Source organism: Corynebacterium confusum (assembly GCF_030408715.1).
GTDB lineage: Bacteria > Actinomycetota > Actinomycetes > Mycobacteriales > Mycobacteriaceae > Corynebacterium > Corynebacterium confusum.
In genome coordinates, this window is sequence record NZ_CP047202.1 from 2178626 (window position 1) to 2236003 (window position 57378).

General features: G+C 65.0%; 51 protein-coding genes and 1 pseudogene (2 of these 52 only partly in view). 22 read left to right on the forward strand and 30 right to left on the reverse strand.

Annotated features, from left to right (window positions below):
- The 4 genes and pseudogenes from CCONF_RS10120 to CCONF_RS10135 all read right to left on the reverse strand — a co-directional run.
- Positions 1–141 (reverse strand): annotated as a pseudogene (locus tag CCONF_RS10120) (metallophosphoesterase family protein) (its annotated part extends 384 nt beyond the left edge of the window); the annotation flags it as partial.
- Between the two features lie 282 nt (positions 142–423).
- Positions 424–1323 (reverse strand): polyphosphate kinase 2, encoded by a 900-nt coding sequence (gene ppk2, locus CCONF_RS10125; RefSeq protein ID WP_290223340.1) that lies wholly within the window; start codon positions 1321–1323, stop codon positions 424–426.
- Positions 1324–1476: 153 nt separating this feature from the next.
- Complete coding sequence (locus CCONF_RS10130) at positions 1477–1626, reverse strand: hypothetical protein (RefSeq protein ID WP_290223342.1); 150 nt, start codon at positions 1624–1626, stop codon at positions 1477–1479.
- Positions 1627–1660: 34 nt separating this feature from the next.
- Complete coding sequence (locus CCONF_RS10135) at positions 1661–1843, reverse strand: hypothetical protein (protein ID WP_290223344.1); 183 nt, start codon at positions 1841–1843, stop codon at positions 1661–1663.
- A gap of 605 nt (positions 1844–2448) precedes the next feature.
- Here CCONF_RS10135 and CCONF_RS10140 point away from each other — a divergent pair.
- Positions 2449–3639: an IS1249 family transposase gene (locus CCONF_RS10140; RefSeq protein WP_435384076.1), complete on the forward strand. Its 1191-nt coding sequence runs from the start codon at positions 2449–2451 to the stop codon at positions 3637–3639.
- Positions 3640–3773: 134 nt separating this feature from the next.
- On the opposite strand, the gene groL is transcribed toward CCONF_RS10140, so the two are convergent.
- The 3 genes from groL to CCONF_RS10155 form a co-directional block, all read right to left on the reverse strand.
- Positions 3774–5423 (reverse strand): chaperonin GroEL, encoded by a 1650-nt coding sequence (gene groL, locus CCONF_RS10145; RefSeq protein ID WP_290223349.1) that lies wholly within the window; start codon positions 5421–5423, stop codon positions 3774–3776.
- A gap of 118 nt (positions 5424–5541) precedes the next feature.
- Positions 5542–6834: a metallophosphoesterase family protein gene (locus CCONF_RS10150; protein WP_290223351.1), complete on the reverse strand. Its 1293-nt coding sequence runs from the start codon at positions 6832–6834 to the stop codon at positions 5542–5544.
- A gap of 104 nt (positions 6835–6938) precedes the next feature.
- Positions 6939–8900 carry an OPT family oligopeptide transporter gene (locus CCONF_RS10155; protein WP_290223353.1) on the reverse strand — a complete coding sequence of 654 codons (1962 nt, stop codon included), beginning with the start codon at positions 8898–8900 and terminating at the stop codon, positions 6939–6941.
- Between the two features lie 185 nt (positions 8901–9085).
- On the opposite strand from CCONF_RS10155, the gene CCONF_RS10160 reads away from it, so the two are divergent.
- From CCONF_RS10160 to CCONF_RS10195, 8 genes are all read left to right on the forward strand, one after another.
- Entirely contained in the window at positions 9086–10447 is a 1362-nt protein-coding gene (locus tag CCONF_RS10160) for a dipeptidase (RefSeq protein WP_290223355.1), read from the forward strand.
- Positions 10448–10763: 316 nt separating this feature from the next.
- Positions 10764–13775 carry a Na+/H+ antiporter subunit A gene (locus tag CCONF_RS10165; RefSeq protein ID WP_290223357.1) on the forward strand — a complete coding sequence of 1004 codons (3012 nt, stop codon included), beginning with the start codon at positions 10764–10766 and terminating at the stop codon, positions 13773–13775.
- Positions 13776–14276 carry a Na(+)/H(+) antiporter subunit C gene (locus CCONF_RS10170; protein WP_290223359.1) on the forward strand — a complete coding sequence of 167 codons (501 nt, stop codon included), beginning with the start codon at positions 13776–13778 and terminating at the stop codon, positions 14274–14276.
- Positions 14269–16029 carry a Na+/H+ antiporter subunit D gene (locus CCONF_RS10175; protein ID WP_290223362.1) on the forward strand — a complete coding sequence of 587 codons (1761 nt, stop codon included), beginning with the start codon at positions 14269–14271 and terminating at the stop codon, positions 16027–16029. The genes CCONF_RS10170 and CCONF_RS10175 overlap by 8 nt, the downstream gene beginning before the upstream one ends.
- On the forward strand, positions 16030–16569 hold the full coding sequence (locus tag CCONF_RS10180) for a Na+/H+ antiporter subunit E (RefSeq protein WP_290223364.1): 540 nt from the start codon (positions 16030–16032) through the stop codon (positions 16567–16569).
- Complete coding sequence (locus CCONF_RS10185) at positions 16570–16845, forward strand: monovalent cation/H+ antiporter complex subunit F (RefSeq protein WP_070768689.1); 276 nt, start codon at positions 16570–16572, stop codon at positions 16843–16845. It begins immediately after the preceding gene.
- Positions 16842–17222 carry a monovalent cation/H(+) antiporter subunit G gene (locus CCONF_RS10190; protein ID WP_290223367.1) on the forward strand — a complete coding sequence of 127 codons (381 nt, stop codon included), beginning with the start codon at positions 16842–16844 and terminating at the stop codon, positions 17220–17222. Before CCONF_RS10185 ends, CCONF_RS10190 begins: the two co-directional genes overlap by 4 nt.
- A 13-nt stretch (positions 17223–17235) precedes the next feature.
- Complete coding sequence (locus CCONF_RS10195; protein ID WP_290223370.1) at positions 17236–18498, forward strand: glycosyltransferase 87 family protein; 1263 nt, start codon at positions 17236–17238, stop codon at positions 18496–18498.
- Here CCONF_RS10195 and CCONF_RS10200 read toward each other — a convergent pair.
- The 3 genes from CCONF_RS10200 to CCONF_RS10210 form a co-directional block, all read right to left on the reverse strand.
- Positions 18495–19634 carry a glutamate--cysteine ligase gene (locus tag CCONF_RS10200; protein WP_290223373.1) on the reverse strand — a complete coding sequence of 380 codons (1140 nt, stop codon included), beginning with the start codon at positions 19632–19634 and terminating at the stop codon, positions 18495–18497. The genes CCONF_RS10195 and CCONF_RS10200 overlap by 4 nt on opposite strands.
- 71 nt (positions 19635–19705) lie before the next feature.
- On the reverse strand, positions 19706–20335 hold the full coding sequence (locus CCONF_RS10205) for a LytR C-terminal domain-containing protein (protein ID WP_290223375.1): 630 nt from the start codon (positions 20333–20335) through the stop codon (positions 19706–19708).
- A 10-nt stretch (positions 20336–20345) separates the two neighbouring features.
- Complete coding sequence (locus CCONF_RS10210) at positions 20346–20651, reverse strand: DUF3263 domain-containing protein (protein WP_290223377.1); 306 nt, start codon at positions 20649–20651, stop codon at positions 20346–20348.
- Between CCONF_RS10210 and CCONF_RS10215 the strand changes: the two genes are divergently transcribed.
- The 6 genes from CCONF_RS10215 (at position 20650) to CCONF_RS10240 (ending at position 26890) form a co-directional block, all read left to right on the forward strand.
- Positions 20650–21273 carry a peptide deformylase gene (locus tag CCONF_RS10215; protein ID WP_290223379.1) on the forward strand — a complete coding sequence of 208 codons (624 nt, stop codon included), beginning with the start codon at positions 20650–20652 and terminating at the stop codon, positions 21271–21273. The genes CCONF_RS10210 and CCONF_RS10215 overlap by 2 nt on opposite strands.
- Before the next feature lie 3 nt (positions 21274–21276).
- Entirely contained in the window at positions 21277–22023 is a 747-nt protein-coding gene (locus CCONF_RS10220) for a GNAT family N-acetyltransferase, cg3035/Rv0428c family (protein WP_290223381.1), read from the forward strand.
- Positions 22024–22026: 3 nt separating this feature from the next.
- Complete coding sequence (locus CCONF_RS10225) at positions 22027–22836, forward strand: exodeoxyribonuclease III (RefSeq protein ID WP_290223384.1); 810 nt, start codon at positions 22027–22029, stop codon at positions 22834–22836.
- Positions 22836–24308 carry a phospholipase D-like domain-containing protein gene (locus tag CCONF_RS10230; protein WP_290223386.1) on the forward strand — a complete coding sequence of 491 codons (1473 nt, stop codon included), beginning with the start codon at positions 22836–22838 and terminating at the stop codon, positions 24306–24308. Before CCONF_RS10225 ends, CCONF_RS10230 begins: the two co-directional genes overlap by 1 nt.
- Positions 24309–25169: 861 nt before the next feature.
- The gene (locus CCONF_RS10235; protein ID WP_290223389.1) at positions 25170–26369 is read left to right on the forward strand and encodes an FtsW/RodA/SpoVE family cell cycle protein; all 1200 of its coding nucleotides are present in this window, start codon (positions 25170–25172) and stop codon (positions 26367–26369) included.
- Positions 26370–26452: 83 nt separating this feature from the next.
- A complete protein-coding gene (locus tag CCONF_RS10240) occupies positions 26453–26890 on the forward strand; it encodes a hypothetical protein (RefSeq protein WP_290223391.1) in 438 nt (145 codons plus the stop codon).
- A gap of 2 nt (positions 26891–26892) precedes the next feature.
- On the opposite strand, the gene CCONF_RS10245 is transcribed toward CCONF_RS10240, so the two are convergent.
- The 5 genes from CCONF_RS10245 to CCONF_RS10265 form a co-directional block, all read right to left on the reverse strand.
- Positions 26893–27663 carry an MFS transporter gene (locus tag CCONF_RS10245; protein ID WP_290223393.1) on the reverse strand — a complete coding sequence of 257 codons (771 nt, stop codon included), beginning with the start codon at positions 27661–27663 and terminating at the stop codon, positions 26893–26895.
- Between the two features lie 142 nt (positions 27664–27805).
- Entirely contained in the window at positions 27806–28060 is a 255-nt protein-coding gene (locus CCONF_RS10250) for an MFS transporter (protein ID WP_290223395.1), read from the reverse strand.
- A 27-nt stretch (positions 28061–28087) separates the two neighbouring features.
- The gene (locus CCONF_RS10255) at positions 28088–28849 is read right to left on the reverse strand and encodes an ABC transporter permease (RefSeq protein ID WP_290223397.1); all 762 of its coding nucleotides are present in this window, start codon (positions 28847–28849) and stop codon (positions 28088–28090) included.
- Positions 28839–29777, reverse strand: coding sequence for an ABC transporter ATP-binding protein (locus CCONF_RS10260; protein ID WP_290223401.1), 939 nt, complete (start codon positions 29775–29777; stop codon positions 28839–28841). Before CCONF_RS10260 ends, CCONF_RS10255 begins: the two co-directional genes overlap by 11 nt.
- Positions 29778–29807: 30 nt before the next feature.
- Positions 29808–30323 carry an NUDIX domain-containing protein gene (locus CCONF_RS10265; RefSeq protein WP_290223403.1) on the reverse strand — a complete coding sequence of 172 codons (516 nt, stop codon included), beginning with the start codon at positions 30321–30323 and terminating at the stop codon, positions 29808–29810.
- A gap of 105 nt (positions 30324–30428) precedes the next feature.
- Between CCONF_RS10265 and CCONF_RS10270 the strand changes: the two genes are divergently transcribed.
- The 3 genes from CCONF_RS10270 to CCONF_RS10280 are packed head-to-tail and all read left to right on the forward strand — an operon-like array spanning position 30429 to position 35357.
- Complete coding sequence (locus CCONF_RS10270; RefSeq protein ID WP_435384106.1) at positions 30429–31907, forward strand: GlnX family signal transduction membrane protein; 1479 nt, start codon at positions 30429–30431, stop codon at positions 31905–31907.
- Positions 31907–32956 (forward strand): glutamate ABC transporter substrate-binding protein, encoded by a 1050-nt coding sequence (locus CCONF_RS10275; RefSeq protein WP_290223407.1) that lies wholly within the window; start codon positions 31907–31909, stop codon positions 32954–32956. The genes CCONF_RS10270 and CCONF_RS10275 overlap by 1 nt, the downstream gene beginning before the upstream one ends.
- Positions 32949–35357, forward strand: a complete 2409-nt coding sequence (locus CCONF_RS10280) for a serine/threonine protein kinase (RefSeq protein ID WP_290223409.1) — start codon at positions 32949–32951, stop codon at positions 35355–35357. The genes CCONF_RS10275 and CCONF_RS10280 overlap by 8 nt, the downstream gene beginning before the upstream one ends.
- 141 nt (positions 35358–35498) lie before the next feature.
- On the opposite strand, the gene CCONF_RS10285 is transcribed toward CCONF_RS10280, so the two are convergent.
- The 5 genes from CCONF_RS10285 to CCONF_RS10305 all read right to left on the reverse strand — a co-directional run bounded on the left by CCONF_RS10285 (position 35499) and on the right by CCONF_RS10305 (position 41688).
- Entirely contained in the window at positions 35499–36377 is an 879-nt protein-coding gene (locus CCONF_RS10285) for a hypothetical protein (RefSeq protein WP_290223411.1), read from the reverse strand.
- A gap of 139 nt (positions 36378–36516) precedes the next feature.
- On the reverse strand, positions 36517–37737 hold the full coding sequence (locus tag CCONF_RS10290; RefSeq protein ID WP_290223413.1) for an acetate kinase: 1221 nt from the start codon (positions 37735–37737) through the stop codon (positions 36517–36519).
- Positions 37738–39114, reverse strand: a complete 1377-nt coding sequence (gene pta, locus CCONF_RS10295; RefSeq protein ID WP_290223416.1) for a phosphate acetyltransferase — start codon at positions 39112–39114, stop codon at positions 37738–37740.
- Between the two features lie 148 nt (positions 39115–39262).
- Positions 39263–40249: a lactate/malate family dehydrogenase gene (locus CCONF_RS10300; RefSeq protein ID WP_290223418.1), complete on the reverse strand. Its 987-nt coding sequence runs from the start codon at positions 40247–40249 to the stop codon at positions 39263–39265.
- Positions 40250–40338: 89 nt separating this feature from the next.
- Entirely contained in the window at positions 40339–41688 is a 1350-nt protein-coding gene (locus tag CCONF_RS10305; protein WP_290223419.1) for an SLC5/6 family protein, read from the reverse strand.
- Between the two features lie 438 nt (positions 41689–42126).
- Here CCONF_RS10305 and ilvA point away from each other — a divergent pair, with 438 nt between their 5' ends.
- From ilvA to CCONF_RS10320, 3 genes are all read left to right on the forward strand, one after another.
- On the forward strand, positions 42127–43404 hold the full coding sequence (ilvA, locus tag CCONF_RS10310; protein ID WP_290223421.1) for a threonine ammonia-lyase IlvA: 1278 nt from the start codon (positions 42127–42129) through the stop codon (positions 43402–43404).
- A gap of 133 nt (positions 43405–43537) precedes the next feature.
- Complete coding sequence (locus tag CCONF_RS10315; RefSeq protein ID WP_290223423.1) at positions 43538–44902, forward strand: FAD-dependent oxidoreductase; 1365 nt, start codon at positions 43538–43540, stop codon at positions 44900–44902.
- Between the two features lie 23 nt (positions 44903–44925).
- Positions 44926–45504, forward strand: a complete 579-nt coding sequence (locus tag CCONF_RS10320) for a GNAT family N-acetyltransferase (RefSeq protein ID WP_290223424.1) — start codon at positions 44926–44928, stop codon at positions 45502–45504.
- Between the two features lie 15 nt (positions 45505–45519).
- Here the strand turns inward: CCONF_RS10320 and purT are convergent, their stop codons facing one another.
- Complete coding sequence (purT, locus tag CCONF_RS10325; RefSeq protein ID WP_290223426.1) at positions 45520–46896, reverse strand: formate-dependent phosphoribosylglycinamide formyltransferase; 1377 nt, start codon at positions 46894–46896, stop codon at positions 45520–45522.
- 190 nt (positions 46897–47086) lie between these two features.
- Positions 47087–48379, reverse strand: coding sequence for an adenylosuccinate synthase (locus CCONF_RS10330; RefSeq protein WP_290223428.1), 1293 nt, complete (start codon positions 48377–48379; stop codon positions 47087–47089).
- Positions 48380–48486: 107 nt separating this feature from the next.
- On the opposite strand from CCONF_RS10330, the gene CCONF_RS10335 reads away from it, so the two are divergent.
- Positions 48487–49359, forward strand: coding sequence for a hypothetical protein (locus CCONF_RS10335; protein WP_290223431.1), 873 nt, complete (start codon positions 48487–48489; stop codon positions 49357–49359).
- 3 nt (positions 49360–49362) lie between these two features.
- Here the strand turns inward: CCONF_RS10335 and CCONF_RS10340 are convergent, their stop codons facing one another.
- From CCONF_RS10340 to clpB, 8 genes are all read right to left on the reverse strand, one after another.
- A complete protein-coding gene (locus CCONF_RS10340) occupies positions 49363–50553 on the reverse strand; it encodes an FUSC family protein (protein ID WP_290223433.1) in 1191 nt (396 codons plus the stop codon).
- A 50-nt stretch (positions 50554–50603) separates the two neighbouring features.
- Positions 50604–51638: a class II fructose-bisphosphate aldolase gene (fbaA, locus tag CCONF_RS10345; RefSeq protein ID WP_290223435.1), complete on the reverse strand. Its 1035-nt coding sequence runs from the start codon at positions 51636–51638 to the stop codon at positions 50604–50606.
- Positions 51639–51780: 142 nt separating this feature from the next.
- Positions 51781–52980, reverse strand: coding sequence for a glycoside hydrolase family 76 protein (locus CCONF_RS10350; RefSeq protein WP_290223437.1), 1200 nt, complete (start codon positions 52978–52980; stop codon positions 51781–51783).
- 97 nt (positions 52981–53077) lie between these two features.
- Positions 53078–53764 (reverse strand): TrmH family RNA methyltransferase, encoded by a 687-nt coding sequence (locus tag CCONF_RS10355; RefSeq protein ID WP_290223439.1) that lies wholly within the window; start codon positions 53762–53764, stop codon positions 53078–53080.
- Positions 53757–54302, reverse strand: a complete 546-nt coding sequence (gene pyrE, locus CCONF_RS10360; protein ID WP_290223440.1) for an orotate phosphoribosyltransferase — start codon at positions 54300–54302, stop codon at positions 53757–53759. The genes CCONF_RS10355 and pyrE overlap by 8 nt, the downstream gene beginning before the upstream one ends.
- Before the next feature lie 125 nt (positions 54303–54427).
- Positions 54428–55852 carry a TtfA family protein gene (locus CCONF_RS10365; protein WP_290223442.1) on the reverse strand — a complete coding sequence of 475 codons (1425 nt, stop codon included), beginning with the start codon at positions 55850–55852 and terminating at the stop codon, positions 54428–54430.
- Between the two features lie 58 nt (positions 55853–55910).
- Positions 55911–56765: a sulfurtransferase gene (locus CCONF_RS10370; RefSeq protein ID WP_290223444.1), complete on the reverse strand. Its 855-nt coding sequence runs from the start codon at positions 56763–56765 to the stop codon at positions 55911–55913.
- A gap of 128 nt (positions 56766–56893) precedes the next feature.
- On the reverse strand, positions 56894–57378 hold the 3' end of the coding sequence (clpB, locus tag CCONF_RS10375) for an ATP-dependent chaperone ClpB (protein ID WP_290223446.1). 2092 nt of this gene lie beyond the right edge of the window; only the last 485 of its 2577 coding nucleotides appear in the window; its start codon lies beyond the right edge, outside the window; its stop codon occupies positions 56894–56896.

A 57378-nucleotide genomic window follows, 5' to 3' on the forward strand; every position in this document is an offset into this window, starting at 1 on the left:
CGGGTCTCCTTGCACGTCGGAGAGCACATCCACGACTGCCTCCGGCGTGCCCACCTGACCGAGCGGGCGCGTGATCTCCACGTTGTCCAGCGCCCACCACCAGTCATCGTTGCCATTTTGGTAGACGAATTCCACCCGCATGGTCTGAACCCCGCCGGAACGTCGAGCTCCAGGCCCTGAATCCGAAGCAGAACCAGCAGAAGAACTGGAAGAAAAACTCGACGAGGACTGCGGCGTTAGAGACGCTAGAGACGAGGAAGAAGACAAAGAGGACGAAGATGATTGCGCATGCGCGACAGGCAAGGATACGACAGCGGTACTGAGTAGTGCTACGAAAAACGGGAAGAGTTATTCACCCAAATAACTCTTCCCTACCCCCATCACCGCAGGGTGACGACGAGATTAACCCTTAGGAAACTTCTGCTAGTCACCGATCTGGTCGCGGCCGCGCTTGACGATGTTCCCGTCCACCTCACCCACGACGGAGTGATCCTTGTTCGTGTACTCGAACTTGGACAAAACGTAGCGCATGGCGTTGATGCGGGCGCGCTTCTTGTCATTCGACTTGATGGTGATCCACGGGGACTCGTCCGTATCCGTGTAGCGGAACTGCTCCTCCTTAGCGCGGGTGTAGTCGTCCCACTTGTCCAGGGAGGCCAGGTCCATCGGCGACAGCTTCCACTGGCGCACCGGGTCGATCTGGCGGATGGCAAAGCGGGTGCGCTGTTCCTTCCGGGTCACGGAGAACCACAGCTTGGTCAGGGAGATGCCGGAGCCCAGGATCATGTTCTCCAGCATGGGCACCTCGCGGAGGAACTCCGCGTGCTGCGACTCCGTGCAAAAGCCCATGACGCGCTCAACGCCGGAGCGGTTGTACCAGGAACGGTCGAAGAAGACGATTTCCCCGCCGGCCGGAAAGTGCTGGATATAGCGCTGGAAGTACCAGGAGGTCGACTCGCGCGGGGACGGCTTCTCCAGAGCCACCGTGCGCGCACCACGCGGGTTGAGGTGCTCGTTGAAGCGCTTAATGGTACCGCCCTTGCCCGCGGCGTCGCGGCCCTCGAAGAGGATAATGTGGCGCTGGCCCGTTTCCTTGGTCCAGTTCTGCCACTTAAGCAGCTCGATCTGGAGCGCGCGCTTGGTGGACTCATACTCATCGCGCGTCATGCGCTCATCATAAGGGTAATTTTCCCGCCAGGTCTGGACCGGCGAGCCATCCGGCATAATCAGTGCTGGGTCGTCCTCGTCAGAGTCGTCGACGACGTAGCCGTCGGTCTGCGCCAAGTCAATCTCGGGAAGTTCGTCGTCTTTGTGTTCAGCCATGCATTAAGTGTAACCCGAATATAGGCATCAAGCGCGCCAAATTCTCACAGTTACCCCTGCCCACAGAAAGAATAACAAAACGAAAAGAAGGCCTACCGAAACGGTAGGCCTTCTACTTCAGCGAGCTGTAAAGCTCAGAGCTGAAGGGAGTTCTTATGCGAACATGCCGAGCAGCTGGGAAGCACCCTTAGCAACCTCAACCAGCGGCGCCATGAATTCAGCGTAGAGGTTGAAGTCAGAAACCAGGGCAGCGAAGTCGGTGTCCAGGAAGTTTGCAGAGCTCATCAGGAAATCAGACGACATTTGAATTCTCCTTACGAATTAGAATTGCTGAAAATTAGTTGGAGGACAGGGAAGACATTGCCGGAGCAAAGTCGGAGGAGGTCGGGTTGTCACCCAGGAAGACAATGGTGCCAAGAACGTTGGCAAGAGCCTCGGTGCTGTTGTTGAGCACCTTGCTCCAACCTTCCCAGGTGTCAACGAAGTTATCCAGGTGGGTGATGATGGTGGAGATATCCATGTTTGAACTCCTACAGATAGGTCCGAAGCTTTTCAACGCCTCGGAGGGGTGTGCAGTTTGCAGACACCCTCAGTGGGCGTCACACGAAGTAATCTTGCCAACAATATTTCCGAACGTCAACCGGAGCATGGCTCCATAAACTCTTCAACACCAAAACTCACGCCACACTCGACACTTAACGCACAGGCGGTTCAGGTGTGTCACCCCCGTCTATCCTGCGGTTTTGTCGTAGACTTCCAGAAATTTTTGTTATTTTCACTTTGCCACGTAACAACCATTTGTTTCGTCGCGATAAAATCGACCGAATTCTAAAGCTTCTAGGGTCGATATTTTTTAGGCACCTACCCTATTCCAGGGGTAATACGCGGCTCAGATTTCCAGCTTTCCAGCAGTCAAAATCTAAAGCCTAAACAACCCTTAAACGCCCACTGTGAAGCCTTTAGGGGTTAAGTAGCAAAAAGTGTGTCTGAGTTTCAGCGTTTCCGCTGTTCAGGTTAGTTGAATCGGGTCTATATAAGGACCTCAGCCTTATATAGACCCGTTTCTTCGTCAATCCACCGGAATGGCACCTGCATGTGGTATCCGGCAGTTGGTGTGCTTTCCGGGTGAGACGAAACCGACCACGATGCCCCGTATGTGCTGGGCAAATGAAGAAAAACGGCACCACATCCAAAGGAACAACACGATGGCGGTGCAAAAGCCCCAACTGCGGCAACTCAACGACACGCACCCGCACCGATCTGAGCCACACCCGCGACTTCAAAGCCTTCCACTCCTACATCACGTGCACCGCAACACTGGCTGAAGTAGCCCGCCAGCAAGGAGTAAGCAGATGGACGCTTGATCGCCGGTTTACACCGTTTTGGCTCATAGAGGTAACCAACCCCGGTGAGTCTCACCGCGTCTACGATCAGATCTTCATCGACGGCACATATACCGCTGCCGGGTGCTTGCTCGTCGCCGCAAGCTATGACCATGTCATCGCCTGGCATTGGGCAAAAAGCGAAACCGCCCACGCCTACACGCAGCTTTTAAACAAGATCGCAGAACCCTTATGCGTTGTCCTTGACGGCGGGCAAGGCGCCTACACCGCTATCAAAGCGTGCTGGCCCAATGCACAGATCCAGCGCTGTGTGGTCCATGCCCAGCGCGTTATCCGTCGCTACACCACCTCTAAACCACGCACCAGCGCAGGCCAAGCCATTTACGCGCTCGCGTTGAAGTTGACGCGGATCACCACCATGGAACAGGCCCGCGAATGGACTCTGAACTTGCACGATTTCGGGGTCGTCTATGCCAGTTTCCTCAACGAGAAAACACCGGTGCCGAAGGAACGCAGAACCCTCAACCACCGGTGGGAATGGACCCACCTGCGGGTACGCAAGGCCTACAATTCGCTGTTGCACCTCTCGCGGAAGGGGTGGTTGTTTACCTATCTGCAGCCACCACCGCACGCGCTCGAACCAGGCCGGTGGGCCGCAACTACCAACAGTCTGGAAGGCGGAGTCAACGCGCAACTCAAACGACTCGCCGACGCTCACCGCGGCAGGACAGGAGAGCGCCAACGCACAATGCTCGAGTGGTACCTCCACTCCAAAACGCAGCTGCCTGACGATCCCCTAGGAATCGCCAGGCAGTGCAATTTCGGGCAAGACCAACTCGCCAAAGTCAACAATCTTGCCGAAGAAGACCACAACAAAGCCGACCAGGAAACAGGCCGACCAGCCTTCTACGACAACGCTATCCCAACCGAATACAACCACTCCATCGGAATCAGGAAAGGACCCTTCAAATAAAAATGCGCCCGACGGCGACACGCCGACCGGACACACTTTTTGCTACTTAACCCGCCTTTAGAGCAGGCTGCACACAGCAAAAGGCCGCCTCCCCATTGGGGAGGCGGCCTTAGCTTTATGGGCTGATGGTGGACTTAGAAGCCGCCCATGCCACCCATGGCATCGGCAGCAGCTGCGGCGTCGCCCGCACCGGCCGGCTGCGGCTTGTCAGCCACGACGGCCTCGGTGGTCAGGAACAGGGCCGCGATGGAGGCCGCGTTCTGCAGGGCAGAACGGGTGACCTTCACCGGGTCGTTGATGCCCTTTTCCATCAGGTTGACGTACTCGCCGGTGGAGACGTCTAGACCCTCACCAGCCGGCAGGGAAGCAATCTTGTCGGCCACCACGCCCGGCTCCAGGCCAGCGTTGTAGGCGATCTGCTTCAGCGGAGCGGACAGGGCCTCACGGACGATCTTGACGCCGGTGGCCTCGTCGCCGGTCAGGTCGGACAGGCTGTCCAGGGCGGAAGCGGCCTGCATCAGGGCCACGCCGCCGCCGGCGACGATGCCCTCCTCGACGGCTGCCTTCGCGTTGCGGACAGCGTCCTCAATGCGGTGCTTGCGCTCCTTGAGCTCGACCTCGGTGGCGGCACCGACTTTCAGGACGGCCACGCCGCCGGACAGCTTGGCCAGGCGCTCCTGCAGCTTCTCGCGGTCGTAGTCGGAGTCGGAGTTCTCGATCTCGGCGCGGATCTGCTTGATACGGCCGTCGATCTGCTCCTGGGCGCCGGCGCCCTGGACGATGGTGGTATCATCCTTGGTGACAACGACCTTGCGGGCCTGGCCCAGCAGCGGCAGGTCGGCGGTCTCCAGGGACAGGCCGACCTCCTCGGAAATGACCTGGCCGCCGGTCAGGATGGCCATGTCCTGCAGGGTGGCCTTGCGGCGGTCGCCGAAGCCCGGGGCCTTGACGGCCACAGACTTGAAGGTGCCGCGGATCTTGTTGACCACCAGGGTGGACAAAGCTTCGCCCTCGACGTCCTCGGCAATGATCAGCAGCGGCTTGCCGGCCTGCATGACCTTCTCCAGCAGCGGGACCAGGTCCTTGATGTTGGAGATCTTGGAGGAGACCAGCAGGATGTACGGATCCTCCAGGACGGCCTCCTGGCGCTCCATGTCGGTGGCGAAGTAGCCGGAGATGTAGCCCTTGTCGAAGCGCATACCTTCGGTGACCTCGAGGTCCACACCGAAGGTGTTGGACTCTTCCACCGTAATGACGGAATCCTTGTTCACCTGGCCGTTGCCCACGGTGTACATGGCCTCGGCGATCTTCTCACCGATAGCCGGGTCCGCAGCGGAGATGCCAGCGGTGGTAGCGATCTGCTCCTGGGTTTCGACCTCCTTGGCCGAAGACAGCAGGGAGTCCACGACGGCCTTGGTGGCGGACTCGATGCCGCGCTTGATGCCCATCGGGTTGGAGCCAGCCGCGACGTTGCGCAGGCCCTCGCGAACCAGAGCCTGGGCCAGGACGGTAGCGGTGGTGGTGCCGTCACCGGCAACATCGTCAGTCTTCTTCGCTACTTCCTTGACCAGCTCGGCACCGATCTTTTCGTAAGCATCTTCCAGCTCAATTTCGCGTGCGATGGAAACGCCATCGTTGGTAATGGTCGGAGCGCCCCAGGACTTCTCCAACACAACGTTGCGCCCCTTCGGGCCCAGGGTGACCTTGACGGCGTCGGCCAGGGTATTCAGGCCGCTTTCCAGGCCGCGGCGGGCCTCTTCATCGAAGGCGATAATCTTTGCCATGGTGTTTGTGCTCCTCGTTTATTAGATAGGACGACACTCACGTCGGTGCTTGCATGGACGCCCGCGACGGCATGATTGGCGAGTGTTAGACCAACCTCAACCATGCAAACCAAGATTTCTAGCACTCGCCTTCTGCAAGTGCTAAAGACCATTCTGGCACTCGGGACCCCCGAGTGCAAGGAAGCTTCGAGCTGCCCGAGCTCAGGCTGCTGGAGTTTAGACTGCTCGAGCCTTCTTCCTCTCCGACACTGACGTAGTCCGGCAGAGCCTTCGGCGCATCCAGGGGTTGCTTCGCCGGGGCCATGTCTAGGCCCAAGTCCTTGGCGAAGATGACGCGGGTAGATTCGTAGACCGCCGGGGCATCCAGGTTCAGCTCGAAAACCCGCGCGCCGCGCAGTGTGTGCATGGCCAGCGTGCCGTCGCGCAGGCCGTAGGGGCCAAAACCGGTGCCCGGCGCGTACCCCAGCTCCACGCCGAAGTAATTCCCCATATACGTATTGATGTGGTCGTGCCCGCAGTAGATGCCCTTGACGTCCCCGCGGTTGGCCACCGCGGCGTAGATGCCGGAGTTGAACGCGCCCTTGTAGACGTCCTCGTTCTTCTCACCGACAATCTGGTGCCGCTGCTTCGCCTTCCCATGATCGATTAGGGAATTCTTGTCCGGGCCGCCGAACCACATGTCGCGGTGCTCGTAGGTCGGGATGTGGAAATACATCAGGCCCGGGACCATCGCGCCGGCTTGGTCCTCCAGCTTCCGGGAATTGTCCTCGTACCAACGGATCTGGGCCGGTCGGAGGTAGTCGTAACCCGGCAAATCCTCCACCGACTGGCCGGCGACTTCCTCCCCCAGGTACGCGCCCGAGTCCAGCAGCCAGAGCGCAAACGCGGGCTTGTCGCCATCCAAGACCGGAATCAGCGTGTTCGAAACACCGTAGCCCTCCCCCGTGGCCGGTGCGTTGCGGTTGTGGCGGTACTTCCTGACAAAGCTAGTCATCTCCGGCTTCCGCACGGTGACCGCCTCGACCTCCTCGGCCGGGTCCTCGTCGTGGTTGCCGAAGGTCACCGCCCACGCGATGCCGCGCTCTTCCATCGGCAAGACCACGTTGTTGATGGCCTGGTAGACCTGCTCGTTGGTGGCCGGCCCAGCCGCGATAACGTCACCATTAATTAGGGCGAAATCGGGTTTCTCGGAGTCCAGGACCTTCTCCATGAACTCGATGGTCCGGCGGTCGGTGAGGTGGTCGTCCTGCGTGTCGTTGAACTGGATAACCTTGAAGCGGCGCTCGGCATTAAAGCTCAGCGCCTTTTGCGCTGGGGCCGCGACGGCGGCCGGCTGGTGAGTGGTGGTGGCGGCAGCCATCCCCAGCGCGCTGGTGGCGGCAAAGAGAGTGCGGCGGTTAAAAGGGCTCACGGGTTTTTCTCCTCTACTATACGAATGCAAAAGCAGAGCCTACGCAGTGGAGATAACCCGTGAGTTAATACTGCGTAAACTCTGCTTCTAGACTTCTGAGTGCCTTAGACCTCCTGCGATTTCTTCGCGGTGTAGCGGTAGACGAAGGCGAGAACGACCACGAAGAGGATGGCGCCGACCCAGTTGGCGGCGGGGCCGCCGTCGAAGATCTCCAGCGGGCTGTCGCCGCCGGAGGCTGCGATGATGGCGGCGTTGACCACGCCGAACAGGGACTCACCGACAATGAGTCCGGTGGCGGCCAAGGTGCCCAGCCGCTTCTTGGCCTCCGCGCCGTCCTGCTTGGCCGCCCAGCGGTTGTAGAAATACCCCAGCAGGGCGCCGATCGGGATGGTCACCGAGAGCGTGGCTGGCAGGTACATGCCCATGCCGGCGGCCAGCGGGGACAGGGACTTGTTCGCGGTGGTGCGCTGCAGGGTCTCGTCAATGGCGATCAGGATGGCGCCGATGCCAGCGCCCAGGAAGATGAGGTTCCAGTCCAGGGAGCTGTCGAAAATACCGGAGGCGACCGAGGACATCAGGGCGGCCTGCGGGGCGGCCAGCGCGTCTTCGCCGGCGCCTTCCATGCCCTGGAAGCCGAAGCCGGTCAGCATGACCTGCAGGATAGGCGGGATGACCAGGGAGCCGAAGACGACGCCGATGACCAGGGCGACCTGCTGCTTCCACGGGGTCGCGCCGACCAGCTGGCCGGTTTTTAGATCCTGCAGGTTGTCGTTGGAAATCGTGGCGATGCCGAAGACGATCGCGGCGGTAAACAGGGTATACGCCACCAGGGAGAGCGGATCCGCGCTGGTGCCGCGGGTCACGGCGGCGATGATTAGGGAGGCGGCCAGCACCGCGATGATGCCGATGGAAGAGATCGGCGAGTTAGACGCGCCGATAAGGCCGGCCATGTAACCGCAGACCGAGGCGATAATCAGGCCGGCCAGCAGCGTAAAGAGCACAGAGACGGTAATCAGCACGCCCATGTGCTCGTGAATATCGGTGCCCTGCACGAAATCCCACAGCAGCAGGCCGATGGGCAGCATCAGCACCACGATGGTGGTGGCCACGTACGGGAAGGGGATGTCGCGCTCGGTGACGTCGACTGTCTGGCCCGCCTTGCGCAGGCGGGAGGAGGTGAGACTTTCGCCGATGCCCTTGACGATGGGCCCGATGATCTTCAGCAACGTCCAGATGGCGGCAATCGCCATCGCGCCCACACCGATGAAGCGGATCTCGTCCGAGAAGACGGTGTCCACCACGTCCGGCAGACTGGCCACGGCCGTTATTATACCCCCGGTCTTCCAGGGCAGCAGGATGAAGTAGGAGATGCCGACGCCTACCAGCATGGCGATGCCCACGGGCAGGCCGACCAGGTGGCCGACGCCGATGAGCGCCGGCGAGAGGCTCATGCCCAGGGTGGTCGCGCCCGCGCCCAGCTTGAAATAGCTGCCCAGCGAGGAAGCGGCAGCCTTCATGGCCGCCAGCAGGCTCATCCCGGCGGAGACGAGACCGCCGACCAGGATGACGCGCAGGCCGCGGGCGTTTTCGGCGTGGTTGCCGTTATCATCGCCGACCTTGAGCACCTCAGCCGCGGCGACGCCCTCCGGATACGGCAGGTCGGAGCCGGTGACCAGGGCGCGGCGCAGCGGGATGGAGTACATGACGCCCAAGATGCCGCCGATGGCGCAGACCGCGGCGGTCTCCAGGAAGGAAAAACCAGTCCAGTAGCCGACCATGACTAGGCCGGGCAGCACGAAGATGATGGCCGACAGGGTGCCGGCCGCCGAGGCGATGGTCTGGACGATGTTGTTTTCTTTAATGTTATGCCCGGCAAATTTGCGCAGGATAGCCATGGAGATCACGGCCGCCGGGATGGAGGTGGCAAACGTCAGCCCCACCTTCAGGCCGAGGTAAACGTTGGCGGCGGTAAAGACTAGGGTGATCAGCCCGCCGATGATGATGCCGCGGAGGGTAAGCTCGCGCAGGCTCGCCCGTGAACCGGCGGCGGTTTCCGTTGTCGCCATGCCAGGTCCTTTCTAGCTAGTATGGAGGTTTTTCGCCCGCGCCCGCGGGTTATGCCGCCCAAAGCTTTCGGGGTGAGTTCCTTAAGCAGGCAGTTTCCCGGGCGTGAGATAACGAAATTCTAGTACTTGACAGGTTGATTCCCTAAACGAGCCTCCCAGTAGGCGGGACGGGTAGTTTAGAGGGCATGACTGAAAACATTTCCACACAGCAAGCACTCGAATTCGTCACCGGCGACCGCGAGCAGATTTTTAAGCAGCTTTCCGAGCTGGTCGGCTTCAACTCCGTCCACGGGGATCCGGAGCTTAAGGACCAGACCGAAAAGGCCGCCGCCTGGGCCGCCAACGCCCTGCGCGAACTGGGCGCCGAGGTGGAAGAGATTGCCGCGGTGGACGGCTCCACCGCCGTGGTGGGCACCCGCGCCGGCAAGGAGGGCGCGCCGACGGTGCTGCTCTACTCCCACTCCGACGTCGTGCCGGCCGGTGACCCCGCCGGCTGGGACTCCGATCCCTTCACCCTGACCGAGCGCGACGGCCGCTGGTACGGCCGCGGCGCCGCGGATTGCAAGGGCAACGTCGCCATGCACCTGGCGGCCCTGCGCGCCGTCGAGGCCCTGGGCGGGACCGACCTGAACCTGAAGTTCCTCATCGAAGGCTCCGAAGAGCAGGGCGGCGAGGGCCTGTCCCACCTCATCGAGACCCGCCCGGAGCTCTTTGCCGCCGACGCCATCATGATCGCCGACGCCGGCAACGTGAAGGTCGGCCAGCCGACGCTGACGACCTCCCTGCGCGGCGGCGGCCAGATCGTAGTCCGCGTGGACACGCTGTCCTCCCCGGTGCACTCCGGCCAGTTCGGCGGCGCCGCCCCGGACGCGGTCAAGGCCCTGATGCGCGCCATCGACTCTCTCAGCGACGAGCAGGGCCGCCTGGTCATCGACGGCGTCGACACCCGCGCCAAGTGGAAGGGTCGGGAGTACTCCCGCGAGGACTACCGCGCGGACGCGCAGCTGCTGGACGGCGTGAAGATCCTGGGCGATGAGACCGACGCCGTGGCCGACTTCCTCTGGGCCCGGCCGGCCGTGAGCGTGACCGGCTTTACCTCCACCCCGGTCACTGAGGCCGTCAACGCCGTGCCCGCTACCGCGCAGGCCAACCTGAACGTGCGCGTGCCTGCCGATATGGACCCGCGCGAGGTCATCGACGGCATCGTCAGCCACCTTAAGGCTCATACCCCGTGGGGCGCGCACGTAAGCTGCGAGGTCCCGGAGGTCAACCGCGGGTTCACCACCGATCCGACCAAGCCGGCCCTGGCCACCCTGGGCGAGTGCCTGGGGGCCGCCTATGGCGCGGAAGTCGCCCAGGTCGGCATGGGCGGTTCCATCCCGCTGACCGTGGAGCTGCAGGAGGCCCACCCGAACGCGGAGATCGCGCTGTACGGCGTCGAGGATCCGCAGGCGGCCATCCACTCCGCCAACGAGTCCGTGGACCCGACGGAAATCGAGCGCATCGCCACCGCCGAGGCGCTTTTCCTCTTGCGCTACGGCAAATAATCCCCGGCTGGCGCCGCCAACTGACCCCATATAATACTGAGCGGAAAAATTTAGGTTTAAAATCCAGCACTTTAACGGTAAAGTGGGCAAACGTTGGCCGCGCCATTCATGACGCCGCCTCAACGCTGGACGCTCCCGCCTGGTGGTGTCGCTTGTGTTTCTCAGTGAAAATCAAATCGGTTCCGCCGCCATCCTCAAGCGCGGCGAATGAGTGCAGACTGCCGCTGGGGCAGCACCGTTGTGCGTCGACATGGACCCTTTCCTCGCGGCACCCTGTCCTATCCGCGACTTACACGTAGGGAGCACTCGTCTCACCGTGCTGATTCTGCTTTGCGCACTGCTAATCGCCTCGATCAGTGCGCCTATCCTCATTCACTATCTGGGTAGACCCGCGTTCGGTTTGCTCGCCCTCGTCCCCGGCGCCGGCTTCGTGTGGGTGCTCAGCCTCTTTGCTAACGGGACGTTTAAAAACGGCGGTTCCGTCGACGTCACCGTCGAATGGATGCCCGCCGCGCACCTAGCCTTCGACTTACGCCTGGACTCCCTAGCCGGGCTGTTCAGCCTGATCGTGCTGGGCGTGGGCGCGCTGGTCCTGGTCTACTGCTGGGGTTATTTCGACCAAACGCCGCGCCGCCTCTCGATGTTCGGCGCGCAGATGGTCGCCTTCGCCACCGCCATGTTCGGCCTGGTGGCCTCCGACTCCATGCTGCTGATGTACGTCTTCTGGGAGATCACCTCCCTGCTGTCGTTCCTGCTGGTCTCCTACTACGGCGAGCGCGCTTCCTCGCGCCGCGCCGCCCAGCAGGCGCTCATGGTCACCGTGCTGGGCGGGCTGGCCATGCTGGTCGGCATCATCCTCTTCGGCCGGCAGACCGGCATCTGGCGCTTCTCGGAGATCTCCGGGTTCGAGCAGATCGAGCTGACCCCGTACATCACCGCGGCCATCGTGCTGATGCTCTTCGGCGCGCTGACCAAGTCCGCCATCGCCCCGGCGCACTTCTGGCTGCCGGGGGCTATGGCCGCGCCGACGCCGGTCTCTGCCTACCTGCACTCCGCGGCCATGGTCAAGGCCGGCATCTACCTGGTCGCCCGCCTGGCCCCGGACCTGCAGGTAGTAGACACCTGGCACCTGGTCATCATCCCGCTGGGCGTTATCACCATGCTGCTGGGCGGCTGGATGGCGCTGAAGCAGAAAGACCTCAAGCTCATCCTGGCCTACGGCACGGTCTCCCAGCTGGGCTTTATCACCGCCGTGGTGGCCATCGGCTCCCGGGAAGCCATGCTGGCCGGCCTGGCGCTGACCTTTGCCCACTCGCTGTTTAAGGCGCCACTGTTCATGGTGGTCGGCGCCATCGACCACACCGCCGGCACCCGCGACATCAACGAGCTGTCCGGCCTGGGCCGCCGCCACCCGGCGGTCTACGGCCTGGCGATCGTCTCCGCGCTGTCCATGGCCGGCATCCCGCCGCTTTTGGGGTTCGTGACCAAGGAGGCGGTCATCGAGTCCGTCATGCACGAGCAGCTGCTCGTCGGCATGCCGCGCAACATGCTGCTGGTCGGCGTGGTCTTAGGCTCCATCCTGACCATGGCCTACGCGCTGCGCTTCCTCTGGGGCGCTTTCGCCACCAAGCCGGCCAGCCACCCGACCGGCGGCGGCACCTCCGAGGCGGTGGAGAACATGCACGCCATCGGGCCCATGCTCTGGTTCCCACCGGCCGCGCTGACCGCCTGCACGGTGGCCTTCGGCGTCTTCCCGCGCCCGCTGTCGGATCTCATCAACCAGCACCTGGACAACGTCTACGGCGCGGACTCGGAGGCGACCTACCTGGCGCTGTGGCACGGCTTCAACCTGCCCCTGGCCATCTCCGCGCTGATCATCGTCTGCGGTGTCGCCATGCACTGGCAGCGCGGCGTGTTCGCCAAGGCCCAGCTGGAGCACCCGGCCCTGGGCTCGGCCGACGTGGCTTACGATGCCACCATCGACGGCATCCGCAACCTGTCGCTGCGCACCACCGCCTTCACCCACCGCGGCTCCCTGCAGATGAACCTGACCATCATCTTCGCCTGCCTCATGCTGCTTCCGGCGGCCGCGATCGTCTCCGGCGGCCTCAACGACGTGCGCATGGTCGTGGCGGCAAGCCCCTGGCAGGCCATCGCCGCCATCATCATGATCGTCGCGGCCATCGCGGCGACCGTCACGCACAACCGCCTGTCGGCCGTGCTGATCGTCGGCGTGTCCGGCTACGGGCTCTCCGCCATCTTCGCCCTGCAGGGCGCGCCGGACCTGGGCCTGACCCAGCTACTGGTCGAGACCCTCATCGTGGTGCTGTTCATGCTGGTGCTGCGCAAGATGCCGGCCAACGTCGAGTGGCGCCAGGGACCCCAGCTCAACCGGCTGCGGGCCTGGCTGTCGGTGGGCGTGGGCCTGACCGTGACCATCGTGGCCATGTTCGCCATCAACTCCCGCACCGCGGATCCCATCTCCGATCCCATGCCGGAGCTGGCCAAGGAGATCGGCCACGGCGCGAACGCCGTCAACGTCCTCCTGGTCGACATGCGCGCCTGGGACACCATGGGCGAAATCACCGTGCTGGTCATCGCCGCCATCGGCGTGGCCTCCCTGATTTTCCGCACCCAGTCCTTCGAGCGCGACTCCCGCCGCCCGACGCTGCGGGTGACCGGCCGGCGCTGGCTGGCCGCGGAGGTCGAGACCGAGCAGGCCCTGAACCGCTCGCTCATGATCGATGTCTCCACCCGCATCCTCTTCCCGCTGATGATGGCCCTGAGCTTCTACTTCTTCTTCGCCGGGCATAATGCCCCGGGCGGCGGCTTTGCCGGCGGCCTGGTCGCCGCGCTGGCGCTCACACTGCGCTACCTGGCCGGCGGCCGCGAGGAACTGGAGGAGGCCCTCCCGGTCGACCCGGGCCGACTCATGGCCACGGGCCTGTTCGCCTCCCTGGCCGCGGCCATCGTGCCGATGTTCTTCGGCCGCCCGCCGCTGGCCTCGGCCTACGGCTCCCTGGACATCCCACTCATCGGCAGCGTGTCCTTCCCCTCAGCGCTGGTCTTCGACGTGGGCGTCTACCTGATCGTCATCGGGCTCATCCTGTTCATCCTCTTCTCCCTGGGCGGCAAGCTCGACGAGGAGGAAGAGGTCCGTAAGCAGCGCGCCCGCGACCGGGCCCGCTCGCTGGCCCGCCGCCAACGCCAACGCGAAAACGCAAAGAACAAGAAGGCCGCGGCGGCCCGCGCCCAACCGGCCAAGGCGGCGCACCACCAGTCGACCGCCAACGACATCACCAACCGATCCACCGGAAAGGAGAAATAAATGGAAGCGAACCTGTTCTTGCTGCTCGCCACAGGCGTGCTGATCTCCGCCGGCGTCTACCTCCTACTCGACCGCGCCATGACCAAGATGATGCTAGGCCTGCTGCTCATCGGCAACGGCGCCAACCTGCTCATCCTGCAGGCCGGTGGTTCGGCTGGCTCCCCGCCGGTGATGGGCCGCGAATCCGCCCAATACGGCGAGAAGATCGCCGACCCGCTGGCGCAGGCGATGATCCTGACCGCCATCGTGATTTCCATGGCCATGACGGCCTTCATCCTCACCCTGGCCTACCGCCAGTACCGCTACCGCACCGCCGACGTCATTGAGGACGACGCGGAGGATGCCGCCATCGCCAAGATCGCCGCCCGCCCGGGTAACGCGGCGGCCGCGCCGGACCACGACGCCTCCGACGACCCAACCACCGGCCGCGCCACCAAGCACGGCGACCAATTCGGCCCGAAGTTCTTCGAGGAGCCCGTGAAGGGGGCCAAGGATGAGTGAGACTTTCCAGGCCATAGTCGACTGGGCCCTGCCGAATATGGGCTACATCATTCCGCTGCCCATTTTGATCCCGGCCCTGGCCGCCGCGGCCGCGATGATGTTCGCCAAGAAGCCCGGCGTCCAGCGCCAGATCGCGTTCTTCTCCCTACTGGTGACAGCCGCGGTGAACGCGGTGCTCATCATCGTCGCCGACGCGGAGGGCATCCAGACCGTCCAGATCGGCGGCTGGGACGCGCCCGTGGGCATCACGCTGGCCGCGGACCGGCTGGCCTCGGTGATGCTCTTTACCTCCTCCATCGTGCTTTTCAGCGTGATGTGGTACGCCATCTCCCAGGGCGTGCGCGACGGCTCCAAGGACGAGCCGGTGGCGGTCTTCCTGCCGACCTATATGTTGCTGACCATGGGCGTGAACGTCTCCTTCCTGGCCGGCGACCTGTTCAACCTTTACGTCGGCTTCGAGATCTTCCTGGTGGCCTCCTACGTGCTGCTGACCCTGGGCGCCTCGCCCGGCCGCGTGCGCGCCGGCGTGGGTTACGTGATGGTTTCCATGGCGTCGTCGATGATCTTCCTCTTCGGCATCGGCATGGTCTACGCCTCCGTGGGCACGGTCAACCTGGCCCAGATCGGCATGCGCATGGAGGACATCCCGGCCGGCACGCAGACCGCCATCTACGGCGTGTTGCTCATCGCCTTTGCGATTAAGGCCGCCATCGTCCCGCTGGACGCCTGGCTGCCGGACTCCTACCCCACCGCCCCGTCGCTGGTGACCGCGGTCTTCGCGGGCCTTCTGACCAAGGTCGGCGTCTACGCGATTATCCGCATGCGCACCACGGTGTTTACCGACGGGCGCCTGGACACCCTGCTGATGTGGGTCGCCCTGGCCACCATGGTGCTGGGTATTCTGGGCGCTATCGCCCAAAGCGATATCAAGCGTCTGCTGTCATTTACCCTGGTCAGCCACATCGGCTACATGATCTTCGGCGTGGCCCTCGGCACCGCCCAGGGCCTGTCCGGCGCGATCTTCTACGCGGTCCACCACATTCTGGTGCAGACCTCCCTGTTCCTGGTGGTCGGCCTCATCGAGCGCCAGGCCGGCACGTCTTCGCTGCGCCGGCTGGGCTCGCTTATCTACTCGGCCCCGCTGATTGCCATTCTGTACTTCATCCCGGCGGTCAACCTAGGCGGCATCCCGCCGTTCTCCGGCTTCATGGGCAAGATCCTGCTCCTGCAGGCCGGCGCGAACGAGGGCTCCTGGCTGTCCTGGGTACTCATCGCCGGCGCCGTGATCACCTCCCTGCTGACCCTGTACGTGATGATGCTGGTCTGGTCCAAGGGCTTCCTGCGCGACCGCGCCGATGCCCCGGAGGGCAACGTGGCCATGGCCCGTCCCTCCCCGCTGGGCGATATCACCGACGAGGTCGCCTACTCCGACCGCGAGGACGTCGGCAAGCTGCCGCTGGGCATGGTCGGCTCCACCGCGCTGCTGGTGGCCGCCTCCACGGCAATCACTTTCCTGGCCGGCCCGATCTCCGGGATCACCTCGCGCGCCGCCGAGTCGGCGCAGGACACCTCGATCTACCAGTACGCAGTGCTGGGCGACAACGCGGACAACCCGACCCGGCACCTGGACCAGCGCGAGCGCTACCGCGGCGGCCAGGATTCCCTGGAATCGCGCACGCACCCGCTGCCCGAGCCGGAGCCGGGGATTGCCACCAGCCCGAACGACATCGACGAGTCGGAGGAGGAAGAGTAAATGACTCATCCCACCAAACCCACCTTTTCCCGCCGGCTCAGCTACCGCTTCCGCCCGGGCTTCCTGCTGGCTATCACCGTCATGTGGGTGCTGCTCATGGGCGAGGTCTCCATCGCCAACATCGTCGCCGGAATCGGCGTCGGGCTGATCATCATGGTGATTTTCCCGCTGCCGGCGATGCCCATCAACGGCCTGTCGGTATCCTGGGGCAGGCTTTTTAAGTACGCCTTCACCTGGACCGGGGAGCTCTTCCAGGCCTCGCTGAAGGTCGGTTGGTTGGGCGTGCGCCCCCAGCCGAAGCCGCGCAGCGCCATCCTGAACGTCCCCATGCGCGTGGAGAGCGAATTCGTTCTATCCTTTGCGGTGATGCTCTACAACCTGCAGCCGGGTGGCACGATCACGGATATCGACATCGCCAACCGCATGCTGACCGCCCACGTCCTGGACGCGGACACGGACGCCGACATCGCGCGCGAGATCGACAACATCCGCAAGCTGGAGGCGCACATGATCGATATCTTTGAAAGGAAGGTGCGCTAGATGGACCCGACAATCTACAACATCGTCTTGGCGGGCGCCGCCGTGCTGTTCATGGCCGCATTCCTGATGACCACCTGGCGGATCATCGTCGGCCCGAACTCCATGGACCGGCTCATCGGCATGGACGGCTTCGTCGCCATGTTCCAGTGCGCCATGGCGGTCTATATTTGCTGGACGCTGAATACCACCGTGGTCAACTCCATGCTGGTCGTGGCCCTGCTGGGATTCATTTCCACGGTCTCAGTCACGCGCTTTAGGAAGAGGGATAACCAGTGACTTATTCGCTCATCGCCGATATTGTCTCGCTCATCCTCATCGTCTGCGGCGCGCTGCTGGTCTTCTCCGCGGCCGTGGGCGTGGTGCGCTACAAGGACACCATGTCCCGCGTTCACTTCGTGACCAAGCCCCAGACCGTGGGGCTCATCCTGACCATGCTGGGCGCTCTCATTAGGGTGACCGGCTCCGAGACCTTCGGGGTCGCGGAGCGCGGAGACCTCGGCATGCTCTTCCTGCTGGTACTCTTTGCGATGATGACCAGTCCCGTTACCGCGCAGCGCATGTCCCGTATTGCCCGGCGTGAGGGTCTGTACGGAAAGGAAGACGATATGACGCGCAACGACCGACCGGCAGGCAAATCCATGCGCCGGAAGTAGCAGGCACGCCACCGTGAAGAAAATCTACGGTCTGCACACCGTCGGGCTGGTTTTCGTGGCCCTGACCTGGTGGGCCTGGCACCAAATCGCCCCGGTGCGGGAGCAATCCGCCTTCGTGTGGCGGATGCCCCTGGACCTGGCGATCTACCTCAAAGGCGGTGCGGAGGTCGCCCAGGGGCAGCCGCTCTACGACGGCCCGCTTGTTTTTGATCTCCCCTTCACTTATCCCCCGTTCGCCGGCGTCGTCTTCGCCGGCCTCGATCCCTTAAGCGACAACGCGACCATGGCGCTGTGGCACGGCGCGACCTTCCTGGCGCTCTTTGCCGTTGTCGCCCTGGCACTGCGGGAGCGCGGCCTGCGGCTGGGGGTGCTCGGGGTTGTCGTTTTCTTGGTATTCACCCTGACCACCGTCAACCTGGAGCCCATCCACGGCACGGCCTTCTACGGCCAGATCAACGTCTTCTTGATGTTTCTGGTCGCGCTCGATTTCCTGCCGCGGAAGTTCCGTCTGGCCGGGATCGGCACCGGCCTGGCCGCCGGTCTGAAGCTCACCCCGGCGTATATGGGCCTGATTTTTGTCATCCAGCGCCGCTGGTGGCACGCGGTAATCTGCGTGCTGACCTTCCTGACCACCGTGGTGGTGGGCCTGGCGGTGGTAGGCGACGGCATGCGCTTTTGGGCCGAGTCGATGTTCGAGTCCTCGCGCGTGGGCGCGCACACCAACCCGGGTGCGCAGGCGCTGCGCTCGGTGCTGGAGCGCGCCTTCGGCGTGGCCGGCGGGCCGGTCTGGCTGGGCGTTGTCGTGGTCGTCTTCGTGCTGACCTGCGCCGCGGTCTACCTGGCCAGCCGCAGCGGGAACAACACGCTGGCGCTGGCCTTTACGGGCTTGAGCTCCTGCCTGGTCTCCCCGTTTAGCTGGTACCACCACTTCGTCTGGGTGGTGCCGCTGAGCATCGGCTTTTTCGCCTGGATCAACCAGACCCTGGGCCGCAAGTTGCGCGGCACCGTCCTGCGCGAGCAGGTAGTCGGGCTGGTCTCCGTCGCCGGGCTCTGCCTGGTCCTGGCCCCGTTCGTGGGGCAGCGCAGCTTCCCCTGGTTTGCTTACCGCACCCTGGACGGGCTGGAGGGCACCTGGCCTGCGCTGGTGTTTTCCTGCTCGCCCATCGTCTTCATGCTGGTCTACGTCATCTACCGGCTCATCCCGCGCGCCCAGGTCGACGAGGGCCCAGACACCCAGGACCTGCCCGTGGTCACCGGCCGGCACCGCGCGGTCTAGCGCACCGGGCGCTTGTTCTCCATCTCCTGGCAGGCTAAGTCGACTGCGCCGACCCAGCTGCCGGTGGATTCGAAGATGGCGCGCTGGCGCTCGTAGCCGGCGCCGCCGTCGATGATCTCGCTGATAAGCTGCAGCTCTTCCCCGCAGCCCAGCTCGCGGCTTAGGTCGGCTAGTTCCTCTAGGAGATCGGCCAGTTCGTCCTTGACCCAGCGCTCGTCCGTCTCCCGCGAGGTAATGACGAGCGCGTCCATGCCGTAGCGCGCCCCGCGCCACTTGTTCTCGGCCACGTGCCACGGCTGCAGGGTGGGCAGCTCTTCCCCGGCCTCCAGCATGCGGTCGTAGTGGACGACCAGGCAGTGGGTGAGGGCGACGATGGCGGAGAGCTCGCGCAGATTGCTCGTGGCGTCGGAGACGCGCACCTCGACCGTGCCCCACTTGGAGGCCGGCCGGATGTCGAAGTGCATGGAGCCGGTGTGGTTAATGACCCCGGAGATCGCCTGATCCCGCATGTAGTCCTGCCACTGGGACCAGGTGGAGAACTGGTACGGCATGCCGGCGGTGGGCAGCTGCTGGTAGAGCATGGTTCGGTTAGAGGCGTAGCCGGTATCGATCCCCTCCCAGCCCGGGGAGGAGGCGGAGATGGCCAGCAGGTGCGGGTACGTGGTCATCAGCGCGTTGATGATCGGCCAGACCTTATCCTCGTGACTGATCCCGACGTGGACGTGGGTGCCCCACAGCAGCATCTGCTGGCCCCAGTACTGGGCGCGGTTGATGATTTCGCTGTAGGCCTGCTTCTGCGAGACCGGGTTTTCGCGGAAGTCGGAAAACGGGTGCCCTCCGGAGGACCACAGCTTGACCCCCATCTCGTCTGCCACGGCGCGGACCTTGTCCAGGGTGCCGCTTAGATCCGCCATAGCCTCCGGCACGGTGTGGGTGATCCCCGTGACCAGCTCGACGGTGTTTTGCAGGAATTCCTTTTCCAGGCGGACGTCCGGGTGCGCGGCACGGACCCGGTCGATGAGCTCGGCGCCACGCGGGACGAAATCCCGCGTGGCTGGATCCACCAGCGCGATCTCCCACTCCACGCCCAGGGTGGGCTCGGCGGAGCGCGCGAATTTTTCTTCCGGGATCTTCACGCGTCAATCGTATCTATTCGGCGTTAGAATCCGTTAGCTGCCGCGCCTTTTAATTCTTTCTTTACGCGTATTTAGGCGTCGGTGACCACCACGGTCAGCCCGCGGCCTTCCGTGGCCTTGTCCGGCAGGCTGTCGATGTTCTCGCGGGCGATGCCACCCAGCCCCGAGGCGATCTTGCGGGCCTCGGCCTCCGCGGCCGCGTCGCCTTTGGGGAAGAAGACGGTGGTCTCCGGCAGGACTTCCTCGGGGAAGTTGCCGACCTCGCCTAGCTCGTAGCCCTTGCCCTCCAGGTCGCGGGAGACGCGATCGGCCAGGCCCTGAGTCATGGAGTTATTCAACACGCTGACCTTCTTCGGAGCCGGCTGCTCGGCCGGGGCCGGGTTGGCCTGCTCCGGCTGACCCGCCGCCGGGGCGGAGTCCTCGGTCGGGGCCGGCGACGGGGCATCGCTGCTGCGCTCGGCGTCGGCGTTCTTCTCCTGGCTGGACGCGGACGCGGAGGTGGTCGGGCCCTCCGCGCCGCCGGCGGGGGCGGAAGAGGTGGCGGCGGCCGGGTTGGACTCTTCGTCCCCGCCGCCCTGGGTCAGGGCGTAGAGGGCCCACAGGCCCAGCACGACGGCGACGGCGATGAGCACCATCGCGAAACCGCGCAGGGGCAGACTGGTCGAGGTGGCGTCGTTCTTCTCCTGATTCACATTAGTCACAGAACTAACTTTAAACCCCAGGAGTTTCATTTTGTTGCGCGGCGCGCCGAATTTCTTCGCGTTGGCTGCGCACCCGCCGCAGCCGGCCCACCAGCACCGGCGCGTATTCCTGCGCCGCCGGCAGATCCAACAGCGCGTTGAGGCGCTGGTGGTAGCGCACCGGCGTTAGATCCAGCTGGGCGCGGATGGCCTCTTCCTTGCGCCCGACGGCGCGCGGGGCGTGCGCCTCGAAGTCTAGAATGGCCACGTCCTGCTCGGATAGGCCAGACAGGTCGGGTAGGTCAGATTGCGCGGACATGCTTAAACTGTAGAACATGAGTATTCGCCCCATCGTGATCCACGGCGACCCCGTGCTGCATCACCCCACCGAAAAAGTCATGGAAGACATCGCTAGCCCGGAGTTCCAGCAGATCATTCGCGATATGCACGAGACCATGGACGCGGCCCACGGCGTCGGGCTGGCCGCCAACCAGATCGGGATCAACAAGCGCCTGTTCGTCTACCACTGCCCGGACACCGACGGCCCCGACGGCACGGAGAAGGAAGACGGCGGGATGCGCCGCGGCTGCGTCATCAACCCGGTGCTGGAGACCTCCGACATCCCCGTGACCATGCCGGCGGACGACGGCTCCGACGACGAAGGCTGCCTGTCCGTGCCGGGCGAGTCCTTCCCCACCGGCCGCGCCGACTGGGCGCGGGTGACCGGCCAGGACGAAAACGGCAACGACATCACCGTCGAGGGCTACGGCTTCTTCGCCCGCTGCCTGCAGCACGAGGTCGGCCACCTGGACGGGTACGTCTACACCGACACCCTCATCGGGCGCTACAAGCGCGCGGCCAAGAAGGCCATCAAGCGCGAGGGTTGGAACGTCGCCGGGCTGACCTGGACCCCGGGCGTGGACGAGGATCCCTTCGGCCACACGGACGGTGAGGACTAGGCCGTGGGCTTCGCGTTTCGCTCCGACTCGGTGGAGGTAGGCGACCGGGTCGTGGCCCGGCGCGAATACGCCGGCGGGGTCAAAAGCGACGTCATCGGGCACGTGCAAAGCCTCGACCCGCTGGTCATCCGCCCGCAGCAGGTGGGCGGCTACCCCTCCGACAAGGAGGCAGTGGAAATCGCCCCGGGGGAGCTGAAGATCATCAAGAAGCTCTCCCCTCGCACCATCCGCAACTCGGATATCCGCCGCGTCGAGGAGGCCATCGCAAACGCCTACCCGGAGGCCCACCAGCAGTGGTCGGCGGACGGGCAGTGGCTAATGCGCGCCTCCGGCTCGGTGCCACTGGGCCCCTCGGCCGGTTTCACCCCCATGCCGGCCACCGAGATCCTGGACCACGCCGGCCCGCGCCTGCTGCTGCCGGAGCGCATCGGCAAAAACGGCCTGCCGCACTCCCGCCCGGTGGGCCCGGAACTGGTCTGCTACGTCGGCGAGCTGCCCGACGAGACCAGCGCCGAAAACACCGACACCGCGCCCGCCGCCCTGGGCACTGCCGGCGACGACACGGTGTGGGTGGTTGTACCTACCGCCCCGGCCAGCACGGCCGAGCTGCGCGAGAAGCTGCGCTGGGGCCGGACCCAGGGCGCGAGCCGCGCGGTGGTGGTCCTGGAGGTCCCGGATGCCCCCGCCCGCGCGATTGCGGCCGAGTGCGGCCTGGATGAGCACCATCGGCGCCGGTTCGCTACCCTGTAAATCATGCGCATAGCCACCTGGAACATCAACTCCGTCCGCACGCGGGCCGAGCGCGCACTGGCCCTGATGGACGCCCACGACATCGACGTGTTATGCCTGCAAGAGACCAAGGTGGCCGATGACAAATTCCCGACCCAGGTTTTCGAAGACGCCGGCTATCACGTGGCCCGGCACGGCCTGAACCAGTGGAACGGCGTGGCCATTATCAGCAAGCAGGCCCCGGAGGAGACCTACGAGGGCTTCCCCGGCCAGCCCGGCTTCGCCAAAGACCCGGACAAGGAGCAGGCCCCGGAGGCCCGCGCGCTGGGCGTGGTCATCCGCGGCGTGGAGATCTGGAGCCTGTATTTCCCCAACGGCCGCGAGATCACCGATCGCCACTACGACTACAAGCTGCAGTTCTACTATGCGCTGGCGCGCTACGTGGAGCAGCGCTCCCACCGCAAGCTGCTGCTGACCGGGGACTTCAACGTCGCCCCGCGCGACGAAGACGTCTGGGACCTGTCCGTTTTCCGGGGCAAGACCCACGTGACCGAGCCCGAGCGCGCCGCCTTCCAGATGCTGCTGGAGGCCGGCACCCAGGAGGTCACGCGCCAGTTCACCCGCGAGGAGCGCTGGACCTACTTCGATTACAAGGGCATGCGCTTCCAGAAGGGCGAGGGAATGCGCATCGACTTCCAGCTGGCCTCGCAGCCGCTGGCCGAGCGGGTGCGCTCCGCCGCGGTCGACATGGCCGAGCGCGCGGAGAAGGGCACCTCCGACCACGTGCTGCTGATGGCGGACTACGACCTTCCGGACTTCGACGCGGTGCGCTAATGAGCCTCAGCATTGATCTGACCTTCTGGCAGGCCTTCTTCATGGTGCTGGACTACGTCATCAAGGCCGTCGCCATCGGCATTGTCCCGGAGGGCCGCCGCCCGTCCAGCTCGAATGCCTGGCTGCTGGCCATCCTGTTGCTGCCCTTCGTGGGCCTGCCGCTGTTTTTACTGATGGGCTCGCCGTATATCAACCGGCGCCGCCACCGCATCCAGCAGGAGGCGAACGAGATGATAGACGACATCACCGCCGCCACCCCGGATCACCCGGAAGACCGCCTGCCCTCGGAGGTTGAATCCCTCATCCACCTCAACCGCGAGCTGACCGGTTTCCCCTGCCTGGTCGGCCACAACCAGGGCCTGCACGCGGACTACGACGAGTGCATCCGGGCGATTGCCCGCGCTATCGATGCCGCCGAGGAATACGTCTACGTCGAAATCTACATCCAGTCCTGGGACGAGGCCACCGACGTCTTCTACCAGTCCCTGGCCCGCGCCCGGAAGCGCGGGGTGGAGGTCAAGCTGCTACTCGATCAGATAGGCAGCATCAAGTACCCGGGCTATTTCAGCTTCGGCAAGAAGCTCAACGCCATCGACGTCGACTGGCGCCTCATGCTACCCATCCAGCTGCACAAATTCCGCTTCCGCCGGCCTGATCTGCGCAACCACCGCAAGCTCGTGGTCATCGACGGCCATACCGGCTTCCTAGGCTCACTGAACATTATCAAGCGCCAGTACAAGACCGAGGACCGCGCCTGGATCGACTACATGGTCGAGCTAACCGGCCCGGTGGTCACCTCCCTGGCTGCCGTCTTCGCCGTGGACTGGTACCTGGAGTCCAACGAGACCCTGGGGCTGAAAGAACTACCCTACGACGACGCCTGGGACGCGGACGCCAACTTCTTGCAACTCATCCCCTCCGGTCCGGGCTATACCACGGAGCCGAACCTGCGCATGTTCAACTCCGTGGTGCACCACGCCAAGGAGCGCCTGGTGATGGTCTCGCCCTATTTCGTCCCGGACGAGTCCCTCATGGAGGCCGTCACCACCGCCTGCTACCGCGGCGTGCGGGTGGAGCTCTATGTCTCCGCCAAGGCCGACCAGTTCATGGTCAACCACGCCCAATCCTCCTACTACCAGACCCTGCTAGAAGCCGGCGTCCACATCTACCAATTCCCCGAGCCCTACGTCCTGCACTCCAAGTTCACCCTCGCCGACCCGGACGAGCCGGCCAATACCTCCACCTACCCGCTGGCCATGTTCGGCTCCTCCAACATGGACATGCGCTCCTTCGGATTAAACTACGAGTCCACCATGCTGGTAGCCCGCGGCGACCTCATCGACCAGCTCAACCAGCTAGCCGCCAACTACCGCGGCGTCTCCCACGAGCTGACCCTCGAGGAGTGGAACACCCGCGGCTTCTTCCGCCGCTACGTGGACAACGTCATGCGGCTGACCTCGGCGCTGCAATAAGCCGCTATGAATAAAATTACCCCCGGTACAAATGTCCTGCCTTGAACACCGTCTACTTTTCCGGAAAAAATTACCCCCTAATACGTTTGTCTTAATTTTTCAGTAACCTTTGCTGAGACGTTTCCATCGGGATTACCTACCCCGAGCGTCCCCTCTCTTAAGGAGTATTCTTTGTTCCCCCCTCCGTAAAGCAAACGGCCTTCTAGCCTCTGCACTAGTCCTCGGAAGTCTTTTCACCGCAACCTCAGCAACTGCCCAGGAATTCGACGAGGAGTTTTTCAGCCCAGAAGGTGTCTCGTACAGCCTGGAAGAACTACAAAATAACCCTGAGGTAACCTTGGTCGAAATCCCTGATGAGACCGAAGACTCCCTGACCTTCTTCGCAAATCCCAACAAAGCTTCTGGGCCCGGCACTAATCAGATTCGCTCCTGCTACGTTGCCGTGTGGCACCCCAGCCAAAATCCCTCCACCCCTTGGGTCGGAGTCCAGGGCCAGCGAGCCGGGTGTTCCCACACAGCCGGTTTTCGACTTGAGCTCTACAAGGAGCGACCCGGTATTATTCCCGATAAATATCTATCTGGCACGGGCGGCCACAACAACATGACAATTCGGACGGCTGCAAAGTGCGCTGGAAACGGACGCTACTACGGCAAAGTCGTCACCGACTATCGCACTACCGTAACAAGTGACAAAATCCGCCTCTGCTAGGACCTAACTTCTCGTCCATGAAGCTCATAAGTTATCAATCCTTGAATTTACCAGGGACTACAGTACCGCATTCAGCTCGCGCCCGCCGGATCGAGCTTAGCCTACTGGCCTGTCAAGCCGTTCTGGTTCTAACGTGTAGTGCCGTTCTTAGCATGCGGTATGCAGATGCTTCACCGGAACATTTGTATAAGCTGCTCGGAATCTATTCCGTCAGCTTGCTTGCTATTCACCTGCTGCTATGCCGTTTTGCACCTGACGCAGACCAGCTCCTTTTCCCGCTGTGCGCGACGCTTAACGGTCTCGGATTGATATTTATCATTCGCTTAGACGCTTCTACCGGCAAAGAGCTGGCCGGCCGGCAGATCCTCTGGACTCTGGTCGGCTGCCTTGCCTGCGCGGTTTTCCTCTTGTTTATAAGCAACCCGCGTTCTCTTGCCCGCGTTTCCCACATTGCGGGACTAACCGGGTTAATCCTTCTAGCTTTACCACTGGTATGGCCACAACCTACTGCTGCGGATGCCCGAATTTGGCTAAAGCTTGGCCCCTTCTCCATCCAACCCGGTGAATTCGCCAAGATACTATTTATCCTTTTCTTTGCAATTCTATTTACTCAGAAACGCGCCCTGTTCACCATTGCTGGAACTAAGATTGGCCCCCTTAGTTTCCCACGCCTGCGGGACCTCGCCCCGATCTTTCTCGTATGGGCACTAGTACTGCTTATCATGGGGGCCTCCAATGACTTCGGCCCAGCACTACTGTTCTTCCTAACCGTCCTCGGCATGCTTTATATCGCCACCGCACGAGTATCATGGCTGCTCATCGGTATAGCTCTGACAACCGTCGGTTCGGTCCTAATTTATGCGGTTTCCGACAAGATCCAGCAGCGCGTATCTAATATGCGCGATCCATTGGCAAACTACTACACCATCGGCAACCAACTCTCGGAGTCCCTTTTCGGACTCTCCAGTGGCGGGATAACCGGTTCGGGATTGGGTAGCGGTCACCCCGAACTCATTCCCCTAGCCCATTCCGACTTCATTCTCGGTGCTGTCGGGGAAGAACTCGGACTCTTCGGACTTGCGGGCGTGCTTCTTATTTTTTCCTTGCTTAGCTCTCGCATCTTTCGGATCGCCCTCCGCGCTTCCCATACTTACACCAAACTGATGACCGCTGGATTCGGACTCACCCTTACCCTCCAAGTCTTCATCATCACTGGCGGTATCTCCGGACTCATCCCCATGACCGGGCTAACCACTCCTTTTATGTCCGCCGGAGGATCTTCCATCATCGCGAACTACATCATGCTCGCCTTACTTCTCCGCATTTCCCACTATGAAAAGAGCAGCTCCTAAGTCACGCCCATCAGTGACGCATCAACATTGCTAGAGTGGGGAGCAGAAAGTTCAATCCCCGTTCGCTTTTTATAAGGAGCATCATGTCCAAGTCTTCCAAGCCGACCCTTGGCCACCGTCTCGCCTCCGTCGTGCTGCGCGCTATCCCGGGCGCATACATCCTCAACTCCGGCATCGGCAAGCTGGGCCTGCGCGGGGAAAGCGCGGCTGGCCTGCGTGACTTCGCCGCCACCGGCGTCCCGGCTCTGGGCGATATGGATCCGGATACCTTCGGCAAGTTCATCTCCTACTCGGAGATTGGCGTCGGCGGCGCCCTGCTGGCCCCGTTCATCCCGAACCGCCTGGCGGGCCTGGCCCTGACTGGCTTCTCCTCCGGTCTGTTGACCCTGTACTTCAACAACGACAACATGACCCAGGACGACGGCATCAGCCCGTCCGAGGACGGCACCGCCATCGCCAAGGACAGCTGGATCCTGGCCATCGGCCTGGCCCTTATCGCCCTGGGCAAGGGCAAGAAGTAAAACTACTCGCCCACATGCCAGCGCGTGGCGGCCAAGGCGGCGGCCGCCGCCACGCCCGCGCAGGCGCACATGCCCAGTGACATCGTCAGCAGACGATCACTGCCCAGCCCCATCAGCGGGCTAACCAGCCCGCCCAGCAGTGACTGGACCCCGCCCATCACGGCCGAGACCGAACCGGCCTTATCCCGGCGCAGGCCCGTGGCCAGGGCCGCGGAATTGCCCATGATGAACCCGGTGGGCGCAACGCAGAAAAACAGCGCGACCAGCACCACCCCGCCGCCGGCCCCCAGCGAGATGGTGGCCAGGAGCACCGCGTTCGCGCAGACGCTTAAACCCACCCCGGCGCGCAGCATCACCTTCGGGCCGTGGCTGTCCACCAGCCGCATATTCACCAGGTTCGCAGCCAACAGGCCCAGCGAATTCACCGCGAAGACCAGCGAGTAGCCGGCCGGGCTAAAGCCCAGCACGTCCTGAATGACAAAGGGCGAGGCGGAGATGTAGCAGAACATCGCGCTAAAGCCGAAGGACATCGAGCCCAGGTAGCCCAGGATCGCCGGGTGGGACAGGACCGTGGCGTAATTGCCCAGCACCTGGCCCAGCAGGCGGCCCTGCCGGTTCCGGCCGCCGGTTTCCGGCACGACCAGCCACGCCAGGAGCAGCTGCACCACGTGCAGGCCCACCAGCACCCAGTAGATGCCGCGCCAGCCGATGGGCTCGGCCAGCAGGCCGCCGATGATGGGGGCGAGCGCCGGCGCGATGGCCTGGATGGCCATGAGCAAAGAAAAGCCCGGGCCGCGGCCTTGCCGGCCAAAAGGTCCGGCACCACCGCGCGAGAGAGCACCACGCAGGCCCCGCCGCCCAGGCCGTGCAGGAAGCGGGCCGCGACCAGCACCCCGATGTTGGGGGCCAGCGCCGCTAGCACCGATGCGGCCACCGCCCCACCGCGCCGAACAGGAGCAGGGTCTTGCGCCCGAGGGCATCGGAAAGCGGGCCGAAAAACAGCTGGCCCGCCGCCAGGCCGACGAAGAACGCGGTCAGCGTGAGCTGGACCCACGCATCCGCCACCCCGAACTCCGCCGCGATGGCGAGCATGACCGGCAGGTACACATCCGTGGCGAAGGCGGCCGTGGCCGACAGCAGCGCCAGGGACAGAAGAAGTGAATAGGGCACGGTTTCCTAGACTAAACCGTGCAGGCCTTAGGTGTCGCGCTTTTGCAGCAGGAAAACGCCCAGCAGCCACAGGCCACCGGCCCACAGCAGGAAGATAACCAGGTTCATCCAGTTGGCGTCCCACACCGCCTTTTCCGGCACGGTCTCAAAGATCCAGTTCTGCAAGGCCGTAAACGGCATGAACGGGGCGATGTGCTCACCAATTTTCGGCAGCTGCCCGATGAACTGGTCGATGCCCAGGTTCAGGATCAAGCAGATGGCCACGGTGCCGGCAGTCTGCCGCAGCAACAGGCCCATGCCCTGGGAGAACAGCACCATCGCCGCCATCACCAGCGGGTAGACCCAAAGGAAGCGCCGGGCGCTCTCACTGTTCCACGGGTCATAATCCGGGGCGACCTCGCCGGCAATGGCCTGGGTGAGCAGGTAGACTCCCACCAGCGCGATGAATACCAAAAGAGCGGAAATTACCGCGTACATGACCAGCTTGACCACCGCCACCATCGGGCGGTTCGGGTTGGCCATGTAGACGTTGGTCTGGATGTTGTAGCGGTATTCGGTGGTGATGATCATGATGGACTGGATCATCAGCACCGGCAGGCCCAGCATCCAGACGGCGGTGGCCGAGGACTCCGGGGTCAGGAACATGGCGGTCTCCGGCGTCTGCCGGGTAACAGACGCGTTCAGGGCGCTCCAGCCCCAGGTCAGCAGGAAGAACACGGCGCTGGTGAGCCAGAACGACCGCGTGGTAATCAGCTTGGTCCACTCTGCGCGCAAAGTATTAACGAGCATCGTCAGCCCCCTCAATCTGGCCGTGGTATTGGACCGCGTGGCCGGTCATTTCCATGAAAGCGTCCTCCAGCGAGGCGCGGTGCAGCGTGAGCTCGTTCAGCGGCACGCCCACCGAGTACGCCAGCTGCCCGATAAGGTCCGTGGCCTGCTCCGGGATAACCAGCGTGGGCCGGCCCTCCTGGTCCTGGCTGTGCTGGTAGGTGATGTTCTCCTCCTCCAGCGCGTTGGTGAACGCGTCTAGGTACTCGGAGCGGACGATAACCTGCGAGGCGGCGTGCTCCTTGATGAAGTCGTAGGTGGACTGGTTGGCCACCAGCTGGCCGCGGCCGATGACCACCAGGTGGTCGGCGGTCATGGACATCTCCGACAAAAGGTGCGAGGACACCAGGATGGTGCGGCCTTCCTGGGCGAGCGCCTGGAGCAGGTCGCGCACCCAGCGGATGCCCTCCGGGTCCAGGCCGTTGACCGGCTCGTCCAGGATCAGCACGCCCGGGTTGCCCAGCAGGGCGCTGGCTAGGCCCAGGCGCTGCCCCATGCCCAGCGAGAAGCCGCCGGCCTTCTTGCCGGCCACGTCGGACAGGCCCACCAAGCCCAGCACCTCGTCCACGCGGCGGGTGGGAATGCCGTTGGACTGCGCCATCCACTTCAGGTGGTTGGCTGCCGAGCGGTTCGGGTGCACGGCCTTCGCATCCAGCAGCGCGCCGACCTCCCGCAGCGGGTTCTTCATCTCCCGGTAGCTCTTGCCGCCGATGCGGGCCGTGCCCGCCGTCGGCCTATCCAAGCCCAAGATCATGCGCATGGTGGTGGATTTGCCCGCACCGTTGGGTCCCAAGAAGCCGGTCACCATTCCGGGGTTGACCGTAAAACTTAAGTTATCGACGGCGCGGACCGACTTATACTGTTTAGTCAGCCCGTTCACTTCAATCATGCCCACTAGCGTGCCACAATTCGGTCGGTTTTACCTGCCCAAGGCACGCGCCGCGCGGCACAAATCCGCGTAAGCGGAGCGGAAGGCGGTCAGCAGCGGCAGCTGTTCGACCTCACCGAGCGGCACCCAGCGCAGCTCCAGCGATTCCTCATTAGGCACGGTGTCCAGCAGATTTCCGGTCTTGGTCCGGGCCAGGACCGAGGTATAGGTCCAGCCGCCAGGCAGCTCTGGGCGCGCGGGGTTGGCCGGGTAGGGGCCGGCGGTAACAATCTCATCAATAATTTCTATGTCCCCCGGGTCGATGGTGCATTCTTCGACCGCCTCGCGCACCGCCGCCTGGCTGGCGGTTTCGTGCAAGTCCCGCGCGCCGCCGGGGATCCCCCAGGTGCCGCCCTGATGGGTCCACTGCGCGCGGTGCTGGAGCAGGACCCGCGGGCCCTCGGCCAGCAGGAAGAGACCGGCCGCGCCGTAGAGTCCCCAGGCGGGTTTGCCGCCAGGGCCCGCTGCCCAGCCGTCGCCGCTTTCGGGTTTGCCTGCCACATTCATCACCCTCCATGCTATAACTTTTGGCAAAACCCCGTGGACAGGTGGCGTAGCACACAGCGGAAAGGCTATTCTAGATGAATGACCGGTTCCGGGGCACCCAGCTTGATGCGGCCACGCCGCAGGAAACCTAAGTCGACCCAACCCACCGAGCACGACTCCCAGTTCGCCGGGGGCGACCACTGGCTCGACGACCTCACGGCCCCAGCAGACCCTGCCTTCAACCCGGCCACCCACCTGGCGATGTCCACCTTCGCCGGGCCCGCGCGCCTGGCCCGCCGCATCTGGTCCTTCTTGGAGACCACCCCCGGCAAGCTTTTCACCGTCACGGTGATTCTCACCCTGGCCATCGCCGCGGCCGGCATCTCCATGTCCAATTCCTCGGCCGCCCGGCAGGACAACCTGGACACCCTGCTGTCCACCACGGAGCCGATGTCGAACTCGGCCCACAACCTCTACACCTCCCTCTCCCTGGCGGATACCGTGGCCACCACCGGCTTCGTCCAGGCCGGCGTCGAATCGGACGTGAACCGGCAGAAGTACAACGACGCGATCGACCGGGCATCGGTAGCCGCCACCGAGTCCATCCTGGGCACCTCCGACGACGACCAACGCATCCGGGACCTGGTCGGCTTCATCCAGCGCGAGCTGCCGGTCTATACCTCCATGGTGGAAACTGCCCGCTCCAACCACCGCGCCGGCAACGCTGTGGCCAGCGCCTATATGTCCAACGCCTCGACGCTGATGCGCGAGGAGATCCTGCCCGCCGCCGACGAGCTTTTCCAGCTGACCAGCCAGAAGGTCTCGGACGAGCGCCGCGAGCTCACCCGCCCCCAGTGGGTACCGCTGTCCGGCCTGGTGGCCGCCGTCTTCTTCCTGGTGCTGGCGCAGTGGTGGCTATGGCGGCTAACCCGGCGCCGCTTCAACCGCGGCTTTGTCACCGCCACCGGACTGCTCACCCTGGCGGTGCTGTGGGTGGGCCTGTCCAACCTGGCGACCTGGTCCGCCGGCATGCAGGGCTTCGAGGACGCCTCCCGTCCGTGGGACGCGCTGACCAATTCGCGCATCGCCGCGCAGCAGGCGCGCACCTCGGAGACTCTGGCCCTGGTCAACCGTCAGTCAGAGCAGAAGACCGCCGTGACCTTCGACGAGACCACCGAATCCATCTCCCGCGCGCTGGAGGACTACGCGGCCTCCGAGTCGATCACCACCGAGTCCGAGCTTGACCGCGACGACCTAATCCGCGGCGCCCAGCACTCGCTGGAGCGCTGGGCGCAGTCCCACGAGGCGCTCCTCAACGCGCTCAGCGAGGGCCGCTACGACGACGCCATCTTCCTGGCCACCGACCCCAACCCGGGCGACACGCTGCCCGGGGAGACCTCACCCACCAGCGCCGCCAGCTCCTTCAACGAGCTCGACAGCACCCTGGACCAGCTCATCACCGATGCCCGGCGCGCCATGCGCCTGCACATCCAGGAGGGCCTGACCGCCATGACGCTGGTCTCCAGCGCGGTCATGCTGCTGACCGTGGCCGCGGTGATTTCGGTCTGGCTGGGCATCCGCGCCCGAGTGCAGGAGTACCTCTAATGCTAAAGCGCACGAAAGCCCTGCCCGCGCTCCTCAGCCTCCCGCTACTGCTGGCCGGCTGCGTAAGCCACTCGGCCGAGCTCGCCCCGACCAACGAGATCGACCGCATCCTCCCCGACCACACGCAGCGGGAAAAGCCCGGTCCCCCGCTGCCCGCCGGCGCCTACTACGAGCCCGCCGATGCCGAAGCCGCCGACGCGGACTCCCGCGGCAACCCCGCGGGCTCCTGGCGGCCGGACGACAAGGACGCCAAAGAGCGGGTTCCTGACATTGTCAAGCGCGGCCGGGTGATTGTCGGCGTGGACCAGTCGCACAACCTGCTTAGCTACCGCGACACCACCACCGGGCAGATGAGCGGCTTCGAGGTCGACCTGGCCCACGAGATCGCTCGCGATATCTTCGACGATCCGTCCAAGGTAGATTTCCGCTTCCTCTCCTCGGCCGAGCGCGTGGACGCACTGGAGTCCGGCGAGGTCGACATGGTGGTCCGCACCATGACCATCAACGAAGAGCGCCAAAAGCAAGTGGAGTTTTCCACGCCCTACCTCGACGCCTCCACGCGCCTGCTGGCACTAAAGTCCAGCGGCATCGACTCGCTCGAGTCCACCGCTGGCAAGCGGGTCTGCGCCACCGCGGGCTCGACCTCGCTCAATCAGGCCCGCCTCCACCTGCCCGACGCCCAGCTTTTGATCACCCGCTCCTGGGGCGACTGCCTCATGGCCCTGCAGCTGAGCCAGGCCGACGCCGTCATCACCGACGACACGCTCCTGTCCGGCATGGTGGATCAGGACTCCTACACCGAGATCGTCGGCGAGCCCATGTCCACCGATTCCTACGGCGTAGGCATCAAGAAATCCCGCCCGGGAGACGACACCCGCCCACTGGTCCGGCAGGTCAACTCCACGCTGGAGCGGCTGCGCCGCGACGGCACGTGGGCGCGCCTCTACAACGAGTGGTTCGGCCCCTACCTCGCCCCTGCCAGCCCGCCGGCCCTGGACTACCGCAGCGAAGACCCCGCAGACGATTCCGAGGAGGCACGCAATGACTGATCGCTCCGATCACCTGGAACCGGGCCCGGATTCCGACCTGGACGCCGCCACCGCGGCCGTGCCCTTCGATCCCTTCGCCGATGACGAAGGCGAGACCGGCACCGCCGCCGTGGCCTTCGACCCCTTCGCGGACGACGAAGACGACGAATTCGCCGCGGACTCCGACAACATCGCCGCGCTGATCAAGGACCTGGGCAACCTGCGCGACAAGAAGGCGCGCGACTCGCAGCAGGTGGCGGATACCTCGCAGCGCTCCCGCCAGAAGGCGCTCGACACCTTCCGCTCTAGGCGCGCGACCCGCCGCCGCGACCGCGAGGTCGCCGACGGCATGGTCCACCTGCCGTTCGTCTCCCCCAGCAACCCACGCCAGGCGCTGCTCGACGTGGACGAAGTCGTCGAGCGCAAAAAGATGCCACGCCCGCAGCTTAGCCCCGGCGACATGGTGGCCAGCCAGTACGAGATCTTGGGCGTTATCGCCCATGGCGGAATGGGCTGGATCTACCTGGCCAACGACCACTTCGTCTCCGGGCGCGTGGTCGTGCTCAAGGGCATGCAGGCCCACAAGTCCGAGGACGAGACCGCCGCCGCGGCCGCCGAGCGCGAGTTCCTGGCGGACATCACGCACCCGGGCATCGTGAAGATTTTCAACTTCATCGACGACGCCCGCGTGCCTGGCGGCTTCATCGTGATGGAATACGCGGGCGGGCCCTCCCTGCGCAGCCGCCGCAACGCGCAGCCGGGCAAGGTGCTGCCCATCGACATCGCCATCGCCTATATCCTGGAGCTCTTGCCGGCCCTGGACTACCTGCACTCGCGCGGAGTGGTCTACAACGACTTGAAGCCCGACAACATCATCGTCACCGAGGACCAGGTCAAGCTCATCGACCTGGGCGCGGTCTCCGGGATCGGCGCCTACGGCTTCATATACGGCACGCAGGGCTTCCAGGCCCCCGAAGTGTCCACCAAGGGGCCGTCAGTGGCCAGCGATATCTACACCATCGGCCGCACCCTGGCGGCGCTGACCATCGACCTTCCCAGCGAGGACGGCATCTACCTGCCCGGGCTGCCGAGCCCGGCGAAGGAGCCGCAGTTCCGCCGCCACCTGTCCTTCTATCGGCTGCTGCTGCGCGCCACCGAACGCGACCCGGACAAGCGCTTTAACAACCTGGGCGAGCTGCGCACGCAGCTCTACGGCGTGCTGCGCGAGGTCATCGCCGTCCGCGACGGCGTCCAGCACCCCTCCCAGCACTCGCTGTTTTCGCCGCAACGTACCACCTTCGGCACCAAGCACCTGGTCTTCCGCACGGACCAACTCATCGACGGCATCGACCGCACCGTGCGGACCACCGCCCCCGAAGTGGTCTCCGCCCTCCCGACCCCGCTGCTGGACCGCAGCGACGTCGGCGCCGCGCTGCTACAGGGCGCGTCCTATACGGAGCCGCAGGAGGCCCTGGAAACACTCCGCCAGGCGATGCAGGCCGACGAATACGAGCAGTCCGCCGAAATCCCCCTGGGCGTGGTGCGCTCCATGCTCGACCTCGGCTACACGGGCCAGGCCCGCAGCTGGCTGTCCTCGCTGGAGCAGCGCCTGGGCGGCGACTGGCGCTTCGAGTGGTATTCCGGCGTGACCGCGCTGCTGCTGGACGACTACGCCGAGGCGCAAAAGCACTTTTCCACCGTGCTCAGCCTCCTGCCCGGCGAGGCCGCGCCGAAGCTGGCGCTGGCCGCTATCAACGAGCTGCTCCTCCAGCAGCTGGGCTACGACGGCTCCTCCCTGCTCATGCCGAAGGTCGCCCGCGCCTGCGCGGGCCAAGACCTCAGCCTGGGCGACCTGCCCGACGAGGACTTCGCCGGCCAACCCGAGCTCTGGGAACACATCACCCAGGACCCCGGCGTGCTGCGGTTTAACTCGATGCGCCTCTACGGCCTGGTCTGGGCCACCAACCCGACCACCGTCTCCTCCGCCTTCGGCCTGGCCCGCCAACTACGCGCCGAGCACCAGGTGGAGATGTCCGTCAACACCCTCGACCGCGTGCCCAACGCCTCCCGCCACCAGCGCATGGCGCGGCTGACGACGGTTCTGCAGCTCATCTCCCACTCCCTGACCGAGCCCCGCGTGCGCCGCGCCGCCCGCCGCTTGGAGGAGATCCCCACGAACGAGCCGCGCTTTTTGCAGATCAAGGTCGCCGTGCTCTCCGCCGGGCTGACGTTCCTGCGAGATCACCAGCTCACGCACGCCGCCAGCCCGAACGACCTGTTCGAGTACGCCTTCACCCAGCGCGGACTGCGCTACGGGCTCGCCGACACGCTCCGCGCGCTCGCCCGCCAGGCCCCCTTCTCCCGGCACCGCTACGCGCTGGTCGACCTGGCGAACCAAGTGCGGCCGGTAACGACGTTCTAGTTTCGTTTGGGGCCGAGTACGGGGAACTTATCGACCTTTGCCGCCGGGCTAGTCCGCAACCTTCACCTTAACCCTTTGACCAGCTGTTTTGAGTTTTGGAATTATCGACCTTTGTGCAGAGGGCGATAATTATCCGGGTCCTTACCTCCCCGCCCGCCGCAACGTGGTGGTCAGCATCTCCATGAACTCGGCGTATTCGCAGAAGAGCCCCCGGGGTGTTACCCGGCGGACCACGAAGCCCTGGTTTTGCAGGTAGACCTCGCGGTCGCGCTCGGAGCGGATGACGTCCTCGACCGCGCGGCCGTAGGTCTGCCCGTCGTATTTGGCGGCGCCGTCCACCTCGAGGACCAGCCAGCCATCGATGAGCAGGTCCACGCGGAAAGCTCCGATCCGGGCCTGCGGCTCGACGCGGTGGCGCTGCGCCATCCCGCTGTGGATGAGCAGGCCGCGGGCGAGCGACTCGTACGGCGACTCCGAGACGCCGATCGCGGCCTCAATGACCTGGCGGGCCTGGCCAATCCCCCGTGTGCCCTTGAGCCGGGCGGCCACGGCCTCCAGCGCGGCGCGCTCATAACCGCGGGCCAGGTAGCTGTCGGCGGCCACCAGCCCGCGCACGAAGCCGTGCAAGCGGGCCAGGTCCACCACGGTGCGGGCCGGGCTCGTAGCTCTGACGCTCGGGGCTCCTTCCTCAGCAGAAACCGAGACGATATCGCCCGGCGGCAGCTTCATCTTGCGGTAGCGCCACCCGGGCGGGACCTGCGCGTTGGGCGGGACGGTGCCGCCGGCCAGTGCGAGTTCTATGTCCTCCTCCCCGCGGGCGCTGAGCACCCACAGCCGGTGGACGCGAGCGGCCGAGCAGGCGGCCAGCACCGCGCGGTGGGCGCTGAGCGCGGCGGCCAGGCAGCGCAGCCGGGTCTGCTCGTGGACGGGTAATGAGGTATAAGCCTGCGCGTCGACAGTCACTTGCGGCGCGAGGCGGGTGCAGTGGACATTAGCGGTACGGGTCTTAGTCAGCTTCATACCGCCATCCTGACCGGAAGCGCAAGCCCCGGTCTAGGCCAGCCTGGCCCGGATACAGCAAAACTGTGGATAACTGGGCGCGGGCCCTAGTTATCCACAGTCGCGGGCACGCTCAAGTGGCGTGCGGCAGCACAAGGTGCTAGTACAGGCCGGCCTCGCGTGCCATGGCAGCGATCTCGGCGGACTTCTGCGCGATGGCCAGCTCCTCGTTGGTCGGGACCACGAAGACCTTGACCGGGGAGTCCGCGGTGGAAATCATGCGCGGCTCCTTGGAACGGACCAGGTTGGCTTCCTTGTCGAAGTGGATGCCGTACATGTCCAGGTTGTATAGGGAGTCCTGGCGGACCTCGGTGTCGTTCTCACCGACGCCGGCGGTGAACGTGATGGCGTCGACGCGGCCGAGCGCAATCATGTAGGAACCGATGAAGCGGCGCAGCTGGTGGATGTAGATGTTGTACGCCAGCCAAGCGTCGGAGTCCTCGTTCTCAATCCGCTCGCGCAGCAAGCGGAAGTCGTTGACGCCGGAAATGCCCTTCACGCCGGACTGCTTGTTGAGCAGCTTGTCGATCTCGTCGATGGACATGCCCGCCTGGCGGGACAGGTGGAAGATGATGCCCGGGTCGATGTCGCCGGAGCGGGTACCCATTGCCAGGCCGGCCAGCGGAGTAAGGCCCATCGAGGTGTCGATGGCGCGGCCGTTGGAGATCGCGGCGGCGGAGGCACCGTTACCCAGGTGCAGCGTGATCTGGTGGGTGTGGCCCGGATCGCGGCCCAGCAGCTTCGGGACCTGCTGCGAGACGAACTCGTGGGAGGTGCCGTGGAAGCCGTAGCGGCGGATGTCGTACTTCGTCGCGACTTCCTTGTTGATGGCGTACAGCGCGGCGGCCGGGGCCATGCGGTTGAAGAAGGCGGTGTCGAAGACGGCGACGTGCGGCAGGTCCGGCAGGATGGCGCGCGCGACGCGGATGCCGTCCAGGTTGGCCGGGTTGTGCAGCGGGGCCAGCGGGATGAGATCCTCAATCATGGACTCGATCTGCTCGTCGAGCAGCTGCGGCTCGCTGAACAGGCGCCCGCCGTGGACGACACGGTGGCCGACGGCGATGAGCTCGAGCTGGGTGGGGCCGACCTGGTTGTCTTCCATGATCTCGAAGGCGCGCTTCAGGCCCGCGGTGTGGTCGGGGATTTCCAGCTCTTCGCGGATCTTCTCGCCGTTGACGGTGACGTTGATGGCACCGTTCGGCTCGCCGATCTGCTCGACCAGGCCGGTGACCAGCGGAGCGTCGGTGGCTTCGTTCTCCGGGTTCACCACCTGGAACTTGATGGAGGAAGAGCCGGAGTTAAGTACTAGAACGTAGGCCATTTAGGCGTTGCCTCCTGCCTGGATAGCGGTAATAGCGACGGTGTTGACGATATCGGGGACGGTAGCGCCACGGGACAGATCGTTGACCGGCTTGTTCAGCCCCTGCAGGATCGGACCCACGGCCAGGGCGCCACCGGTGCGCTGCGCGGTCTTGTAGCCGATGTTGCCGGCTTCCAGGTCCGGGAAGATGAAGACGTTGGCCTGGCCGGCGACCTCGGAGTCGGGCATCTTCTTCTTGGCCACGCCCGGGTCGCAGGCGGCGTCGAACTGCAGCGGGCCGTCGACCTTGAGGTCGCCGTTGATCTGACGGGCGGCCTCCACGGCGGCCACGGCGCGGTCCACGTCCGGGCCGGAGCCGGAGGTGCCGGTGGAGTAGGACAGCACGGCCACGCGCGGGTCTATGCCGAACTGGGCCGCGGTCTTCGCGGAGACGGCGGCGATCTCACCGAGCTGCTCGGCGGTCGGGTTCGGGTTGACCGCACAGTCGCCGAAGGCCCACAGGCGGCCGCGCATGACCATCAGGAAGATGGAGGAGACCACGGAGGCCTCCGGGGCGGTCTTGATGATCTGGAAGGAAGGCTTGATGGTGTGGGCGGTAGTGTGTGCCGCGCCGGAGACCATGCCGTCGGCCAGGCCCTTGTGGACCATCATGGTGGCGAAGTAGGAGATGTCCTGCATGGTCTCGCGGGCCTGCTCGAGGGTAACACCCTTCTTCTTGCGCAGCTCGGCGAAGTCGGCAGCGAATTCCTCGGCCAGCGGGGAGGTCAGGTGGTCGATGATGGTGGCGTCGGTCAGATCCACGCCCAGCTCGCCGGCGCGGGTGGCAATGGAGTCCGTGTTGCCCAGGATGGTGAGCTTGACGATGCCCTTTTCCAGCAGCTGGCCAGCCGCCAGCAGGATGCGGTCGTCGTCGCCCTCCGGCAGCACGACGTGGGCGCCGGCGGCCTTGGCCTGGCCTAGCAGCTGCTGCTCGAAGACGGGAGCGGACATGACCGGCTCGACGTTGAGGTTAATCTGACGGGCCAGCGCCTCGCCGTCCTGGAGCTGGTCCGGGGTGACAACGCCGGCAACGGTCGCCTGCACGTCCTTGGCGTGGCGGACCGCAAGTTCGGCCGCGCCCTTTTCCTGCTCGGCTACGAACAGCAGCGGCACGCCGACGGCGGCGGCAGCTACGGAGTCGAAGTGGGTGTCGCCGGTGCCCTGAATAACTACGGGGCCGTTGGCGGTAAGTTCCGCAGCGACGACGTCGGCGAGCTTCGGGTTGAGCTCATCCAGAGTGCGCAGCTGCGCGTCTAGCTGGTGGGCAGTTTCCGCAAGGTTGAGGTCGGCAAAATCACGACCTACGACACTGACAAGGACAGAACGAGCATTAGACATGCGACGAACCTTTCATTCGCTGTCACGGGGCAATATTCACAGCAAAAGTGCTGCATATCACTCAGTAATTTGTTTAGTGACCTCCTCTACCCTACTTCAGAATGCCCATTTTTCCGATTCGCGTAGATGTAAAACAGGTCACTCATGACTATAAGTTTTGGGCAGAATCCTCGATCGCGCGCTTAACCGCAGCTACGGACTTTTCTAGGGCCTTGGTTTCCCAGTCGTCCAGGTCCACCGGGACGCGCCGGAGGACCCCCGAACGCCCGATCAAACATGGCAGGGAGACCGCGACGTCACCGTCGTAGCCGTATTCGCCGTGCAGGGTGGTCGAGACCGGGAAGATGGTGCGCTCATCGAGCAGGACCGCCCGCGCCAGGCGCATGGCCGAGGCAGCGACGCCGGCGTTGGTCCAGCCCTTGGAGTGGAAGACCTGGTAGGCGGCTTCGACGACGCGCTCGGCTAGGTCCCCCGGGTCGAGCTGGGCGCCGGGGAAGTATTCGCCGAGCCGGGCAGCGGGAATCCCCGCCACGGACAAGTGGGACAGGACTGGGAAGGCGGCCATGCCGTGCTCGCCCATCATGTAGCCGTCGACGGAGTCGGGGCTAATCCCCAGATCGTCGGCGACCAGGCGGCGCAGGCGGGACGAGTCCAGCATGGTGCCGGTGGCGAAGATCTTGTGCTCCGGGTAGTCGAATTCGTTCTGGGCAATCCAGACGATGGTATCGGCCGGGTTGGTGATGAAGATGAGCACGGGGCCAGCCTCTTTGTCGGCCACGTTCGCGCACACCTCGCGCATGATCCCGCGGGTGATATCGCCGTTGACGGGCGCGAGCGCCGCCCGGTCCGGGTTGGCGTCGGGGTTGTCGGGGTCCACGATCATCGACGGGCCGGCGGCCGAAATGACGACGTCGGCGTCCGTGCACTCGGAGTAGTCGCCGCGGCGTACGCGCGGGACGAAGCTACCAGGCACGCCGGTCAGGTGGTGTTGGTCGAGGGCCTCGCCGTAGGCAATGTCGGGGTCGCTATCGATGACCACAATGTCGGCAAACAAGCCGGAATGTACCGCCTCTGCCAGCACGTAGGAACCTACGTGGCCCGCTCCGGTGATAACGAGCTTGGCTGGTCGGTTCATGATTTTCCTTTCGACGAGTAGTGAAACAAGAAGGGTTCTCGGCAAGCGAAAAACCGCCGACCTCGAGTGTAGGCCGGCGGTAGCAGCGCTTACAGGGAGTGGAAGATGGAGAAGAAGATGGTTGCCACGGCCACCAGGCCGATGAAGGTGGTGAACCAGTTGGACGGCTTGCCGCGGAAGCGCTTGAGTGCGTCCACCTTGTGGATGGCCCACATCGGAATCAGGAAGAGCAGGACGGCAATGGCCGGGCCACACAGGGTCTCAATCATGCCCAGGATGGACGGGTCGGCCCAGGCGACCAGGATGCAGGTCACCAGGATGAAGATAAGCGAGCCGGTCTCCAGCGCGCGGCTGTGGGTGAACTTGGTGTTGCCAGCGACGTGGTTGCCGGTCACCACCAAGCCCTCGACGGACTCCGCCGCGCCCAGATAGTGGCCCAGGAAGGACTTGCAGATGGCCACCAACGCTACGATGGGGGCTACCCATTGCAGGAAGGGGGCATCGAAGTGGTTGGCCAGGTAGGACAGGATGGTGATGTTTTGCTCCTTGGCCTCGGCCAGGTTTTCCGGCGACAGAGACAGGGCGCAGGAGAAGACGAAGAACATCACGACGATGACCATGAGGCCTTCGGCCGCCGCCAGGACCTGGCCGGTCTTCTTATCCACCCACTTGTCGCCGTACTCCTGGCGCCTCTCGGAGGCGAAGGAGGAGATGATCGGCGAGTGGTTGAAGGAGAATACCATCACCGGCACCAGCAGCATCAGCGTGGTGGCCAGGCCGTTGCCGGAGGCCTCCCGCGCGACGTCCAGGTCGAAGGTCGAGAAGAACGCGGTGTTCCAGCGTGGAATGAGGTAGAGCGCTAGGAAAATCAACACGGCAATGAAGGGGAAGGCCAGCGCGGACATCACCTTGACCACGATTTCCTGGCCCATCTTCACCACGAAGATGAGGCCGCCGACCAGCAGGGTGGCCAGTACCCAGCGCGGCCAGGGATCGACGTGCAGCTGGTGGATAAGGAAGGACTCCAGGGTGTTGGTCAGCGTGACCGCGTAGACCAACACCAGCGGGTAGACCGCCACGAAGTAGAGGACGGTCATCACGACGCCGGCGTTGGCTCCGAAGTGCTCCTCCATGACGTCGGTCAGGTGAGACTTCGGATCGGAGCCGGACAGGACCAGTCGGGTCATCGCGCGGTGGGCCCAGAATGTCATCGGGAAGGCGATGATGGTCATGATGATCAGCGGGATAATTCCGCCGATGCCCGCGTTGATGGGCAGGAACATGACGCCGGCGCCGATGGCGGTGCCAAACAGGCTCAGCGTCCAGATGGTATCGGTTTTGCCCCAGCCGGGGGCCTTGTCAGCACTGTCGGCGCTACCCAGCGCCGTGGTGGTTGTTGCCCGCCGAGCGTCGGCGGCCTCGGGAGGGATGACGGACATGGTGTGTTCGACCCTTTCGACGTGTTCCCCGCAGCCCTACGCGAAAGAACGGGCCGATGGAGAACTATTTATCACTTCAGAGTCCATTCTCCGGAAAATGCCGCGGTATTGCTATGAGCAAACTCACATTTGATGATTAATTATTATCACATCACTGAAATGAGAACTTTTCCGCGGGGATCCGCTATAGTAATTAGCTACACTCGGTTCTGACATAGTTTTTACCTAGTAGCCAACAGGAACCATGCGAAAGCCCACCCAGGCTGCACCGACCCCAATCTCCCCCTAAAAATCCCCTGGGGAAACGGTGTTTCCCCCTAAGGCCACGCCTCCCCCGCCGGCTGCCCCCGACTATTGGGCATGTCACGAAAAAACCGGGCACTATGACCAAAATCAAAGCCCTTTTCCCCAGGTCAGATACCTTATACCATCGGAGGCATGAGCACTACAGTCCAGAACCCGCTCGTCACCGCCGCCGAAATCGAGGCCGCCCACGAGCGAATCCAAGATGAAATCAACCGCACCCCGCTGCGCTACAGCGAACGACTGTCCCAGCTGACCAACTGCAACGTCTACCTCAAGTGCGAGGAACTGCAGGACGTGCGCTCCTACAAGATCCGCGGCGCACTCAACAGCATCAAGAACCTGAGCGACGAGGAGCTGGCCGCCGGCATCGTCACCGCCTCGGCCGGCAACCACGCCCAGGGCGTGGCCTATGCCTGCAAGACCATGGGCGTGCAGGGCAAGATCTTCGTGCCGGTGCCCACCCCGGCCCAGAAACGCGACCGCATCCTGGCCCACGGCGGCCGCTTCGTGGACTTGGTCGTGACCGGCGAGTCCTTCGACGAGGCCTCCGCCGCCGCCCACGAGGACGCCGCCGAGCGCGGGGCCACCTTCATCGAGCCCTTCGATGCCCACGACACCGTCGTCGGCCAGGGCACCATGGCCAAGGAGATCCTCGAGCAGCTGGCCGAGGAGGGCAAGGAGCTGCACGCGCTCATCGCCCCCGTCGGCGGCGGTGGTCTGCTGTCCGGCCTGACCAGCTACGTCGCGGAGAAGGCCCCGGAGACCCAGATTTACGGCGTGGAGCCGGCCGGCGCGGCATCGCTAGCCGCGGCCTTCCGTAACAACGGCCCGATGACGCTGCCGACCGTGGACCCGTTCGTGGACGGCGCGGCTGTCAAGCGCATCGGCGCGCTGCCCTACGAGATCCTCTCGGCTAACAAGGACCGGCTGGAGCACTTCGCGGTCAGCGAGGACGACGTCTGCATCGAGATGCTCAACCTCTACCAGAACGAGGGCATCGTCTCCGAGCCGGCCGGCGCGCTGTCCGTGACCGGCCTGACCAAGCTGGACCTGGCGCCGGGCTCAACCGTGGTCTGCGTCATCTCCGGCGGCAACAACGACGTCATCCGCTACACGGAGATCATGGAGCGCTCCCTGGTGCACCGCGGCCTGAAGCACTATTTCCTCATCAGCTTCCCGCAGGTCCCTGGCCAACTGCGCATCTTCCTCGACGAAATCCTCAACCCGGGCGACGACATCACCAGGTTCAAGTACCAGAAGCGCAACAACTGCGTGCTGGGCACCGCGCTGGTGGGCCTGGTGCTGGAGAAACCCGAGGAAATCGACCAGCTCATCGAACGTTTGGACAACTCCAAGTTCGAGTACGAGTACCTCAAGCCGGGTACTCCTGAATATAAGATAGTCGGATAAGCCCTTCCGAGGCTGATTTGGGGAGCAGCCTTGTTACCCTATCTAGTGCGTTGCTCGAATCCGAACGTATGATGAGCTCAGATTAGACAAGTAACAGCCACTCCCCAAGAATCAGTGAGGACTCCGACACATTATGACTTCCCCTCTGCGCGTTGCAGTCGTTGGTTCCGGCCCAGCCGGCATTTACGCATCCGATCTTCTGGTTAAGTCCGAGGTCGACGTCAAGGTCGATCTGTTTGAGAAGATGCCCGCCCCCTTCGGCCTGATCCGCTACGGCGTGGCCCCGGACCACCCGCGCATCAAGGGGATTGTTCAGTCTCTGCACAACGTCATGGAAAAGGAAGACATCCGCTTCCTGGGCAATATTGAGGTCGGCCGCGACGTTACCGTCGAGGAGCTGCAGGACTACTACGACGCCGTTATCTTCGCCACCGGCGCCACCGCCGACCGCCTGGTCAACATCCCGGGGGAGGACCTCGAGGGCGTCCACGGCGCCGGCGAGTTCGTGGGTTTCTACGACGGCAACCCGAACTTCAAGCGCGACTGGGACCTGTCCGCCGAGTCCGTGGCCGTCATCGGCGTGGGCAACGTCTCCCTGGACGTCTCCCGCATCCTGGCCAAGACCGCCGATGAGCTGCTGGTTACGGAGATCCCGGACAACGTTTACCAGGCCCTGAAGACCAACCGCGCCAAGGAGATTCACGTCTTCGGCCGCCGCGGCCCGGCCCAGGCGAAGTACACCCCGAAGGAGCTCAAGGAGCTGGACGAGTCCCCGACCATCGAGGTCATCGTCGATCCGGAAGACATCGACTACGACGCCGCTTCCGAGGAGGCCCGCCGCGCCGCCAAGTCCACCGACCTGGTCTGCCAGACCCTGGAGGGTTACGCCATGCGCGAGACCAAGGGCGCCCCGCACAAGCTCTACATCCACTTCTTCGAGGCCCCGGTGGAGATCCTCGGTCAGGACGGCAAGGTCACCGGCCTGAAGACCGAGCGCACTGAGCTCGACGGCACCGGGCGGGTCAACGGCACCGGCAAGTTCACCGAGTGGCCGGTCCAGGCGGTCTACTCCGCCGTGGGCTACCACCCGCAGGACGTCGAGGGCGTGCCCTACGACGAGGAGAAGGCCGTCATCCCGAACGACGGCGGCCACGTGCTGCGCGATAACGGCGGGGAGAAGATCCCGGGCCTGTACACCACGGGCTGGATCAAGCGCGGCCCGGTCGGGCTTATCGGCAACACCAAGTCCGACGCGAAGGACACCACCTCCATGCTGCTGGCCGATCACCTGGCCGGCGAGCTCACCGAGGCCACCAAGCGCGACCCGCAGGACATCCTGGACCTGCTGGCCAGCCGCGACATCGCCGTGACCACCTGGGAAGGCTGGCACCGCCTGGACGCGGCCGAGCGCGCCGCCGGCGAGCCGCAGGAGCGCGAGCGCATCAAGATCGTCGAATGGGACGAGATGGTCCGCTACGCCGGCCCGCAGGAGGACTAAGCCCGCCCGCTAGAGTGGTGGGCGTGACTAAAGAATCTTTCCAGCCCACCATCACCGCCGCGCCGCTGGCGGCGCTGGCCCCGCTAGACGTCCACGCGCTCTACAAGCTGCGCGTGGACGTCTTCGTGCATGAGCAGGCCACCCCTTACGCCGAAATCGATGACACGGACGCCCAGCCGTCCACCATCCACCTCCTGGCCTGGGACAGCCCTGCTCAAAAACAAGCGCAAGCACAAACACAAGCGCCGACCCAGGATCCCACTCCCCGGCTCCTGGGCACGGCCCGCCTGTTCCCGGCGACCATCCCGGACCCGGACGCCACAAAACAAGGCGAGCCCGCCGACGCCCCCACCCTCGAGATAGTCCAGTTCGGCCGCTTCGCCCTAGATCCCGCCGCCCGGGGCACGGGCCTGGGCCGGCAGCTTATCGATGCCGCCTTGCAGTTCGCCGCCACCGCCCGTCCGGGCGCGCCGGTCTACCTGGAGGCGCAATCGCCGCTGACCGGCTACTACGGCCGCTTCGGCTTTAGCGTGTGCGGCGAGCCCTTCGACGAGGACGGCACCCCGCACACACCGATGATTAAGCGCGCCGCGGCTGAGTAGCTAGGAGGCAGGCTCCTACTTCCGGCCCCACAGCGAGGTGTTTTCGACTGCGGCTTCCTCGTCGTCATCGTCGATGCCGCCGGTCAGCTCGGGGTTGACGCACACCAGCGGCTCGTCCAGCAGCACCACCTTGTGCAGCTGCGGGATATCCGGGGTCTGGGAGTCCTCGACGACCTCGGCCGCGGTCGGGGTGCCGCGCACCTCGATGCGCGTGGCCGCCACGTTGGCCCTATCGCGGGCCTCCTCGATGTCCTCGCCCGTGGAGACCACCAGGCCCATCCGCCGGCCCTTGTAGGCGCCCGGCTTGCCAAACAGCGTCACGTCGGTCTCCGCGACCGCCATCGCCTGACCCACGCCCTGGTAGGCGACGTCCTCGATGTCGTCGTCCGCGTGCAGCACGTAGGCCGCCCCGGGGGAGACCAGCGTGACGTCGATCGGGTAGCCCAGGATGGCGCGGGCCTGCAGCTCGAACTCGGAGAAGCGCTGGGTGTAGCCGGTCAGCATGGCAGTATCCGATGGCCGCGGGGAGACGGAGGAAAAGTAGACGTCGTCACCGGCGACGAAGAGCTCCACCCCGTAGACGCCGCGCCCGCCCAGCTCGTTGGAGATTCGCGCGGCCACCGAGCGGGCGTTTTCCAGCGCGCGCTGGCTCATGGGCATCGGCTGCCACGACTCCACCAAGTCGCCGTGCTCGTGGCGGTGGCCGATAGGCTCGCTGAACCAGGTGGCCATCTCCTTGGTGGACGGGTCGATGGAGCGCACCGCCAGCAGCGTGACCTCGTAGTCGAAGTCCACGAAGCGCTCGGCCACCACGCAGTCGGAGTCAGAGGACACGCGGCGGACCTTTTGCCAGGCGCTGGCGATTTCTTCCGGATCGCGGACCAGCATATGCCCCTTGCCGGAGGTCGACACGTCCGGCTTGATGATGCACGGGAAGCCGAGCTCCTCGACCGCGGCGGCGAGCTGTTCCTCCGAGTTCGCGAAGCGGTAGGCCGTCGTGGGCAGGCCCAGCGACTCCGCCGCACTGCGGATCGATTCCCGGTCCCGGGTGAGCTCACAGGCGCGCGCGGTGGGCACCACCACGGCGTCAGTTTCCGCCTCCAGGCGGGACAAGGCGTCCACGGCCACCATCTCCACCTCAGGCACTACGAAGTCCGGCTGGACCTGGGAGGCAATCTCCCAGACCGCCTGCGGGTCGGAAATCTGCGCCACGTGCGCCACGTGGGCGATGTGCAGCGCCGGCGCCCCCGGGTAGGAGTCCACCGCGTGCACCTCTAGTCCCAGGCGCTGGAACGCAGCCGTCAGCTCCTTGCCGAGCTCACCACCGCCGAGCAGCAGCACCTTGGTGGCGTTCGATGTCAGCGGCGTTCCGATATGTTGTGCAAAGTCCATAGATCGTTCCTCCAGAAGCTGTGAGACACCACAGCAAACTCTGCGCCCATTATCGCATAGCGCCAGCTATCTGCCGCATTGGAACAGGCCATAACATTGCGCAGGTGCCGGTCCTACAACGCACAAACTCCCGCCCAGCTGCCATCACAGCATTCGACGGGAGTGCGTGTTCTATTGGTTTTCTGCCTGTTTAGGCGTCCTCAAGGACGTCGTGGCGCACGATGGTCTGGTCGCGGCCGGGGCCGACGCCGATGTAGGAGATGCGGGTGCCGGACAGTTCCTCGAGGCGCAGGACGTAGTCCTGGGCCTTCTGCGGCAGTTCCTCGAAGGTCTGGCAGCCGGTGATGTCCTCGTCCCAGGCCGGCATGGTCTCAAAGATGGGCTCTGCGTGGTGGAAGTCGGACTGGGTCATGGGCATCTCGTCGAAGCGCTTGCCGTCCACGTCGTAGGCCACGCAGATGGGGATCTCCCCAATGCCGGTCAGCACGTCCAGCTTGGTCAGGAAGTAGTCGGTGAAGCCGTTGACGCGGGTGGCATAGCGGGCGATGACGGAGTCGTACCAACCGCAGCGGCGCTTGCGGCCGGTGTTGACGCCGATCTCCCCGCCGGTGGTCTGCAGGTACTCGCCCCACTTGTCGAAGAGCTCCGTGGGGAACGGGCCCGCGCCCACGCGGGTCGTATACGCCTTGATGATGCCCAGAGAAGTGGTGATCTGCGTCGGGCCCACGCCCGAGCCCACCGAGGCGCCGCCGGCCGACGGGTTGGAGGAGGTCACGAACGGGTAGGTGCCGTGGTCCACGTCCAGCATGGTGGCCTGGCCGCCCTCCATGAGGACGTGCTTGCCGTTGGACAGGGCATCGTTGAGCTCTAGCTCGGCTTCGATGACCATCGGGCGCAGGCGCTCCCGGTAGCTCAGGAAGTACTCCACGACCTGCTCCGGGTCGATGGCCTTGCGGTTGTACATCTTGACCAGCATCTGGTTCTTGATGTCCAGCGCGGAGGTGACCTTCTGGCGCAGGATGGACTCGTCGAAGATGTCCTGGACGCGTATGCCGATGCGCGCGACCTTGTCCGCGTAGGCCGGGCCGATGCCGCGGCCGGTGGTGCCGATGGCACGCTTGCCCAGGAAGCGCTCCTGCACGCGGTCGAGCGTCTGGTGGTACGGCGCCACCAGGTGCGCGTTGGCGGAGATTTTCAGGCGGGAGGCCTTCGCGCCGCGGGCTTCCAGCCCGTCGATCTCGTCGAAGAGGGCCTCCAGGTTAATCACGACGCCGTTGCCCAGGATCGGGGTGGCGTTTTCCGACAGGATGCCGGCGGGCAGGAGCTTGAGCTCGTACTTCTCGCCGCCGACCACGACGGTGTGGCCGGCGTTGTTGCCGCCGTTCGGCTTGACGACGTAGTCGACCTTGCCGCCGAGGATATCCGTCGCCTTGCCCTTGCCTTCGTCGCCCCACTGAGCGCCAACAATGACGATTGCTGCCATGGTTGTTAATTCACTTCCCCATTTTAATTGGAGTCAAATACGCACTAACTCTACCTGCTTAGCTATCCGCGTGGGCACTCCTACCCCGGCGAAGTAGCATAGAAAACATGCGTGTGATGATCCTGCGCTGCGGCGCGCCTCAGTTTCCACTGCCCGACGATCCGGACTCCAGCTGGGAAATCCTGGATTGCAGCGCCGTGCCCACGCGCAAGGAGCTCAAGACGGTAGACGCCGCCGCCCGGGAGATCCTGCCCGAAGACCCCACGCCGTCGCTCGACGAGATCGCCGCCCAGCCCGACGTGGCGCACCTGGGCGCGCCGGCGCCTGCGCCCCAGCCAGTGCCGGAGGCGCTGCGCGTGGTCGTCATCGGCACGGACGCCGCCCTGTCCGCGGTGATTACCCGGCTCATGCGCGCCGACACCATGTGGGTCGAGGTCGCCTACGTGCCGGTGGAGGATTCCTCCGCCGCCGCCCAGAACTGGGGCCTGCCCCAGACTGCGGACGACGCCTTCCGCCTGGCGCTCGACGGGGCGGTCGCGCCGGTGCCCACCATCCGCAACGACGCCGGCCAGGCCGTGGCGGGATCGGCCACCATCAGCCAGTGGAACCCCGGGGCCATGACCGGGGAGATCATCGTGGACGACCACGTGCTCGTCCGCCAGGACGGGGAGGCCCTAAGCGGAGCCCAGACGGGCGTCTACGGCGCCAAACTGGTGCCCATGGTGGACGCCCCCGGCATCGTCGCCGCGGCGGCGCCAGTGGCCCGCCAGGGGCTGCTCGAGCGCCTGCGGCGCAAGCAGGCCGCGCCCCAGCCCGGCCCGGTGGATCCGTCCACCGTGGCCACCGGGCGCGCGGTCCAGGCCGGCGGGCCGGAGCTGCGCGTGACCGTGGACGGGGTCTCCCGCCCCCGCCCCGTCGACCGCGTGACCTTCTACCGGCACCTGCGCGACCTGCAGGTGGTGCGGATGGCGCGCCCCTAGCGCCTAAAGGTCGTGCTCATCCTCGTCGTAGATCTCCGGCGGGTAGGCCGGGGTCTGCGAGGTCGGGATGAGCACCGCCACGGCGGACTCGCGGGACATGCCGCAAATCATCAGCAGGTCCACCACGATGGAGCGCGTCTGCGCCAGGATGGCGTAGGCCGACAGCTGGCTGCGGCCCTCCACAATGTCCATGCTGGCCCTAGCACCCGCGCGGCGCAGCCGCTGGACCAGGTGGGGCAGCTCCTGGGCCTCGTTGAGGCCGCGCCGGCTGCCGTAGATTTCGGCCAGCTCCTCCATGACCGAGCACAGCTCCTCAATGAGCTCGATCTGGGCCGGGGAGACGCTGTCCCCGTCCTCGGTAATGACCAACGCGCGGCGGGAGAGCACGCGCACGCCGCGCACACCGTTGTCCACGGGCACCAGGATGCGCTCCAGCGAGCGGATATTGCGCCTAGATCCCCACATGATGGGCGAGACCTCTGAGGCCTCCCGGCCCTGCTTGGCGGCATCGGCCAGCTTCTCGATATTGGTCTGCGTGCCGAAGACGGCCTGCCGGGCCTCCTCGATGATCTCGACGTCCTGCTTCTCCAGCCCGCGGGAGACGTCGTAGAGCACGCTGGCGGCGATGCTGAGCACCTTGGAGACCTCCCGGCGCGCCTGGGCCAGCGGCGAGTTCGGGATGAGCGCGATGGTTACCACGCCGATGACGGACCCGATGAGGGCATCGATAGCGCGGTTTAAGCCCCCGGCGCCTTCCGTGGGCGGGAAGATGGTGGCGATCAGGATGGAGCCAAAGACGATCTGGTTGGTCAGCAGCGGCGATTTCGTCATGAACGAGCCGAGCAGCAGCGTCGCGCCCACGATCACGGTGATCTGGAACGGGCCCTGGCCGACGAATTGGAAGAGGATATCCCCCACCGCCACGCCGGTAATGCCGCCGATGGCCATCTCCACCGCGCGCTTCATCCGGTCGCCGCCAGACAGGCCCAGGATGATCACCGTGGAGATCGGCGCGAAGAAGGGCTGCGCGTGGCCCGCGATGTCGTTGGCCACCCAGTAGGACAGCCCCGCGCCGACGGTGGCCTGCAGGATAAACACGAAGCGCGAGCGCACGCGGTTCAACCGGGCCATTAATGACCGGTCGATACTGCGCAGGCGCTCGCGCGTGGTGAGTCGTTTTCGTTCTTCGGCCATGGGCGCCATTCTAGGACACTTTTATGGCGCCGCGGCCCGAAAAGACTGCTTTAGCGGGAAACCGTCTTCCCCACGGAGTGCAGGTCCTGGCACGCCTCGATGACGCGCTCGGACATGCCCTGCTCCGCCTTCTTCAGGTAGGAGCGCGGGTCGTAGACCTTCTTGTTGCCCACCTCGCCGTCGATCTTGAACACGCCGTCGTAGTTGGCAAACATGTGGCGGGCGACCGGGTTGGTGAACGCGTACTGGGTGTCGGTGTCCACGTTCATCTTGATGACGCCGTAGCGCAGGGCTTCCTCGATCTTTTCCTTCTCGGAGCCGGAGCCGCCGTGGAATACGAAGTCGAAGGGCTTGGCGCCCTCGTCTAGGCCGAGCTTCTTCTGCGCGGTCTGCTGGCCTTCCAGCAGGACCTCCGGGCGCAGCTTCACATTGCCCGGCTTGTAGACGCCGTGGACGTTGCCGAAGGTGGCGGCCAGCAGGTAGCGGCCGTTCTCGCCGGTGCCCAGGGCGTCGATGGTCTTTTCAAAGTCCTCGACGGAGGTGTAGAGGTTGTCGCCAGCCTTGGCTTCGACGCCGTCTTCCTCGCCGCCGACGACGCCGATCTCGGCCTCCAGGATGATGTGGGCCTTGCGGGCCTTTTCCAGCAGCTCCTGGGCGATCTCCAGGTTCTCATCGATCGGGATGGCGGAGCCGTCCCACATGTGGGACTGGAACAGCGGCAGCTCGCCGCGGTCGACGCGCTCCTGGGAGATGGCGATGAGCGGACGGACGAAGTCGTCCAACACCTCCTTCTGGCAGTGGTCGGTGTGCAGCGCGACGTTGATGCCGTAGTGCTTGGCGGCCTCGTGCGCGAAGGCGGCCAGCGCCTGGGCGCCCGCTACCTTGTTCTTGACTGCCAGGCCGGAACCGAACTCCGCACCGCCCGTGGAGAACTGGATAATGCCGTCGGACTCGGCCTCAGCGAAGCCCTTGAGTGCGGCGTTGATGGTCTCCGAGGAGGTGCAGTTGATGGCCGGGAAGGCGAAGCCAGACTGCTTCGCCTCATCCAGCATGGCGTTGTAGACCTCTGGGGTAGCAATAGGCATAGAAGTGAATCTTCCTTACTTGGTTCGCGTTTGACTTACTGCACTACCAAGTATGCCTGTGATTTGGCTTGCGCGCCGCAGGTCTTGGTTAAGGAAAGGTGTGAGTTTCTACCTAGCCGGTGTCTGGTCCCGGCTAGTGGGGCTAGCCCCGGCCTTCTGCGCGGTCGCGGGCGACGCGGGCGGCGGCCTCCATCAGCATCCAACCGGACAGCTGCACCGACAGGTCGCGCTCGGCAATGCGGATGACGCCGACCTTCTCGCCCAGGGTGGTCGGGCCCAGGCCGAAGTTATGGGGCAGGCGCGCGTCCGCGGTCCAATCCGTGCCGAAGATAGGCAGGCCGTCGACCTCCAGGCGGTGCTCCCAGACCGAGGCGGCCGAGGACAACACCAGGCGGGCGGCCAGCTTCTTCGCCGCGCGGTTGGCGGGCGAATCCCCCGGCAGGCGCACGGCCGCGTCCGCCAGGTAGCGCACCAGGATGCCCTTGAACAGGCCGCCGTCGCCGTCGCCGGTGTCCCAGTCGATGACCCCAGCGGGGGTGGCCATATACGAGGCGATGGCCTGGATGAGCCCGCGGATGCGGGTCAGGTACTTCACGGTGCCCTCGGCGCGCTCGGCCTCCTGGACCGAGTCCAGGTGCTCGAGGGAGGAAAAGCCGGCGCGCTTGCGTAGGGCCAGCGCGATCTCCACGCAGGCGCCCAAGACCACGCCCTGGCAGTAGGGGTGCAGGTTGCGCACCCACTCCGGGCCGTCCATGCGCATGCGGATGCCGTCCATGATAAGCCCCTGGTCATCGACCAGGTTTTCGTAGATCCACTCGATGATCTCCTCGGCCTCGGCCAGGTGCCCGGTGCGCGCCAAGAGGATCGCCGCCGGCCCGTTGGAGGGCACGTTGAAGAAGTTCTCGCCCTCCCGCCACGGCAGGACGCCCAGGTGCTCGTCGCGGCCGGCGCGGATGTTGTCCTGCAGCTCCGCGAGCTTCGAATAGGGCTTGACCTTGCTCAGCTGCCCGGCGCGCTGCAGGGCGAGCGCCATCCAGGCCTTGTCGTCGAAATAGCGGTTGTTCTTCAGCGGGCTGAGGTTGCGCACTCGGATGCCGCGCACGGTTTCGGTGATCCGCTTGCGCCGCATCTTGGTGTTGTTGCGCTGGGCTGCATCCACCAGGCAGTCCAGGTAGTGCGCCTGCCACCAGTAGTGCCAGTGGAGGAAGATCTTTTCCTTGCTGGTGGGCGGCCAGCGCACGATTGCCAGGTTGGTCTTTGGCAGTCCCCACACGCGTGCTGCGTGGCGGTCATTGATGGCGGTTTCTGCCAGATCCGCGCGGTGTGCCCACTTTTCGTCCACTCAGGTGCCCTAATTTCAGTCGATCTATTACTCACAGGAATTCTAGCGCGCTCCCAGCTCACACGTGCAATTTTGTGCAACTGGCTGGCGCCCCCGCCTACCAGCTTTGGGACAGATCCGCGTGCTGGCGGATCCAAGCGTGCATGGCGATGCCGGCCGCCACGCCCGCGTTGATGGACCGGGTGGAGCCGAACTGCGCGATAGAACAGGTCATCACCGCCCCGTCCTGGGCGGACTGGCTCACGCCGGGGCCTTCCTGCCCGAACAGGAGCAGGCATTTCTCCGGCAGCTCAGCGGTCTCCAGCGGCACGCAACCCGGGGTGTTGTCGATAGCCACGACCGTGAGCCCTTCCTGCCCCGCCCACTCCAGCAGCTGCTCTACCGTGTCGTGGTGGGCCAAGTGCTGGTAGCGGTCCGTGACCATGGCGCCGCGGCGGTTCCAGCGGCGGCGGCCGACGATGTGGACCGTGTCCACCGCGAAGGCGTTGGCCGTGCGCACCACGGTGCCGATATTCGAGTCGTTCTCGAAATTCTCGATGGCGATGTGCAAGCTGTGGCGCCGGCTATCGATGTCGGCGACGATCGCCTCGCGCCGCCAGTAGCGGTAGGCGTCCACCACGTTGCGGCGGTCGCCCTCGGCCAGCAGCTCCGAGTCGTAGCGCTCGGCCTCCGGGCCGGTGGGCCACTGCCCCTCCCACGGGCCGACCCCGTGCCGGCCCTCGTTCCATTCGGTGGGGCCGGGCTGTGGGTCGGCTTCGCTGCCGCGGGCGTCCGGCTTAGGCAAGGTCGAGGTCCTCCAGGCCCAGCAGGAAGCGGTATTCCAGGCCCTCGGCCGCGATGGCCTTGTCCGCGCCGGTGGCGCGATCCACGACGGTGGCGATGCCGACAACCTCGGCCCCGGCCTCGCGCAGGGCGGCCACGGCGGTCAGCGGGGAGTTGCCCGTGGTGGTGGTGTCCTCGACCACCAGGACCTTTTTGCCCTGAACGTCGGCGCCCTCGATGCGGCGCTGCATGCCGTGCTTCTTGGCCTCCTTGCGCACCACGAAGGCGTCGATCGGGCGCCCGTCCGCGTGCATGATGGAGGTGGCCACCGGGTCCGCGCCCAGGGTCAGGCCACCGACCGCGTCGAAGTCCCAGTCCGCGGTCAGCTCGCGCAGCAGCGTGCCGATCAGCCGGGAGGCCTCGTGCTGCAGAGTCGCCCGGCGCAGGTCGACGTAATAGTCCGCTTCCTTACCCGAGGACAGAGTCACCTTACCGTGCACCACGGCCAGCTGCTTGACCAGCTCGGCTAGTTGGCTCTTCTTCTGCTCGTCCAGCTTCATGAGGTTTAAAACTCCTTTACTTAGCCCGCGCGGGGGCGAAGTCTGCGTCCGCTGCTCGCGCTCCTGCGTTTTCGTCGTTTCTAGCTTAAGACACCCCGCGGATGAAAACCACGCCGAGGGCGACCTTAGGCGTTGCGGTCATCGCCGTCGCCCGCCGAACGGTCACTGCAATCGTTGTGGTCGTTGTGGTCGCTGCTATCGCTGACGGGGTGCTCCGGGATATCCCCGATGGGGCCCAGCTCGGCTTCGATCTCGTCGAAGATCGAGGAGCCGCGGCCCAGGTCGCGCGGCAGGCGGGCGACGGATTCGTCCGCCTGCGGGCGTTCCTGCCCATCGGCGATGGCGTCCACCTCGTCCGCGCCCAGCGCGCGGTGTTCCATGGAGCCGTGGGCGGCGCCGGCCCGGCGGCTGGGCAGCACCATCGGCTCCTCCGGGCGCTGGACCGGCGGACGCGCCATGTCCTCGGCGGGGTTGGGAACCGCGGTCGGGCCCGTCGGCGCGACCGGCTGCGGCGGCGGCACCACGCGCGTGGGATCCCCCTGTTCCGGGTGGTAGACCAGCCCGGCGGTCGGGCGCGGCGGTAGCACGCGGGCGACATCTGCCAGCACCGCCATCGGGGCGAGCATCTCATCCCACTCGGCGCTGCGGGCGGTCTTGTCGGTCTGCGCGAGTACCCATTCGTTTTCCATCCACACCGCGGTCACTGCCTCCGGCAGGTATTCCAGCCCGGTGGCCAGGCGGTCGTCGCTTATGCGCTCGACCACGCCCGGCTCCGTGGCGTAGACGCTAAAGCCGGCGATCTCGTTCGCGGCGACCAGGTCTTCCGAGGCTTCTTCTGCCAGCGGCAGGCCCGTGCGGCGGAAATCCACCACCACGTCGGAGCTCGCCCCGGTGCGCAGCGCCATCACGTTGACCCCGCCCAGGTCGAGCAGGAAAAGTTCGTGGCCAAAGACCGTGCCGTGGGCGATGTCCCGCGGGTGCGCACCCCCGGCCGCCGCGCCCCGCGTCCACTCGTCCGCCAGGTAGGAATCCTCCTTGGCGAAGTCGAAGCCGTGCTGGTTCGCCCAGGCTTTGCGCTCCCGGCGCAGCGCGCCCGGCAGGATCGGGCGCCCGATCTTCTTCTTCGGCACCGCCTTCGGGGCCGGCTCCGGCTCCGCCGCGCTGGCGGCTTCCGGGTCCTCCGGCTCCTCGGCTGGTTCCTCCGGTTCCGCGGCTTCCTCGACCCAGTCGTCGTCGGCAGCGTCGGCGTCTTCCGGCTCGGGGCTATCGACGTCGGCGGTCTCGGTGTCGTCGTCCTCTTCGTAGACGATGTCCGGCGCCGGCGAGGTATCCGGCTCCGTCACCTCGGACGGGACCTCAGCCTCACCCCCGGTCTCGGGCTCGGTATCGGCCGAGGGGGCATCGGCAGCGTCAAGGCTGTCTGCACGGCTGTCATCGTGCTCGGCAAGCGAGCGCTGCTGCGCGGCCTCCTGGGTCTGGGCGGCGCGCCACAGGAAGACTGCACCCGCAGCAGCCAGCAGGGCTAAGATCAAAAGCAAAATAGGTGTCATTAGCGCCTTAGTTTACTGCCTCCCGCGGCGGCGCGCGGGCGGTGGGGGCCGAAGGGTTTTAGGCGCCGAGGGACTCGCGGTCGCCGCGCTCGACCGGGTTGGTCACGTCCGCCGACCACTGCGACCAGCCGCCGACGTAGTGGCGTGCGCCGGTCAGGCCCACCCAGTCCATGGTGGCCAGGGCCAGACCGGAGTGGTTACCGGAGCCGGAGTAGACGATGGCGTCCTTGACGTTGTCCTCGTTGATGCCGGCGTGGTGGAAGACCTCCCGGATCTCCTCCTGGGTCTTCCAGGTGCGGTCCGCGTGGTGCAGGTAGCGCTCCGGCACGTTGACCGCTCCTGGGATGTGCCCGGCCTTTAGGTCGAGGTTCTCGCGGCGGCCGGCAAAACGGTTGGGCTCGCGGGTATCAATCAAGATGCCGTCGTGCTCCTTGACCTCGTCGATGGTGGCGACCATGTCCGGGTTGGGCTCCACGGTGGTGTTGGTCTCCACGGAGATATTGCCCGGGCCGGTCAGGGTGGGCAGCTGCTCCCGGCGCCAGTGGGCCAGGCCGCCGTCGAGGACGCGCACGTCCTCGATGCCCGCCCAGCGCAGGATCCACCACGCGCGGCCAGAGAAGAGCCCGCGGCCCTCGTCGTAGACGACGACCGGGCGGTCCTTGCGCAGACCCCAGGTCACGAACCATTCCTGCAGCTTGTCCGGATCCGGCAGTGGGTTGCGGCCGTTGCGGGAGCCCGGCAGGCCCGCCATGGCGGAGGAGACGTCGCAGAGCTGGGCGGTCGGGATGTGGAGTGCGTGGAACTGGTTCCGGGCGCTGTTGCTACCCGAGCCCCACAGGCAGGCCAGAACGGTGAGGCGATCGCCGGCGTAGATGGCATCGTAAAGCTCGCGGGGGGAGACCAAAATACTCATATTTCCCACTCTAGAGCCAAAGCGCCTTGGCCGCCTGCCGGGGCGCGTCCCACTGGCCGCGCGCAGGCGAAAGGCCCCGGCCACCCCGCCTTGCGAAGTGGGGCGACCGGGGCGTTAACGCTTAGGCCTTAGTCCGCCGGCCGCTCAGTGGACTGCAGGTCCAGGGACTCGCCGTCGGCGGCCACGGTGACCTGCACGGTGTCTCCGTCGCGGATCTCGCCGGCCAACAGCTTGCGGGCCAGCTTGTCGCCGATGGCCTGCTGAATGAGCCGGCGCAGCGGGCGGGCACCGTAGTCTGGGTCGTAGCCACGCTCGCCCAGCCAGGTCTTGGCCTCGTCCACCACGTTGAGCGTCAGGCGCTTGGCAGCTAGGCGCTCGGCCAGGTTGGCCAGCTGAATGTCTACGATGCCGCGCAGCAGCTCCGTCGACAGAGCCTCGAACATAACCACGTCATCCAGGCGGTTGATGAACTCCGGCTTGAAGGCCTTCTTTACCGCCGCCATGGTCTCCTCCTGGGTGCCGCCGGCGCCCAGGTTGGAGGTCAGAATGATGACCGTGTTGCGGAAGTCCACCGTGCGGCCCTGGCCGTCGGTCAGGCGGCCTTCGTCCAGCA

What these genes read in the sequence shown, in the direction of transcription:
- ppk2 (WP_290223340.1), bottom strand. Translation starts at nt 1,323, where the DNA reads ATGGCTGAACACAAAGACGACGAACTTCCCGAGATTGACTTGGCGCAG.
- CCONF_RS10130 (WP_290223342.1), bottom strand. Translation starts at nt 1,626, where the DNA reads ATGTCGTCTGATTTCCTGATGAGCTCTGCAAACTTCCTGGACACCGAC.
- CCONF_RS10135 (WP_290223344.1), bottom strand. Translation starts at nt 1,843, where the DNA reads ATGGATATCTCCACCATCATCACCCACCTGGATAACTTCGTTGACACC.
- groL (WP_290223349.1), bottom strand. Translation starts at nt 5,423, where the DNA reads ATGGCAAAGATTATCGCCTTCGATGAAGAGGCCCGCCGCGGCCTGGAA.
- CCONF_RS10155 (WP_290223353.1), bottom strand. Translation starts at nt 8,900, where the DNA reads ATGGCGACAACGGAAACCGCCGCCGGTTCACGGGCGAGCCTGCGCGAG.
- CCONF_RS10160 (WP_290223355.1), top strand. Translation starts at nt 9,086, where the DNA reads ATGACTGAAAACATTTCCACACAGCAAGCACTCGAATTCGTCACCGGC.
- CCONF_RS10170 (WP_290223359.1), top strand. Translation starts at nt 13,776, where the DNA reads ATGGAAGCGAACCTGTTCTTGCTGCTCGCCACAGGCGTGCTGATCTCC.
- CCONF_RS10175 (WP_290223362.1), top strand. Translation starts at nt 14,269, where the DNA reads ATGAGTGAGACTTTCCAGGCCATAGTCGACTGGGCCCTGCCGAATATG.
- CCONF_RS10180 (WP_290223364.1), top strand. Translation starts at nt 16,030, where the DNA reads ATGACTCATCCCACCAAACCCACCTTTTCCCGCCGGCTCAGCTACCGC.
- CCONF_RS10185 (WP_070768689.1), top strand. Translation starts at nt 16,570, where the DNA reads ATGGACCCGACAATCTACAACATCGTCTTGGCGGGCGCCGCCGTGCTG.
- CCONF_RS10215 (WP_290223379.1), top strand. Translation starts at nt 20,650, where the DNA reads ATGAGTATTCGCCCCATCGTGATCCACGGCGACCCCGTGCTGCATCAC.
- CCONF_RS10210 (WP_290223377.1), bottom strand. Translation starts at nt 20,651, where the DNA reads ATGTTCTACAGTTTAAGCATGTCCGCGCAATCTGACCTACCCGACCTG.
- CCONF_RS10225 (WP_290223384.1), top strand. Translation starts at nt 22,027, where the DNA reads ATGCGCATAGCCACCTGGAACATCAACTCCGTCCGCACGCGGGCCGAG.
- CCONF_RS10230 (WP_290223386.1), top strand. Translation starts at nt 22,836, where the DNA reads ATGAGCCTCAGCATTGATCTGACCTTCTGGCAGGCCTTCTTCATGGTG.
- CCONF_RS10235 (WP_290223389.1), top strand. Translation starts at nt 25,170, where the DNA reads ATGCGGTATGCAGATGCTTCACCGGAACATTTGTATAAGCTGCTCGGA.
- CCONF_RS10240 (WP_290223391.1), top strand. Translation starts at nt 26,453, where the DNA reads ATGTCCAAGTCTTCCAAGCCGACCCTTGGCCACCGTCTCGCCTCCGTC.
- CCONF_RS10245 (WP_290223393.1), bottom strand. Translation starts at nt 27,663, where the DNA reads ATGGCCATCCAGGCCATCGCGCCGGCGCTCGCCCCCATCATCGGCGGC.
- CCONF_RS10255 (WP_290223397.1), bottom strand. Translation starts at nt 28,849, where the DNA reads ATGCTCGTTAATACTTTGCGCGCAGAGTGGACCAAGCTGATTACCACG.
- CCONF_RS10260 (WP_290223401.1), bottom strand. Translation starts at nt 29,777, where the DNA reads ATGATTGAAGTGAACGGGCTGACTAAACAGTATAAGTCGGTCCGCGCC.
- CCONF_RS10265 (WP_290223403.1), bottom strand. Translation starts at nt 30,323, where the DNA reads ATGAATGTGGCAGGCAAACCCGAAAGCGGCGACGGCTGGGCAGCGGGC.
- CCONF_RS10270 (WP_435384106.1), top strand. Translation starts at nt 30,429, where the DNA reads ATGCGGCCACGCCGCAGGAAACCTAAGTCGACCCAACCCACCGAGCAC.
- CCONF_RS10275 (WP_290223407.1), top strand. Translation starts at nt 31,907, where the DNA reads ATGCTAAAGCGCACGAAAGCCCTGCCCGCGCTCCTCAGCCTCCCGCTA.
- CCONF_RS10280 (WP_290223409.1), top strand. Translation starts at nt 32,949, where the DNA reads ATGACTGATCGCTCCGATCACCTGGAACCGGGCCCGGATTCCGACCTG.
- CCONF_RS10285 (WP_290223411.1), bottom strand. Translation starts at nt 36,377, where the DNA reads ATGAAGCTGACTAAGACCCGTACCGCTAATGTCCACTGCACCCGCCTC.
- CCONF_RS10290 (WP_290223413.1), bottom strand. Translation starts at nt 37,737, where the DNA reads ATGGCCTACGTTCTAGTACTTAACTCCGGCTCTTCCTCCATCAAGTTC.
- pta (WP_290223416.1), bottom strand. Translation starts at nt 39,114, where the DNA reads ATGTCTAATGCTCGTTCTGTCCTTGTCAGTGTCGTAGGTCGTGATTTT.
- CCONF_RS10300 (WP_290223418.1), bottom strand. Translation starts at nt 40,249, where the DNA reads ATGAACCGACCAGCCAAGCTCGTTATCACCGGAGCGGGCCACGTAGGT.
- CCONF_RS10305 (WP_290223419.1), bottom strand. Translation starts at nt 41,688, where the DNA reads ATGTCCGTCATCCCTCCCGAGGCCGCCGACGCTCGGCGGGCAACAACC.
- ilvA (WP_290223421.1), top strand. Translation starts at nt 42,127, where the DNA reads ATGAGCACTACAGTCCAGAACCCGCTCGTCACCGCCGCCGAAATCGAG.
- CCONF_RS10315 (WP_290223423.1), top strand. Translation starts at nt 43,538, where the DNA reads ATGACTTCCCCTCTGCGCGTTGCAGTCGTTGGTTCCGGCCCAGCCGGC.
- purT (WP_290223426.1), bottom strand. Translation starts at nt 46,896, where the DNA reads ATGGACTTTGCACAACATATCGGAACGCCGCTGACATCGAACGCCACC.
- CCONF_RS10330 (WP_290223428.1), bottom strand. Translation starts at nt 48,379, where the DNA reads ATGGCAGCAATCGTCATTGTTGGCGCTCAGTGGGGCGACGAAGGCAAG.
- CCONF_RS10335 (WP_290223431.1), top strand. Translation starts at nt 48,487, where the DNA reads ATGCGTGTGATGATCCTGCGCTGCGGCGCGCCTCAGTTTCCACTGCCC.
- CCONF_RS10340 (WP_290223433.1), bottom strand. Translation starts at nt 50,553, where the DNA reads ATGGCCGAAGAACGAAAACGACTCACCACGCGCGAGCGCCTGCGCAGT.
- fbaA (WP_290223435.1), bottom strand. Translation starts at nt 51,638, where the DNA reads ATGCCTATTGCTACCCCAGAGGTCTACAACGCCATGCTGGATGAGGCG.
- pyrE (WP_290223440.1), bottom strand. Translation starts at nt 54,302, where the DNA reads ATGAAGCTGGACGAGCAGAAGAAGAGCCAACTAGCCGAGCTGGTCAAG.
- CCONF_RS10365 (WP_290223442.1), bottom strand. Translation starts at nt 55,852, where the DNA reads ATGACACCTATTTTGCTTTTGATCTTAGCCCTGCTGGCTGCTGCGGGT.
- CCONF_RS10370 (WP_290223444.1), bottom strand. Translation starts at nt 56,765, where the DNA reads ATGAGTATTTTGGTCTCCCCCCGCGAGCTTTACGATGCCATCTACGCC.